Source organism: Vibrio splendidus (assembly GCF_001557875.1).
GTDB classification, from domain to species: Bacteria; Pseudomonadota; Gammaproteobacteria; order Enterobacterales; family Vibrionaceae; genus Vibrio; species Vibrio splendidus_F.
Window position 1 is genome coordinate 1 of record NZ_LNRF01000009.1, and the last position, 57,671, is coordinate 57,671.

Annotated in this window: 51 protein-coding genes, 4 tRNA genes and 1 pseudogene (1 of these 56 running past the window's edge); 19 read left to right on the forward strand and 37 right to left on the reverse strand. The window is 42.1% G+C overall.

All coding sequences use genetic code 11. The annotated features are described in order from the left end of the window. Nucleotides 1–24: 24 nt before the first annotated feature. The 5 genes from ATB74_RS17960 to orn form a co-directional block, all read right to left on the reverse strand. Nucleotides 25–100: transfer RNA gene (locus ATB74_RS17960), tRNA-Gly, on the reverse strand. Nucleotides 101–156: 56 nt separating this feature from the next. Continuing rightward, nucleotides 157–233 (reverse strand) — tRNA-Met (locus tag ATB74_RS17965). 49 nt (nt 234–282) lie between these two features. Beyond that, nucleotides 283–358 (reverse strand) — tRNA-Gly (locus ATB74_RS17970). A 53-nt stretch (nt 359–411) separates the two neighbouring features. Next, nucleotides 412–487: transfer RNA gene (locus ATB74_RS17975), tRNA-Gly, on the reverse strand. Between the two features lie 180 nt (nt 488–667). Then, complete coding sequence (orn, locus tag ATB74_RS17980) at nt 668–1,213, reverse strand: oligoribonuclease (RefSeq protein ID WP_010434065.1); 546 nt, start codon at nt 1,211–1,213, stop codon at nt 668–670. A 150-nt stretch (nt 1,214–1,363) separates the two neighbouring features. On the opposite strand from orn, the gene rsgA reads away from it, so the two are divergent. From rsgA to ATB74_RS18010, 5 genes are all read left to right on the forward strand, one after another. Beyond that, a complete protein-coding gene (gene rsgA / locus ATB74_RS17985; RefSeq protein WP_048663217.1) occupies nt 1,364–2,419 on the forward strand; it encodes a small ribosomal subunit biogenesis GTPase RsgA in 1,056 nt (351 codons plus the stop codon). 125 nt (nt 2,420–2,544) lie between these two features. Then, the gene (asd, locus tag ATB74_RS17990; protein ID WP_061019336.1) at nt 2,545–3,456 is read left to right on the forward strand and encodes an archaetidylserine decarboxylase; all 912 of its coding nucleotides are present in this window, start codon (nt 2,545–2,547) and stop codon (nt 3,454–3,456) included. 321 nt (nt 3,457–3,777) lie between these two features. After that, on the forward strand, nt 3,778–5,193 hold the full coding sequence (locus ATB74_RS18000; RefSeq protein ID WP_060983125.1) for an SLC13 family permease: 1,416 nt from the start codon (nt 3,778–3,780) through the stop codon (nt 5,191–5,193). Between the two features lie 283 nt (nt 5,194–5,476). Continuing rightward, nucleotides 5,477–7,357 (forward strand): methyl-accepting chemotaxis protein, encoded by a 1,881-nt coding sequence (locus ATB74_RS18005; RefSeq protein ID WP_061019338.1) that lies wholly within the window; start codon nt 5,477–5,479, stop codon nt 7,355–7,357. Between the two features lie 152 nt (nt 7,358–7,509). Then, on the forward strand, nt 7,510–8,397 hold the full coding sequence (locus ATB74_RS18010) for a DMT family transporter (RefSeq protein WP_016799445.1): 888 nt from the start codon (nt 7,510–7,512) through the stop codon (nt 8,395–8,397). Between the two features lie 38 nt (nt 8,398–8,435). Here the strand turns inward: ATB74_RS18010 and epmA are convergent, their stop codons facing one another. Further along, nucleotides 8,436–9,407 carry an elongation factor P--(R)-beta-lysine ligase gene (epmA, locus tag ATB74_RS18015; RefSeq protein ID WP_061019339.1) on the reverse strand — a complete coding sequence of 324 codons (972 nt, stop codon included), beginning with the start codon at nt 9,405–9,407 and terminating at the stop codon, nt 8,436–8,438. Between the two features lie 446 nt (nt 9,408–9,853). Here epmA and frdA point away from each other — a divergent pair, with 446 nt between their 5' ends. From frdA to ATB74_RS18040, 5 genes are all read left to right on the forward strand, one after another. After that, complete coding sequence (gene frdA, locus ATB74_RS18020) at nt 9,854–11,677, forward strand: fumarate reductase (quinol) flavoprotein subunit (RefSeq protein WP_017108666.1); 1,824 nt, start codon at nt 9,854–9,856, stop codon at nt 11,675–11,677. Then, nucleotides 11,677–12,441 (forward strand): succinate dehydrogenase/fumarate reductase iron-sulfur subunit, encoded by a 765-nt coding sequence (locus ATB74_RS18025; protein WP_009847917.1) that lies wholly within the window; start codon nt 11,677–11,679, stop codon nt 12,439–12,441. The genes frdA and ATB74_RS18025 overlap by 1 nt, the downstream gene beginning before the upstream one ends. Before the next feature lies 1 nt (nt 12,442). Next, nucleotides 12,443–12,826 carry a fumarate reductase subunit FrdC gene (gene frdC / locus ATB74_RS18030; RefSeq protein WP_061019340.1) on the forward strand — a complete coding sequence of 128 codons (384 nt, stop codon included), beginning with the start codon at nt 12,443–12,445 and terminating at the stop codon, nt 12,824–12,826. A gap of 11 nt (nt 12,827–12,837) precedes the next feature. After that, nucleotides 12,838–13,215, forward strand: a complete 378-nt coding sequence (gene frdD / locus ATB74_RS18035) for a fumarate reductase subunit FrdD (protein WP_009847918.1) — start codon at nt 12,838–12,840, stop codon at nt 13,213–13,215. 418 nt (nt 13,216–13,633) lie between these two features. Then, complete coding sequence (locus ATB74_RS18040; RefSeq protein ID WP_061019341.1) at nt 13,634–14,635, forward strand: hypothetical protein; 1,002 nt, start codon at nt 13,634–13,636, stop codon at nt 14,633–14,635. 100 nt (nt 14,636–14,735) lie between these two features. Here the strand turns inward: ATB74_RS18040 and efp are convergent, their stop codons facing one another. After that, a complete protein-coding gene (efp, locus tag ATB74_RS18045) occupies nt 14,736–15,302 on the reverse strand; it encodes an elongation factor P (RefSeq protein ID WP_048661402.1) in 567 nt (188 codons plus the stop codon). Nucleotides 15,303–15,335: 33 nt separating this feature from the next. On the opposite strand from efp, the gene epmB reads away from it, so the two are divergent. The 3 genes from epmB (at nt 15,336) to ATB74_RS18060 (ending at nt 17,511) form a co-directional block, all read left to right on the forward strand. Then, nucleotides 15,336–16,358, forward strand: a complete 1,023-nt coding sequence (gene epmB / locus ATB74_RS18050; RefSeq protein WP_061019342.1) for an EF-P beta-lysylation protein EpmB — start codon at nt 15,336–15,338, stop codon at nt 16,356–16,358. 13 nt (nt 16,359–16,371) lie between these two features. Then, nucleotides 16,372–16,917: a prepilin-type N-terminal cleavage/methylation domain-containing protein gene (locus ATB74_RS18055; protein ID WP_061019343.1), complete on the forward strand. Its 546-nt coding sequence runs from the start codon at nt 16,372–16,374 to the stop codon at nt 16,915–16,917. Between the two features lie 105 nt (nt 16,918–17,022). Beyond that, complete coding sequence (locus ATB74_RS18060) at nt 17,023–17,511, forward strand: MgtC/SapB family protein (protein WP_048607785.1); 489 nt, start codon at nt 17,023–17,025, stop codon at nt 17,509–17,511. A gap of 108 nt (nt 17,512–17,619) precedes the next feature. On the opposite strand, the gene ATB74_RS18065 is transcribed toward ATB74_RS18060, so the two are convergent. The 5 genes from ATB74_RS18065 to ATB74_RS18085 all read right to left on the reverse strand — a co-directional run bounded on the left by ATB74_RS18065 (nt 17,620) and on the right by ATB74_RS18085 (nt 22,710). After that, nucleotides 17,620–19,098, reverse strand: coding sequence for a sensor domain-containing diguanylate cyclase (locus ATB74_RS18065; RefSeq protein ID WP_061019344.1), 1,479 nt, complete (start codon nt 19,096–19,098; stop codon nt 17,620–17,622). Between the two features lie 194 nt (nt 19,099–19,292). Next, nucleotides 19,293–19,850, reverse strand: coding sequence for a VC2662 family protein (locus ATB74_RS18070; RefSeq protein ID WP_017068001.1), 558 nt, complete (start codon nt 19,848–19,850; stop codon nt 19,293–19,295). Nucleotides 19,851–20,054: 204 nt separating this feature from the next. Then, the gene (locus ATB74_RS18075) at nt 20,055–20,396 is read right to left on the reverse strand and encodes a four helix bundle protein (RefSeq protein ID WP_060983135.1); all 342 of its coding nucleotides are present in this window, start codon (nt 20,394–20,396) and stop codon (nt 20,055–20,057) included. Between the two features lie 325 nt (nt 20,397–20,721). Beyond that, nucleotides 20,722–22,368, reverse strand: a complete 1,647-nt coding sequence (gene groL / locus ATB74_RS18080; protein ID WP_061019345.1) for a chaperonin GroEL — start codon at nt 22,366–22,368, stop codon at nt 20,722–20,724. A 51-nt stretch (nt 22,369–22,419) separates the two neighbouring features. Further along, a complete protein-coding gene (locus ATB74_RS18085) occupies nt 22,420–22,710 on the reverse strand; it encodes a co-chaperone GroES (RefSeq protein ID WP_017061289.1) in 291 nt (96 codons plus the stop codon). A gap of 597 nt (nt 22,711–23,307) precedes the next feature. Between ATB74_RS18085 and ATB74_RS18090 the strand changes: the two genes are divergently transcribed. Then, the gene (locus ATB74_RS18090) at nt 23,308–24,651 is read left to right on the forward strand and encodes an MATE family efflux transporter (protein WP_061019346.1); all 1,344 of its coding nucleotides are present in this window, start codon (nt 23,308–23,310) and stop codon (nt 24,649–24,651) included. A 117-nt stretch (nt 24,652–24,768) separates the two neighbouring features. On the opposite strand, the gene gpmM is transcribed toward ATB74_RS18090, so the two are convergent. Beyond that, the gene (gpmM, locus tag ATB74_RS18095) at nt 24,769–26,301 is read right to left on the reverse strand and encodes a 2,3-bisphosphoglycerate-independent phosphoglycerate mutase (protein WP_061019347.1); all 1,533 of its coding nucleotides are present in this window, start codon (nt 26,299–26,301) and stop codon (nt 24,769–24,771) included. 321 nt (nt 26,302–26,622) lie between these two features. Here gpmM and ATB74_RS18100 point away from each other — a divergent pair, with 321 nt between their 5' ends. Both ATB74_RS18100 and ATB74_RS18105 read left to right on the forward strand, forming a co-directional pair. After that, nucleotides 26,623–27,624: a sugar transferase gene (locus tag ATB74_RS18100; protein ID WP_061019348.1), complete on the forward strand. Its 1,002-nt coding sequence runs from the start codon at nt 26,623–26,625 to the stop codon at nt 27,622–27,624. A 2-nt stretch (nt 27,625–27,626) separates the two neighbouring features. Continuing rightward, nucleotides 27,627–28,451: a glycosyltransferase gene (locus ATB74_RS18105; RefSeq protein ID WP_061019349.1), complete on the forward strand. Its 825-nt coding sequence runs from the start codon at nt 27,627–27,629 to the stop codon at nt 28,449–28,451. Between the two features lie 36 nt (nt 28,452–28,487). On the opposite strand, the gene ATB74_RS18110 is transcribed toward ATB74_RS18105, so the two are convergent. The 9 genes and pseudogenes from ATB74_RS18110 to ATB74_RS18150 all read right to left on the reverse strand — a co-directional run bounded on the left by ATB74_RS18110 (nt 28,488) and on the right by ATB74_RS18150 (nt 37,737). Next, nucleotides 28,488–29,507 (reverse strand): EpsG family protein, encoded by a 1,020-nt coding sequence (locus tag ATB74_RS18110; RefSeq protein WP_061019350.1) that lies wholly within the window; start codon nt 29,505–29,507, stop codon nt 28,488–28,490. A 63-nt stretch (nt 29,508–29,570) separates the two neighbouring features. Next, entirely contained in the window at nt 29,571–30,710 is a 1,140-nt protein-coding gene (locus ATB74_RS18115; RefSeq protein WP_061019351.1) for a glycosyltransferase, read from the reverse strand. A gap of 9 nt (nt 30,711–30,719) precedes the next feature. Continuing rightward, entirely contained in the window at nt 30,720–31,658 is a 939-nt protein-coding gene (locus ATB74_RS18120) for a glycosyltransferase family 2 protein (protein WP_061019352.1), read from the reverse strand. A 69-nt stretch (nt 31,659–31,727) separates the two neighbouring features. After that, nucleotides 31,728–32,966 (reverse strand): oligosaccharide flippase family protein, encoded by a 1,239-nt coding sequence (locus tag ATB74_RS18125; RefSeq protein WP_061019353.1) that lies wholly within the window; start codon nt 32,964–32,966, stop codon nt 31,728–31,730. Between the two features lie 3 nt (nt 32,967–32,969). Further along, nucleotides 32,970–33,800 carry a LicD family protein gene (locus ATB74_RS18130; RefSeq protein WP_061019354.1) on the reverse strand — a complete coding sequence of 277 codons (831 nt, stop codon included), beginning with the start codon at nt 33,798–33,800 and terminating at the stop codon, nt 32,970–32,972. Nucleotides 33,801–34,235: 435 nt separating this feature from the next. Beyond that, nucleotides 34,236–35,027, reverse strand: a complete 792-nt coding sequence (locus tag ATB74_RS18135) for an HAD-IIA family hydrolase (RefSeq protein ID WP_081090144.1) — start codon at nt 35,025–35,027, stop codon at nt 34,236–34,238. Beyond that, nucleotides 35,003–35,737 carry a sugar phosphate nucleotidyltransferase gene (locus ATB74_RS18140; RefSeq protein ID WP_061019356.1) on the reverse strand — a complete coding sequence of 245 codons (735 nt, stop codon included), beginning with the start codon at nt 35,735–35,737 and terminating at the stop codon, nt 35,003–35,005. The genes ATB74_RS18135 and ATB74_RS18140 overlap by 25 nt, the downstream gene beginning before the upstream one ends. Before the next feature lie 363 nt (nt 35,738–36,100). Continuing rightward, nucleotides 36,101–36,421 carry a hypothetical protein gene (locus tag ATB74_RS18145; protein WP_061019357.1) on the reverse strand — a complete coding sequence of 107 codons (321 nt, stop codon included), beginning with the start codon at nt 36,419–36,421 and terminating at the stop codon, nt 36,101–36,103. A gap of 166 nt (nt 36,422–36,587) precedes the next feature. Continuing rightward, nucleotides 36,588–37,737: pseudogene (locus tag ATB74_RS18150) on the reverse strand (helix-turn-helix domain-containing protein). Between the two features lie 286 nt (nt 37,738–38,023). Here ATB74_RS18150 and ATB74_RS18155 point away from each other — a divergent pair. Both ATB74_RS18155 and ATB74_RS18160 read left to right on the forward strand, forming a co-directional pair. Next, nucleotides 38,024–38,497, forward strand: a complete 474-nt coding sequence (locus ATB74_RS18155) for a hypothetical protein (protein WP_061019358.1) — start codon at nt 38,024–38,026, stop codon at nt 38,495–38,497. Nucleotides 38,498–38,508: 11 nt separating this feature from the next. After that, nucleotides 38,509–39,033 carry an N-acetylmuramoyl-L-alanine amidase gene (locus tag ATB74_RS18160; RefSeq protein ID WP_244270929.1) on the forward strand — a complete coding sequence of 175 codons (525 nt, stop codon included), beginning with the start codon at nt 38,509–38,511 and terminating at the stop codon, nt 39,031–39,033. A gap of 209 nt (nt 39,034–39,242) precedes the next feature. Here ATB74_RS18160 and ATB74_RS18165 read toward each other — a convergent pair whose 3' ends face one another. The 9 genes from ATB74_RS18165 to ATB74_RS18205 all read right to left on the reverse strand — a co-directional run bounded on the left by ATB74_RS18165 (nt 39,243) and on the right by ATB74_RS18205 (nt 50,219). After that, nucleotides 39,243–41,414, reverse strand: a complete 2,172-nt coding sequence (locus ATB74_RS18165) for a polysaccharide biosynthesis tyrosine autokinase (protein ID WP_061019360.1) — start codon at nt 41,412–41,414, stop codon at nt 39,243–39,245. 148 nt (nt 41,415–41,562) lie between these two features. After that, nucleotides 41,563–42,003: a low molecular weight protein-tyrosine-phosphatase gene (locus ATB74_RS18170; protein ID WP_061019361.1), complete on the reverse strand. Its 441-nt coding sequence runs from the start codon at nt 42,001–42,003 to the stop codon at nt 41,563–41,565. Between the two features lie 136 nt (nt 42,004–42,139). Further along, nucleotides 42,140–43,279: a polysaccharide export protein gene (locus ATB74_RS18175; RefSeq protein WP_061019362.1), complete on the reverse strand. Its 1,140-nt coding sequence runs from the start codon at nt 43,277–43,279 to the stop codon at nt 42,140–42,142. A 799-nt stretch (nt 43,280–44,078) separates the two neighbouring features. Beyond that, entirely contained in the window at nt 44,079–46,364 is a 2,286-nt protein-coding gene (locus ATB74_RS18180; protein ID WP_061019363.1) for a YjbH domain-containing protein, read from the reverse strand. Next, a complete protein-coding gene (locus ATB74_RS18185) occupies nt 46,364–47,251 on the reverse strand; it encodes a capsule biosynthesis GfcC family protein (RefSeq protein WP_061019364.1) in 888 nt (295 codons plus the stop codon). The genes ATB74_RS18180 and ATB74_RS18185 overlap by 1 nt, the downstream gene beginning before the upstream one ends. A gap of 22 nt (nt 47,252–47,273) precedes the next feature. Continuing rightward, nucleotides 47,274–47,978, reverse strand: a complete 705-nt coding sequence (locus ATB74_RS18190; RefSeq protein WP_061019365.1) for a YjbF family lipoprotein — start codon at nt 47,976–47,978, stop codon at nt 47,274–47,276. A 111-nt stretch (nt 47,979–48,089) separates the two neighbouring features. Further along, nucleotides 48,090–48,341: a hypothetical protein gene (locus tag ATB74_RS18195; protein ID WP_061019366.1), complete on the reverse strand. Its 252-nt coding sequence runs from the start codon at nt 48,339–48,341 to the stop codon at nt 48,090–48,092. A 270-nt stretch (nt 48,342–48,611) separates the two neighbouring features. Next, nucleotides 48,612–49,160 carry a sugar transferase gene (locus ATB74_RS18200; protein WP_155645157.1) on the reverse strand — a complete coding sequence of 183 codons (549 nt, stop codon included), beginning with the start codon at nt 49,158–49,160 and terminating at the stop codon, nt 48,612–48,614. A gap of 114 nt (nt 49,161–49,274) precedes the next feature. After that, nucleotides 49,275–50,219, reverse strand: a complete 945-nt coding sequence (locus ATB74_RS18205) for a UDP-glucose 4-epimerase family protein (protein WP_061019368.1) — start codon at nt 50,217–50,219, stop codon at nt 49,275–49,277. Between the two features lie 176 nt (nt 50,220–50,395). Here ATB74_RS18205 and ATB74_RS18210 point away from each other — a divergent pair, with 176 nt between their 5' ends. Continuing rightward, entirely contained in the window at nt 50,396–52,258 is a 1,863-nt protein-coding gene (locus ATB74_RS18210) for a nucleoside-diphosphate sugar epimerase/dehydratase (protein WP_061019369.1), read from the forward strand. On the opposite strand, the gene ATB74_RS18215 is transcribed toward ATB74_RS18210, so the two are convergent. The 6 genes from ATB74_RS18215 to ATB74_RS18240 form a co-directional block, all read right to left on the reverse strand. Beyond that, on the reverse strand, nt 52,259–53,017 hold the full coding sequence (locus ATB74_RS18215) for a glycosyltransferase family 2 protein (protein ID WP_061019370.1): 759 nt from the start codon (nt 53,015–53,017) through the stop codon (nt 52,259–52,261). Further along, nucleotides 53,004–53,636: a hypothetical protein gene (locus tag ATB74_RS18220; protein WP_155645156.1), complete on the reverse strand. Its 633-nt coding sequence runs from the start codon at nt 53,634–53,636 to the stop codon at nt 53,004–53,006. The genes ATB74_RS18215 and ATB74_RS18220 overlap by 14 nt, the downstream gene beginning before the upstream one ends. A 306-nt stretch (nt 53,637–53,942) precedes the next feature. Then, the gene (locus tag ATB74_RS18225; RefSeq protein ID WP_061019372.1) at nt 53,943–54,365 is read right to left on the reverse strand and encodes a secondary thiamine-phosphate synthase enzyme YjbQ; all 423 of its coding nucleotides are present in this window, start codon (nt 54,363–54,365) and stop codon (nt 53,943–53,945) included. Beyond that, nucleotides 54,358–54,975 carry an SDR family oxidoreductase gene (locus tag ATB74_RS18230; protein ID WP_061019373.1) on the reverse strand — a complete coding sequence of 206 codons (618 nt, stop codon included), beginning with the start codon at nt 54,973–54,975 and terminating at the stop codon, nt 54,358–54,360. Before ATB74_RS18230 ends, ATB74_RS18225 begins: the two co-directional genes overlap by 8 nt. Before the next feature lie 3 nt (nt 54,976–54,978). Next, on the reverse strand, nt 54,979–55,569 hold the full coding sequence (locus tag ATB74_RS18235) for an IspD/TarI family cytidylyltransferase (RefSeq protein WP_061019374.1): 591 nt from the start codon (nt 55,567–55,569) through the stop codon (nt 54,979–54,981). A 4-nt stretch (nt 55,570–55,573) separates the two neighbouring features. Beyond that, a protein-coding gene (locus ATB74_RS18240) for a CDP-glycerol glycerophosphotransferase family protein (protein ID WP_179946927.1) crosses the window boundary here: on the reverse strand, nt 55,574–57,671 show its 3' portion. The gene runs 41 nt beyond the window's last position; 2,098 of the gene's 2,139 nt are visible here — the last part of the coding sequence; its start codon lies off the right edge, out of view; the stop codon is at nt 55,574–55,576.

Consider the following 57,671-nt stretch of genomic DNA (forward strand, 5'->3'; position numbering starts at 1 on the left):
AATCTTGCCTTTAAAAGGCTAATTTGGAGCGATACATCGGGTTCGAACCGATGACCTCAACCTTGGCAAGGTTGCGCTCTACCAACTGAGCTAGTATCGCATTAGTTAATCGCTGCTCTTACTGCCTTGGGCAACAGATAGCGCCTAACTGTAATGTGGTTGCGGGAGCCGGATTTGAACCGACGACCTTCGGGTTATGAGCCCGACGAGCTACCAAACTGCTCCATCCCGCGTCCGAATGCATTGTTTAAGTCAATGAATCTTGCCTTTAAAAGGCTAATTTGGAGCGATACATCGGGTTCGAACCGATGACCTCAACCTTGGCAAGGTTGCGCTCTACCAACTGAGCTAGTATCGCATTATAAAAGGTCTTTCACCTTTCGATTACCGCTTTCGCCGTAACCTACAAATTGGAGCGATACATCGGGTTCGAACCGATGACCTCAACCTTGGCAAGGTTGCGCTCTACCAACTGAGCTAGTATCGCAAACTGAAAACGTCTTTCGCCGTTCAGGGCTGCGAATTATAAGAGCATTTTTTTGTGATGCAAGTCCTTAATGCAAAATTACGAAACTTTTTACTCAACTGCTGTAAAAGCACACAGATTTGCAAAAAAAACGACTCTTATGTCCCTGAAAAGTTAGATAAACGTGATCATTTCATCCGACTAGATGTTAATAATCGTTTTTCGGTAGTACTGCAGCTCAGCGATGGACTCTCGAATATCGTCTAACGCAAGGTGACTTCCCGACTTAGAAAAACCATCTAGCACCTCAGGTTTCCAACGGCGAGTCAGCTCCTTCAAAGTGCTTACGTCAACATAGCGGTAGTGAAAGTACTCTTCCAACTCTGGCATATGCTTGTATAAGAAACGACGGTCTTGGCCAATGCTATTACCACAAATAGGTGACTTACCTTTTGGCACCCATTTTTCAAGAAATTCAATCGTTTGTTGAATGGCATCTTGCTCTGAAACCGTGCTTTCTTGAATTCGCTTCACTAGGCCGCTGCCGGTGTGAGTCGTTGTGCACCACTCATCCATCTTGTCCAATTCACTCTGAGGTTGGTGAATAGCCAAAACAGGTCCTTCAGCCAGGATGTTAAGCTCACTATCAGTAACGATAGTCGCAATTTCAATGATTTTATGAGTTTCAGGATCAAGTCCTGTCATCTCTAGATCAACCCAAATAAGGTTCTGATCGCTAAAGGACATAAGGCGCTGCCTATTTGTTTATGTGTAAAAGAGGTACTATACCCAAATAACTATACTCAAACTAGCTTTAGGACCATCGAAATCACGTGGTACCAGCAACATCCTGTTTGAGTTCCCAATCATCAAGTTAGATGTGTTAAGTGAAAAATTGTGGCTAAAAAAAAGAAGTTAACCAAAGGTCAAGTACGTCGTGTACGTAGCAACCAGAACAAGCGACTCAAGAAAGAAGATTCTATCCAGTGGGATGAAAACATGCTTGGTGGAACCAAAAGCGGACTCGTGATTACGCGCTTTGGCCAACATGCTGATATCGAAGATCTTGAAACGAACGAAGTTCATCGTTGTAACTTACGCCGTAGTATTGAGACTTTAGTTTCTGGTGACCGAGTGACTTGGCGAGCAGGCTTAGAATCCATGGCCGGCATTTCTGGCGTTGTGGAAGCGGTTGAACCGAGAACTTCAATGCTGACTCGCCCTGATTACTACGATGGCCTAAAGCCGGTTGCTGCGAACGTTGACCAAATGGTTATCGTATCGGCTGTGCTACCAGAGCTATCACTTAATATTATCGACCGCTACCTAATTGCTTCAGAAACAGTGAACATCGCGCCGCTTGTTGTGCTGAACAAGGTCGATCTGCTGACTGATGAGCAGATTGCTGAATACCGTGAAACACTGAAAGAGTACGAGAAGATCGGCTACAAAGTGATGTTCGTGAGTAAAGAGTCTGGCTACGGCATCAAAGAGCTGGAAGCTGAACTTAAAGACCGTATCAACATCTTTGTTGGTCAATCAGGTGTGGGTAAATCAAGCCTAGTGAATGCATTGATGCCAACGCTAGACATTGAAGAAGGCGAAGTCTCTGAGAACTCTGGCCTTGGCCAGCATACCACCACGGCAGCTCGTTTATACCACTTCCCTTCTGGGGGTGATCTGATTGATTCACCAGGAGTTCGTGAATTCGGCCTATGGCACTTAGAAGCCGATGAAATCACTGAAGCCTTCATCGAGTTCAAGCCTTACCTAGGCGGTTGTAAATTCCGCGACTGTAAACACAACGATGACCCTGGTTGCATCCTGCGTGAAGCAGTAGAAAACGGCAAGATCAGTCGATTACGTTTCGACAACTACCACCGCATCATTGAAAGCATGGCGAGTAACAAAGATAACCGTCAGTATTCACGCAACAAAAAAGCCGATCTCTAATCGCGTTTTTGTGAACAAATGTGTGCATTTACTGACAATTGGCGCGAATTTAAGTAACATCTCGCGCCCTAAACCGTCATCAACAGATTTAATTGAAACACAATTAGCATTGGAAAATTAATACAATGGATAAGATTAAAGTTGGATTGCAGTACTGGATTCCACAACATGGACTGACTCGCCTAGTCGGCAAACTTGCGTCTGCTAAAGCGGGCGGCTTAACGACAGCGATCATCAACTGGTTCATCAAGCAATACAAAGTGAACATGGATGAAGCTCTGCATAGCGATCCAAAACACTTTAAAACATTCAATGAATTCTTCGTGCGTGAATTGAAAGATGGCATGCGCCCTATCGCTGAAGGTGAGTCTGTTATTGTTCACCCTGCCGATGCACGTGTAAGCCAATTTGGCCCAATTACTGACGGTCAACTGATTCAAGCTAAAGGCCATGACTACTCAGCTCGCGAGCTATTGGGTGGTGATCCAGCGCTAGCAGATGAGTTTAAAGACGGCGAATTCGCAACACTTTACCTATCTCCAAGTGATTACCACCGCGTGCATATGCCATGCGACGGCACACTACGCCAGATGATCTACGTTCCCGGTGATCTTTTCTCAGTTAACCCGTTAACGGCAGAGAACGTTCCCAACCTATTCGCACGTAATGAACGTGTCGTTTGTATCTTCGATACGGAATTTGGCCCAATGGCACAGGTGTTGGTTGGCGCAACGATCGTAGGCAGCATCGAGCAAGTATGGGCTGGCACCATCACGCCACCGCGCGGTAACTCGGTTTACAAATGGGATTACCCAGCACAAGGCAATAACGCCATCATCTTGAAGAAAGGCGAAGAGATGGGCCGCTTTAAGCTTGGTTCAACCGTTATCAACCTGTTCGCTAAAGATGCAATCAAGTTTGACGACACGATGCAAAATGGTGAGAAAACTGTTCTTGGTACCCCTTTCGCGCACATTGCTGGTAAAGAAGTTGAGACTGAAGCTGTTGATTCAAAAGAGAACACTGACCAAGCTTAACGATTTGAGTTAACTCATTTAGTTTTAAAGGCGCGTTACTTTTTCTATATCAGAGAAGAACGCGCCTTTTTCTTAACTCTACCAATTCGTTTGCTAGTCAAGCTCTAACAACCCAAGCTTTCAATCCTCAATCTTCAACCCCTGCCCAGCCAGCTGTTGCTTCTCACTCTTGCCTCTAATTGCTCAGAAAAAAGATTGACCAAAAACAAAACAACTGTCGAAACCTTAAACAACTTTTCGATTTTACAACCCGTCTCCAAGTACCAAAAATCCAGATAACTTACTCTATTTGAAGATATTTTATTCATAGGGTCTTTGTACATGCCTAAACTCAATGTTGGCGTTCTGGTCAAGCTGTTGATTTGTTTTGCGATTCCCTTAGGTGTGTTATTCATGCCGATAGATTCAATACCAATCGATGATCTCACGCTGATTCAACACCGCTTGTTGGCGATATTCTTGTTGGCAGCTCTACTGTGGGTACTTGAACCTGTTCCGGTATTCGCCACTTCCATTTTGATCATTGCACTTGAGCTGGTAATGATTTCTGATAAAGGCTTACACCTGTTTAGAAATCCACCAGCAGGACACGATCTCGGTGAGTTAATCAAATATACCGACATATTCGGTGCATTTTCGTCACCGATCATCATCCTATTCATGGGTGGTTTCGCACTTGCGATCTCGGCATCTAAATACGAACTCGATAACAACTTAGCTCGAGTGCTGCTCAAGCCATTTGGCACAGAGCCGCGCTTCATCATGCTGGGTTTAATGCTGATCACCGCCGTGTTCTCAATGTTCATGTCAAATACCGCAACGACGGTAATGATGCTGGCGCTACTCGGCCCTATCGTAGCCTCTGCACCAAGAGGCGACATGGGGATCAAAGCGCTCGTGTTGTGCATTCCCATTGCTGCCAACACCGGTGGTATCGCGACACCAATCGGTACACCGCCCAATGCCATCGCATTACAATACCTAACGGGTGAAAACACCATCGACTTCCTCAGCTGGATGATGATGGGCTTACCCTTTGTGATCATCCAACTCACCATTGCTTGGTTCCTTCTTCAGAAAATCTTTCCTTCCAAGCAGAAAAACATGGTACTCAAGCTCGATGGACAATTCAGAAAGAGCTGGCGAGCGATTGTGGTTTACATCACCTTCGCTGCGACCATCTTATTGTGGATGACCACCAAACTGCATGGCATGAACACTTATGTAGTGTCTATCATTCCACTGGCTGTCTTTACTCTCACTGGCATCATGGGTAAAGAAGAGCTCAAGCTGATTAACTGGGATGTATTGTGGCTGGTTGCGGGTGGTATCGCGATTGGTATCGGCCTTGATAAAACAGGCTTAGCCGCTGCACTCGCACACGCGATTGACTATGAATCACTCTCGCCTGCTGCTGTGGTACTGACGTTATCTATCGTGTGTTGGCTAATGGCGAACTTTATGTCAAACACCGCAACAGCTAACTTGCTGATGCCAATAGCCGCTGCGATTGGTGCATCTATGGAAAGCCTAGTTGCGATTGGTGGCCTGCAAGGCTTGCTGGTTGTGGTCGCCTTCTCAGCATCACTTGGTATGATTTTACCCGTATCGACACCACCAAACTCACTGGCTTACTCGACCGGACTTATCGAAAGCAAAGACATGGCGAAGATGGGCATCATCTTAGGAGTTGTCGGCTTGTCAATGGTCTACCTCGCGCTGTTTATCATCACCTAGCGCGTTAACTTATTATCACCTAGCACGTTAGCTTTTCACTACAACCCACCAGATAGCAATCGTGATTTCGCTATCTGGTGGGTTTATTCGATTTTGATCGATAGATAATTGTGATTCTACTTCACGGTTTATTAAAAATAACGATGATTCATTTTAGATTTTTGATTTTAAACACGTTTAATACTACCGAGACAGCGGCAATATACACGCATCAGAGACACATTAATTCACCATCAAGTACGTCACTGTAGTTAGGTTTTTGTCTAATAGAGAGGAATGGACCTTGAGACATACTATTAAATTTAAAATTCAGATCGCTATTGCGGTCATTATTGCCGTCGTGAGTGGCGCTCAAGCTTGGATATCGGTTAATCAACTGACTCAAGAGACTGAAGTCGCGATCAACCAAGAAATGAAAAATGTCAGTGTCGGCACTACCAATTATATTGCCGATTGGCTCTCTACTCGCAGCGATATGATGCTTGCTAACGAGCCGACTATTTCAAGCAATAGTAATTCTGACCGCGAGTTATTGATCACCAAACAAGCTGGGCAATTCTTGTCTGTTTATGCGGGATTCAGCGATGGCACTATCGCGTATGGCGATAAAGGTGAAGATTGGCCAGCAGGCTATGACCCACGCACCCGCCCTTGGTATAAAGATGCTAACGCAACATCAGACCTCGTCATTACTGAACCTTATCAAGACTTTGACGGCAGCATTGTCATCAGCTTTGCGAAAGCATTCAACGGTGAAAGACAAGGTGTCCTCGCAGCAGACTTAACCGTCACCAGCATTATTGATACGGTTCTTAATGTAAAACTGGATAACGATGGCTTTGCGTTTTTAGTGGATGGTAACAACAACATCGTTGCCTACACGGATGAAGAGCTAAGTCAGAAACCACTGACCAGTTTGAACCCAGGACTCACTGCAAACAAAGTGTCGCAATTGATCCAAGACCAAACGATCACCACGCTAACTTGGCCAGGCCAAGGGGATAAACTGGTCTACATTGCCAATGTCCCGAATACTGATTGGTCACTGGGTATTGTTATCGATAAAGAAATGGCGTTTTCTGCCGTATCTGACGCGATTCAGTTCATCGCTCTTACTTCTTTGATTTTGTACATCGTCATTTCGATTGCGAGCACAATGGTGATCAACCGCCTACTTTCTCCATTACAAACCTTGTCTGAAGCCTTAACGCAGCTCGCTCAAGGCAGAGGCGATCTCACTCAGCGCATTGATATCACACGTATGGATGAGATTGGTAAACTTGCCGAGCTTGTGAACCAGTTCTTAAGCCAGATGCAAAGCATGTTGAAGGGCGTGATAGAACACAGCCACGATCTCAACAATCATGCAGAGAAAGCCAATCAACTGGCTACCCAATCTTCGATTAGCGTTGAGAATCAACAAAACGATATCAACCAAATTGCGACCGCGATTCATGAGATGTCCGCCACCGCAGCCGAAGTGGCTAGCCACGCCGAATTAACGGCATCCGCTTCTCAAGCATCCGCTACCGCTTGTAACGAAGGCCAAGAGGTAATCCAACAAAACCGCGATGCGATTACTGGCCTTGCGACTCAAGTTGAAGATGCCGCCAATGTGATTCGTGAATTAGAGAGCAATGCTCAAAGCATCAACCAGATCCTCTCCACCATTCAAGGCATTGCCGAACAGACCAACCTGTTGGCATTGAATGCGGCGATTGAAGCCGCTCGAGCGGGTGAACAAGGTCGTGGGTTTGCGGTTGTGGCCGATGAAGTGCGCGTGTTAAGTCAGAGAACGCATGGCTCGACCGAAGAAATCCGCGTGATGATTGATACGCTGCAGAAGAATACCGAACATGCCGTTGAAAGCATGACCACCAGCACTCAGTTAGCAGAGAACAGTGTTGGCTTCGCTGAGCAAGCTCATGGCAGCCTAACTAAGATCACTCAGGCCATCACTGAAATCAACGATATGGCGCTGCAAATAGCCAGTGCTGCAGAAGAGCAACGCGCGGTCAGCGAAGATATCAGCCGTAATACGCAAGGAATCAAAGACGCCTCAGACGATTTGGCACAGCAAGCTGAAAGCAGTCGTAGTAGCTCTAATGAAATGAGCAGCGCTGCTGAGTCGATGCGCCAAGACGTGGAGCGCTTTAAGGTATAAAGCCTCGCTAGTCAGACAAGCGAAACGGATAACCGGAACAAAACAGTAACTGAGGAGCAAGGCGGTGCTTTTATTAAGAATCACTTTGTTCTCAGTTCGGTTTGATGCATATTGATGAGCTAATTTATCCCAGACACAAGGATGTTATTCAGATGGGATTCGAATGGTTAGCTCTTGCTGCCGCTTTTCTTTGGGCGATTGCGAGCCTAATGTCAGTGAAGCCTGCTCAACACTTAGGTTCTTTCGCCTATAGTCGCTGGCGAATGGGTTGTACCGCGATCATCTTATCAAGCATGGCTTGGTTTACCGGTGGTTGGTCAAGTGTGGAAGCCGATCTGGTGACACCTATGATGCTGTCAGGCCTAATTGGTATCTTCATTGGTGATACCGCCCTATTTGCGTGTTTGAACCGTATGGGGCCGCGCCAAGCTGGACTGCTGTTCTCTTGTCACGCCGTGTTCTCGGCCATTCTCGGTTACTTCCTGTTTAGCGAAAGCATGACTTCGGTAGAGCTGATTGGCTCGGCATTGGTGTTTAGTGGCGTGTTAACCGCAATATTCTTTGGTCGTCGAGGACAAGCGAACAACCAACTTGAAACCATTAAGGGCACTGTGTGGATTGGCGTTGCGCTAGGAATCACAGCGGCGATTTGCCAAGCATTAGGTGGAATTATTGCTAAACCCGTGATGCAAACCAGCATTGACCCAATTGCAGCCTCTGCCATTCGAATGATCACCGCCTTTGTGGCTCACTCACTGTTTCGCTTAACAGGCGCCAAACTTTCACGCGCACTTAATCCAATGAATAAGCAGATATTCGCAATTACTGCAGTTAATGGTTTTCTAGCGATGGCTGTAGGAATGACGCTGATCTTGTATGCGTTACAGGAAGGCAATGTCGGCATGGTCGCGCTGTTATCTTCAACCACGCCAATCATGTTGTTACCAATACTCTGGCTTTACACCAAGCAGAGACCAAATGCCTACGCTTGGATCGGTGCCATTGTTGCCGTAGTGGGTACCGGTATTCTGGTCAGCTAGTGCAGCGGATTAACTCTCAGTAAAACAAAAGCAAAATACTAAGAACGCGGGAAAGGAAAAGCCGTAACGTCATCAATATGGTCATAACCTAACGCCAGCATGATCAGACGGTCGATACCTAAAGCAACACCCGCACAGTCTGGCAAGCCCGCCTTTAATGCCTCAATCAAGTGATGATCAATCGGTTGAGGTGATAATCCCATCTCAATACGCTTGGCATTATCATCTTCAAAACGCTGCAGTTGTTCTTGTGGTTTATCTAACTCATGAAAGCCGTTAGCTAGCTCGATACCTTTGAAATACACCTCAAAGCGATCGGCAACTCGTGAATCGTTTGGATTAATCTTAGCTAACGCCGCTTGTGAAGCCGGGAAGTCATACACAAAGGCAGGAACGTCTTGGCCTATTTTCGCTTCAACACCAATACTAAACAGCAGTTGCAATAAGGTATCGCGGTCTTGTTCCGGGTCAGCTATGTCGCTGAGCCCTAGTTTCGCAGCAGCTTGCTTTAGCGTATCCATCGAATCTTCCAGTGGACACACACCAAGCACATCAACAAAGGCTTGTTGGTAAGTCATTCGCTCCGCGATACCTGATTTAAGTACCTGCTGTAACAGCAGATCCATTTCATCCATCAGGTCATGATGATCAAAGCCAACGCGATACCATTCCAACATAGTGAACTCAGGGTTGTGGTAACGACCGTTTTCTTCATTACGAAAAGACTTACAAATTTGGTAGATACAGCCACTGCCTGCCGCTAACAGCCGTTTCATATGAAACTCAGGACTCGTCATAAAGAACAGTGGCTGGCCGTGCGCATAACCCGGTCCTACGAATTCAGTTTTGAACGTATGCAAATGCACATCCGTCACCGTGGCATGACTCATGGCTGGTGTATCCACTTCCAACACGTTTCGCTCTGTAAAGAACTGGCGAATTTGATTAAGGATATCAGCACGTTGCTTTAACTGCTTAATGGTTGCGGCTGGTTGCCATGTGGAGTGCATTATCAAGTTCCATATCACTGAATTCTAGGCGACGAAAATTACCACCTTTCGTCTCTTTTGTAAGCATCTATCTGTCTATTGATGAAAGCAAAATGTTGTTTTAATGAAGCCAGAAAATTACGTTCTACAATACAATTATCAATACAGCCTCCGCATCAACATTGATAACGAAAATCATACTCAACAAGCCGTTAACACCAGTCCTGTGGGTTAATCGTTATCAACAATTGATTGCCGTGATTGCAGTCACATAACCTATAAATTCTATGCCTCCATATGCATTACTGGAGCAAAAACCTAAATACATCAATTTTTGAAACGCCCTCCTCTCTTACACTGAACCTACCACTTAAGGCTTAGGGGTGATGATCGGTTGATGCCGTTTACTGCTCTCTAACTTTTTATAATAACAAGCGGAATACTCCGCATCACACTGGAGAATAACTGTGAAGACAATTACCACAGATATCGCAGTCATCGGCGCAGGCGGCGCTGGTCTTCGTACAGCTATCGCTGCGGCTGAAGCTAATCCTGAATTGGAAGTAGCACTGATTTCTAAAGTTTACCCAATGCGTTCGCACACGGTAGCGGCAGAAGGCGGTTCAGCAGCAGTAATTAAAGACGAAGATAGCCTAGATAACCACTTCAACGATACTGTTGGCGGTGGCGACTGGCTATGTGAACAGGATGTTGTTGAATACTTTGTTGAAAACTCGACTCGCGAAATGATCCAAATGGAACAATGGGGCTGCCCATGGAGTCGTAAAGAAAACGGTGAAGTAAACGTACGCCGATTCGGCGGTATGAAGGTAGAAAGAACGTGGTTCGCAGCGGATAAAACCGGCTTCCACATGCTTCATACTCTGTTCCAGACTTCGATGAAGTACGACACAATCAAACGATTTGATGAGTACTTTGTGGTGGATTTGATCGTTGAAGATGGCGAAGTACAAGGCCTAATCGCGATTCATATGTCTGAAGGTGAGCTTGTTACGATTAAAGCGAAATCTGTTGTTCTAGCAACGGGTGGCGCAGGTCGTGTTTACCACTGTAATACCAACGGCGGCATCGTAACTGGCGACGGTATGGCAATGGCTTATCGCCACGGTGTGCCACTGCGTGACATGGAGTTCGTTCAATACCACCCAACAGGCCTACCGGGCACTGGCATCTTGATGACCGAAGGTTGTCGTGGTGAAGGCGGTATCATCGTCAACAAGAACGGCTACCGTTACCTTCAAGATTACGGCATGGGCCCTGAAACTCCAGTGGGCGAGCCGAAAAACAAATACATGGAACTGGGTCCTCGTGACAAAGTTTCTCAAGCATTCTGGCACGAGCAGCAGAAAGGCAACACCATCAAGCACCCACTTGGTGATGTCGTACACCTTGACCTTCGCCACCTGGGTGAAGAGTACCTGCAAGAGCGTCTTCCGTTCATCTGTGAGCTTGCAAAAGCGTACGTAAACGTAGACCCAGCAAAAGAGCCAATCCCAATTCGCCCTACCGTTCACTACACCATGGGTGGTATTGAAACTAACGGTACGTGTGAAACTCGCATTAAAGGCCTATTCGCCGTTGGTGAATGTGCTTCAGTTGGCCTACACGGTGCAAACCGCCTAGGCTCTAACTCTCTGGCTGAGTTCGTCGTATTTGGCCGCGTAGCCGGTGAGCAAGCCGTGAAACGTGCAGCTGAATTCAAAGGCTGGAACGAAGACGCTATCGCTAAGCAAATCAAAGCGGTTGAAGATCGCATCGCAGGCATCTTGGCTCAAGAAGGCGATGAGAACTGGGCTGACATCCGTACTGAAATGGGTCACACCATGGAAGCGGGTTGTGGTATCTACCGTCAAGAAGACTTGATGCAAGAAACCATCAACAAAATCACTGAACTGAAAGCTCGCTACAAGAAGATCAGCATTAAAGACAAAGGCAAAGTGTTCAACACTGACCTACTTTACGCTATCGAAGTGGGTTACGGCCTTGAAGTTGCAGAAGCGATGGTTCACTCAGCGATCCTTCGTAAAGAATCTCGCGGTGCACACCAACGTCTAGACGACAACTGCACAGAACGTGATGACGTGAACTTCCTGAAACATTCTCTATCTTTCTACAACGAAGATGCAGCACCAACCATCGACTACAGCGGCGTTAAGATTACTAAATCTCAACCTAAAGCTCGTCTATACGGTGAAGCAGCAGAGAAAGCCGCTGCCGCTGAAAAAGCAGCAGAAGAGAATGCGAAGAAGAGCGAAGAGGAGCAAGCATAATGTCAGCGAATCGAATCCAAAAAATTGAAATCCTGCGTTATGACCCTGAGCACGATGCAGAACCTCACTTTCAAACCTTTGAAGTTCCATTTGATGAAACCATGTCAGTACTTGATGCGATCGGTTACATCAAAGACAACCTAGATAAAGACCTGTCTTACCGTTGGTCTTGTCGTATGGCGATTTGTGGTTCTTGCGGCATCATGGTTGATGGCGTGCCAAAACTGGCATGTAAGAGCTTCTTACGTGATTACCCGAATGGCTTCAAGATTGAGCCTTTGGCTAACTTCCCAATCGAGAAAGATTTGATTGTCGACATGACGCCGTTCATCGAACGCCTTGAAGCAATCAAACCTTACATCATCGGCAACGACCGTAAGCCAGAAGACGGCACTAACATCCAAACTCCAGAGCAAATGGCGAAGTACAAACAGTTCGCTGGCTGCATCAACTGTGGTTTGTGTTACGCAGCGTGTCCTCAGTTTGGTCTAAACCCTGAGTTCATTGGCCCTGCGGCACTTGCTCTTGCTCACCGCTACAACCTAGATAGCCGTGACAATGGTAAAGCTGAACGTATGAAGCTTATCAATGGCGACAACGGCGCTTGGGGCTGTACGTTTGTAGGTTACTGTTCTGACGTATGTCCGAAGAAAGTAGACCCAGCAGCGGCAGTAAACCAAGGCAAAGTTGAGTCTTCAATGGACTTCGTTATTTCGATGTTCAAGCCAGACGGATCGCAAGTAAAAACAGCAGAGGAGGCATAATATGAGCAATCGTAAGCCTTATGTTCGTGAGATGAAGAGAACGTGGTGGAGCAACCATCCGTTCTACCGCTTCTACATGCTACGTGAAGCGACTGTACTGCCTTTGATTCTATTCACTCTGTTCCTAACCTTTGGTTTGGGTGCACTAGTGAAAGGTCCTGAAGCTTGGGCTGGTTGGTTGAGCTTTATGGCTAACCCTATCGTTGTTGGTATCAACATCGTGGCACTGCTAGGCAGCTTGCTGCACGCTCAGACCTTCTTCAGCATGATGCCTCAAGTAATGCCAATCCGCCTTAAAGGCAAATTGGTAGATAAAAGAATCATCGTACTGACCCAGTGGGCAGCGGTGGCATTTATTTCTTTAATCGTTCTGATGGTGGTGTAAGGAGCTTCGTTATGAACACAAATTACAATGTTAACCACAATCCGAAACGCTCTGATGAACCAATCTGGTGGGGCCTATTCGGCGCTGGCGGTACTTGGTTCGCAATGATCACACCAATTACGATCCTAGTGCTGGGTATCTTAGTGCCAATGGGCATTATCGATGCGGATGCAATGAGCTACGAACGAGTCTCTGAGTTTGCCACCAGTATTATCGGTGCGCTATTCATCATCGGTACGCTAGCACTGCCAATGTGGCACGCAATGCACCGTCTTCACCACGGCATGCACGACCTTAAGTTCCACGTCGGCGTTGCAGGTAAAGTGGGTTGCTACTTCGTTGCAGGCCTAATCAGCGCACTGTCTGTTATTTTCATCTTTATGATCTAAAAGCAGATTCGGGATTCGAGTAATCGAGATGCGAAAAGCTTAAGAGCAGAAAAGCGAAAGCAGAGCTAGGTTATCCAGCTCTGCTTTTTTGTTGTTTGTTGAATATCTTATCTCTCTGACTCGGCTCTGATCTTCCTGCTTTTCGTATCCCGCATCCCGCTTACTCTCATCTGCCTTTCCCGCTCTTCGTATCTCGAATCCCGTTTACGCGCATCTGCCTTTCCCGCTCTTCGTATCTCGAATCCCGTTTACTCGCATCTCCCCTTCCCGCTCTTCGTATCTCGCATCTCGTTTACGCGCATCTGCCCTTACAAAGGCTTACGCCGACTTACATCCCTTCATTTCACTAAATGATACTGTTGCCACCGATAACAAAAACAAATCATTAACCACAAGCACAATCCACTTAGTGAATATTATGAAATCTATTTTTTTAACATTACTGGCACTAACACTTGCCGGTTGTAATAGCTCATCTGGAAGTAAATCTTCTACTTCCACTTCGCCGACACCTGCTACACCAAGCTCTTTAGTCACGGTTTATTCATCTATTGAAAATTGCTCAACAGCTGCAGATGTCCCTAATTGTGCATTTGAAAAAGGTATCTATGTACTAAAAGCAGACTCATCGATTACTGATGAGCAGCACCAACGTGTAGTGACCCAAGCAAAAAACTTTACTATCTGGGCGAGTGAAGATGTTCAAAAGCAGTTGAACAAAAAGACTCTAATTATTGGGATCATGGCTAATGAACCTGACGGCTCTACTGCAGCAGACCAATTTATTATCACGCTAAGCCAAGCGAAACAAATCGTTGATGGTGTGGAATTGGTATACACCGCAATTGAAGGAAAAGATGAAACTAAAAAAGCAACGACATACCAAAAACTGATGCAGCTTTTTGATTACTACGTCGATGATAACCAAAACAATGTATTGGGTTCTGAACTAAGTGACTCTTACGACGCTTTCAAAGTCGTGCTACTCCTTCAAGATGGCCTCGCATCAACGGCAGGTATGGAATCACTCCGTTTTAACGAGTGTAATTACGGTAATGGTCAACTAAGTACCCACCGTGCTCTTGGAACACCTAATCCATGTACCGATGATGGAAGAACTACCGATGACGACGGTAATGACATTTCTAATGGCACTGTTGACCCTATACATGAAGATACCAATGCAAATTTAAATCCTGGCTCATTACTGGGCCTGATGTATGAGTACAGAGTTTCGCCAACGCTGAGTGAAGGTGGCGGCGAGTTGATCGGTTCAGCAGGGACTAAGTTCAAAGTCGCTGGAGAAGTTGCTTCTGGTGATTTAGACAGCGATCCTGCTTCTGTATTTATCTCTTGGGCAAACCCTGCATTTATGCCTTTGAATGACTACTTAAATAAATACTTTTTTGCTAACAAATAGCTTACTAAGCTATATCTGATAAGCAGATACAAAAAAGGTCGCTCATGAGCGACCTTTTTCATTGTACTGAGCCATCCAAAACAAGATGGGCACAATCAAATTACTTCACACGACCAACGTATTCGCCAGTACGAGTATCAACTTTAACAACTTCACCGATTGCGATGAATAGAGGTACGCGAACTACCGCGCCTGTTGCTAGAGTTGCAGGCTTACCGCCAGTACCTTGTGTGTCGCCTTTAAGGCCAGGATCGGTTTCTGTTACTGCGATCTCAACAAAGTTTGGTGGAGTTACTGTGATAGGGTTATCATTCCACAACGTTAGAGTACAAACGTCATTTTCAACTAACCATTTTGCAGAGTCAGCAACTGCTTTTACGTCTGCTGCGATTTGCTCAAATGTTTCGTTGTTCATGAAGTGGTAGAATTCGCCATCGTTGTATAGGTAGCCTAGTTCAACGTCAACAACATCTGCAAGCTCAAAGCTTTCGCCTGATTTGAATGTTTTCTCTAACACTTTGCCTGACAGCAGTTTACGAAGTTTTACACGGTTAAACGCTTGGCCTTTACCTGGCTTAACGTATTCATTGTCGATAATTGAGCAAGGCTCGTTATCTAACATGAATTTTAAACCGCCTTTGAATTCATTGGTGCTTACTGACGCCATGATTTTCTCTTCCACATCTTTGAGTTAATTTCAATGCCGCATATCATAACCCGAAAAGTCGAATCTGTTGAGCAAAACTGGCTCAAACAACTATCGAATGCGATCTCTGACCCGACAAAACTGCTTGAGGCATTGGAAATAGACCCAACACCGTGGCAAGCAGGCTTCGCTGCTCGTGAGTTATTTTCGCTTCGGGTTCCTCTTAGCTTTGTCGACCGAATGGAAAAAGGCAACCCGCACGACCCTTTGTTACGACAAGTTTTACCGCTAAGCGAAGAGTTTGAAGTGCACCAAGGCTATTCCGCTGATCCCTTAGAAGAGCAAGAGAACGCTATCCCGGGCTTACTGCACAAATATAAAAATCGAGCACTGATGATTGTGAAAGGTGGCTGTGCGATTAACTGCCGCTATTGCTTCCGTCGTCACTTCCCTTATCAAGATAACAAGGGCTCGAAGTCTGTTTGGCAAACCAGCCTAGACTATGTTGCTGCTCACCCAGAGATCAACGAAGTCATCTTGTCGGGTGGCGACCCACTGATGGCAAAAGACAGCGAACTAGAGTGGCTAATTCATGCTATCGAACAAATTCCACATGTGAAAACAGTTCGAATTCATAGCCGATTACCGGTTGTGATTCCCGCTCGAGTAACGGATGAACTGTGCCAATTGTTAGCTCAAACTCATCTCAATGTGGTGATGGTGAGCCATATTAACCATGCCAATGAAATCAACTTAGAGCTCAAACAAGCTTTCTATAAATTAAAACAAAGTGGTGTGACTCTTCTCAACCAAGGCGTGATGCTTAAAGGTGTGAACAACTGCGCTAACTCATTGAAAGATTTAAGCGAAAAGCTATTCGACGCCGGGATTTTGCCTTACTATATGCATGTACTTGATAAGGTTCAGGGCGCCGCTCATTTCTATATTTCAGATGAAGAAGCGAAACATCACTTTAAAGGATTAATCTCTGAGGTTTCAGGCTACCTAGTACCGAAGTTAACCCGTGAGATTGGCGGACGCAGCAGCAAAACACCACTCGACCTACACATTGAATAGAGAAGTTGTATCAATGAAACGCAATGCCTCAGTTGCTCCACCAGCAATCACGTCCCGACAAGCGCTTAAGTTCAGTTCGAAAGGCTTCACTATCATCGAGCTAGTCGTAGTGATCGTGATTCTAGGTATTGTGTCAGTCACTGCAGCTTCTAAGTTCCTTAACCTTCAAACCGATGCTCGCATCTCGACGCTTAATGGCCTGAAAGGCGGAATGGAGGGCGCAAGTGCTATGCTTTATGGTAAGACATCAGCACTAGGCTTAGATAAGGCTGTCAGCGCATCGATTAACGTTGAAGGCGACGATATATTGGTGGCTTACGGTTATCCTGCGGCGATGAATGATCAAGCTTGGGCACACCTTATCGAATCCACTTTCTTAGATGCGGTTTGGGATACAGGTAGAGCTGACTGGTTCTTTACCAACACAGACGCGAATGATGGCATTATTCTTTATGCACCTTCGAGCCGAAAAAAGCAGGCTGATAACTGCTATCTTGAATATCAAGAAGCGACTGAGACCACGACACCGGTCTTCACCTTAACAACAGACGGCTGCTAGACTTTACGTCATCTTTATCAATCGTTAAGGCAAAAAGTTTTTGTTCGATCGTCCGGTCTATTATTAGCATACTCGGCTCTATTCTAAATTTTTAGGAGGGGTGATATGACACAATTTATAGAACAAACTCTCAACCTTGCCCCCTTTAGCTGGGCAGGTCTTGCAGTATGTATGCTGTGTGGTTCGTTAATCGGCATCGAGCGACAAACGCGCGGTAAACCGGTAGGGATCAGGACATCGATTCTGATCATCAGCGGTACCTATTTCTTCCTGACGATGGCGATTAGCCTTTCCCCTAACACGCTCGATCAAGCTCGTGTACTTGGCCAAATCATTACTGGGGTGGGTTTCCTTGGCGCTGGGGTAATGATGACACTGGATGGAAAGATTCATGGTGTCACTTCAGCCGCGATTATCTGGGTACTCGCTGCATTAGGTATGATGATCGCACTTGGTCACCTTTCCCAATCGGTCATTATCACGCTAATGGCGCTAGTGATTCTGCTTGGTGTCGATAAAGTGGAAAACAGCTTCCAAAGCCTGCGTCGTGGCGTTCATCAGAAGTGGATGAGAAAAGGTCGCGTGAAAAAGTAATCCTAATCTTAGGTGCAATATCTTAGAGACAATTGCTTAGACACAATTCCTTAGAGACAAAAAAGAAGCCTAGTCAAACGACTAGGCTTTGAGCTTGTACGAAAGCGCTTAATACACCTGAATACACACCTGATTCTTACCAGCAGCCTTGGCCTTATAGAGCTGCTCATCAGACGAACGAATACTCTGGTTTTTCCATAAGTGCCCAACACTGTCGAACTTATACAGGGAGTAGAGCGTCGCGCCACCAGATACTGAGACACTAATCTTGTCACCCGTAGGGCATCGATAACTCTGTAGGCTAATGTCGTTTTGAATTCGCTCAAAGATCGACGAAAGCAACTCTGATGATTCACCCGTAATCGCAACAACAAACTCTTCACCACCAAATCGAGCCACGATATCTTGCTGTCTAACGCTGTTCAGCATCAACTGAGCAACATGACAAATCACCTCGTCCCCCACTTTATGGCCATATTGATCATTAACGACTTTGAAATCATCGATATCAAACACACCAACACCAATAATCGGCTCTTCATCCTGAGCCAGTAATCGAGCTTCAAAACCACGTCGATTCAGCAAGCCAGTTAATGGGTCGCGCATTGCGAGGTCATTTAAACGCTGGTGTTCTTGTCTTGTATAGAAGCGCCATAACCATAAAACCGAGAGCAGATACAAAACCAACAGTATCGAAAGCTGAATCTTCTCCATCTCCAATACATGCAGAAAGTGCTCGCTCTTATCTTCTTCAATACTCAGATATAGCTGGGTGTTAATGTCATCAACATACAGAGGCTTGGAATAGGTAAAATCCATAAACCCGTATTTGTTTGCGCCTCGCGTACTAGTGACTTTATAACCATGGGTAGGATTCGAAACTAGGTTAGAGACATAGCCATCGACACCCAATACTCCTTTGAATTCGCCATTAACGTAGATTCCTTTGGTTAAGGTCACCACTTTCTGACCTGTCAGGTAGTCATCATATTGGCCGGTATACACTACTTGGTCTTGGCCTTGAGCTAAGCCAAAACGAATCGTGTTCACCCAATAAGGCCTGCTATTCACAACCGAATCAAAGGTGTCACCCTTGATGTAACTGGCAAAGTCAGAAGGCGAAGATATGATGAACTTCTCTTTTGAAATGAAGTAAATCGCAGAGATGGTATCAATGGTATTGGCAAAATAAGCCATGGTCGGCGCGATGAACAAGCGCTTACCCGCTTCGGCATAAAGGTCCGATTTCGGGTTGCACATCTCGCGAGGGCCAGAGAACATAAAATCAAAACGAGGGGCATGTTGCTCCTCACTGGTGAAGTAGCACGTCTCACCTTCGATCTGTTTGTCATGCGAGAATACGTAAGTGTCACCATGCAGTGGGTAGAGCGCAGTGATGTTGTACTCAAGCGCATTTATGACCTGTGTGAGCTCCGTTAAAGAGCGTGTCACGCCTTGGTTTTCGATTCCATACTGTTTATCTGATTCTTCCGCTGAATCAACGAGCAACAAGCTCAAAACTACTAAAAAACTGGCGGTCAGGCCTAAGAAAGCCTTCTTAAAATCGATAGTATGGGGGTTAATCAAAGCATATAAATCATCGTTGGGAATTTAGCGAACATTGTACTTATAAATAAGTTGACTGCAACAACAAATATAAAACAACATGCTTATCTTATTCAGCAGGAGAGAGTTTGAATCTGGATAAGAAAATACAGAGTAGAAATAACGCCTAAGTAAGAAGCACTTAGGCGTTACGAATCACAATATTGAACTAAGCCTTACTTAGCAAAATTCACGATCGGGAAGCACGGGAAGAAACCGTTATCAGCACAGTTGATCAGGCCAACTTGTACACCTTCGATTTTGTTGGTTTTGTTGAAGATACCAACCTGAACCGTAGACACTTCTGAAAGGTTCGCTGCACCAACATCAACCATAGTGTTACCTTCTGAGTAGTTAACGAAACTCACGTTCGCACCTTTTACATCATTGGTAATATTCACTGCACCAAGGTTAACACCCGTTGTTTTACCTGTATTCCAGTTAAAGAAGCCAAGTGAAGCACCGGTCATTTCTTGGTTCACTTTTGATGCACCGAAGATACCCAGGTTTACACCTGTTGTTGTTTGCGTCTCAGACATACCAACAACCGCGAGATCGACACCTTTAAGGTCGTTTACTTGTCCGTGAAGCAGAGCTAAACGTACACCGCCAACCGCATCTGAATCAGGTGCGTTGAAGCCGTTAATCGTTGAAAACATAACTGGCGATGAAGCAAATGCCGCAGGTGCCATTACTGCTGCCGACACAGCAAGTACTGAAAGTAGTTTTTTCATTGGGGGAGTCTCCACTGACTTATTGTTGACTTGATTAATCCATTTTCAATCAAGTATTTATTATCCTTTATTCAACAGCTATCCATGTTAAATCAATGTCATAACTGTACTGTTGAATATAAGCCGCTAAATCATAAAGAGCAATGGTTAAGAGCAGATGCGGGATTCGAGTGACGAGATGCGAAGAGCAAAGAGCAAAGAAGTCTACTGTTCTAGTGATTTGATTAAGGCTCCAAGCATTCGTGAGATTTGAAGTGCTTCAGATTGCCATTGCTCCCCTGCCTCATTGGAAATGAATCCAACTTCAGAGCCTATGTCTGCTTGAGTTGCAAACTCACCGATGGAGCCCTTTGCGATTGCAAAGAAGTGTTTACGCTCTTTAAGAGACTTTCTCTCACAGCCTTCAGCGATATTGCTAGGTACAGATAAAGCACTGCGAGTAATCTGATCTTTGAAGCCATAATCACGACAATAGCCTACCTCCCGGTAAACAAAGATCGACAACAGACGACTGCGCTGCCAAACATCAAGTTTTCTATAAAGCACAATTTCTACCTAAAGACCGAAAACCTAATCATCTCAAAAGTACCCCATTGAAAAGAACCGAAAAAGAACCAAAGTTCAGGACTTCTATCCTTTCATCTTTTCTAATCTCATACCTACTCTAAATTCTTTTCGTAACCCGATAACCCAAATCTGCCTTTCAAGCTCTTCGCATCCCGTTTACCCGAATCCCGTATCTGCCTTCAAGCTCTTCGCATCCCGATTACTCGAATCTCGTATCTGCTCTTTAAAAAACAAAAACGGAGACCAAGGTCTCCGCTTTTAAAGCTTATGTATAGCTTTCTCTGTTACGAGAAAGGGGGGATGATTACATCATACCGCCCATGCCACCCATACCGCCCATGCCACCCATATCAGGCATAGCAGCAGACGCATCTTGAGGTTTGTCTGTGATCATCGCTTCTGTCGTGATCATAAGACCAGCAACTGATGCTGCGAACTGTAGTGCGCTGCGAGTCACCTTAGTTGGATCCAGGATACCCATCGCAATCATGTCGCCGTATTCGCCAGTAGCCGCGTTATAACCGTAGTTACCTTCGCCAGCACGAACGTTGTTAGCAACCACTGATTCTTCATCACCTGCGTTCTTAGTGATTTGACGAATCGGTGCTTCCATTGCACGTAGTGCAACACGGATACCTACGTTTTGCTCTTCGTTGTCGCCTTCAAGGCCAGCAACTTTAGATGCCGCGCGGATAAGTGCAACACCACCACCAGCAACCACACCTTCTTCAACAGCAGCGCGAGTTGCGTGAAGTGCATCTTCAACGCGGTCTTTCTTCTCTTTCATCTCAACTTCAGTCGCAGCGCCAACCTTAATTACTGCAACACCGCCAGCTAGTTTCGCTACGCGCTCTTGAAGTTTCTCTTTGTCGTAGTCAGACGTCGCATCTTCGATTTGTTGACGGATTTGAGAAACACGACCTTGGATCATTGTCTCTTCACCCGCACCATCGATGATGGTTGAGTTTTCTTTAGTGATAGTAATACGCTTAGCTTGACCTAGGTCTTCTAGCGTTACTTTCTCAAGGTCTAGACCGATCTCTTCAGAGATAACCGTACCGCCCGTTAGGATAGCGATATCTTGAAGCATTGCTTTACGACGGTCACCGAAACCAGGGGCTTTAACCGCCGCCACTTTCACGATGCCGCGCATGTTGTTCACAACTAGAGTCGCTAGCGCTTCGCCTTCTACATCTTCAGCGATGATAAGAAGTGGACGAGATGCCTTAGCAACCGCTTCTAGAGTCGGAAGAAGTTCACGGATGTTTGAAACTTTCTTGTCGATAAGAAGGATGAATGGGCTTTCTAGATCAACAGAACCTGCTTCTTGGTTGTTGATGAAGTAAGGAGATAGGTAACCGCGGTCGAACTGCATACCTTCAACTACGTCTAGCTCGTCTTGCAGAGCCTGACCTTCTTCAACTGTGATAACGCCATCACGACCTACTTTTTCCATCGCTTCAGCAATGATGTTACCTACTGTCGCGTCAGAGTTCGCAGAGATAGTACCTACTTGCGCGATAGCTTTGGTATCTGCACATGGAACAGAAAGGCCTTTTAGCTCTTCAACTGCTGCGATAACCGCTTTGTCGATGCCACGCTTAAGATCCATTGGGTTCATGCCAGCAGCAACGGCTTTTAGGCCTTCAGTGATGATTGCTTGAGCAAGAACGGTTGCTGTCGTTGTACCGTCGCCCGCCGCGTCATTCGCTTGCGAAGCCACTTCTTTAACCATTTGTGCGCCCATGTTTTGGAACTTGTCTTCAAGTTCGATTTCACGTGCAACAGAAACACCATCTTTAGTGATCGTTGGTGCGCCAAATGATTTGTCTAGAACAACGTTACGGCCTTTAGGACCTAGCGTTACTTTTACCGCGTCAGCCAGAACGTTTACACCTTCTAGCATTTTAATACGTGCGTCGTTACCAAATTTAACGTCTTTAGCAGCCATCTTTATTTCCTTTAAATTCTTTATTCAGTCAGTTCAGGTTTATGGGTCGGATTACTCAACGATCGCCATGATGTCGTTTTCAGACATGATCAGAACTTCTTTGCCGTCGATTTTTTCAGACTTAGTGCCGTAGCCTTCAGCGAAGATAACAGTGTCGCCAACTTTAACGTCCAATGGTTGTACTGAACCGTTTTCTAGAATGCGGCCTTTGCCAACAGCTAGAATTGTACCGCGAGTTGATTTTTCAGCGGCAGAACCAGTTAGAACGATGCCACCAGCAGATTTAGATTCAACTTCTTGGCGCTCAACGATAACTCGGTCGTGTAGAGGACGGATATTCATCGGTCAGATCTCCTGATAATTTCCATTTAATTTGATAGTTGCCACGATTGGCATGGGGTTAAAGAGTATGTTGGGGCGATGTGGAAGAACCCAAGGGGGAAAAGAAAAAATTGTGATCTAAGGGGCAGATACGGGATGCGAGTGAACGAGTAACGAAGAACTTAAGAGCAGTTGCGGGATGCAAGTGAACGAGTAGCGAAGAGCTTAAGAGCAGTTGCGGGATGCGAGTGAACGAGTAGCGAAGAACTTAAGAGCAGTTGCGGGATGCGAGTGAACGAGTAGCGAAGAACTTAAGAGCAGTTGCGGGATGCGAGTGAACGAGTAGCGAAGAACTTAAGAGCAGTTGCGGGATGCGAGTGAACGAGTAGCGAAGAGAGGAAGACAAGAGAATCGCCTTCTTTTGTTTTTGCCTTTCATATCTCGAATCCCGTTCCCCCTACCTAACTCTTTGTATCAGCTCTTCAAGCTCTTCGTACCTGCTCTTCCCGCTCTTCGTATCCCGATTACTCGCATCTCGCATCTGCTTTTAAAACTCGTTTCTTCCCTTCCCGCCCACATCTGTTTATCCTACGCTTTTGGTTTCTATCGGCGTTTTACATGCAAGATAAGCACGGGCTATTAACCGCCCCTATTGAGAGTACATTACGTACCATGACCATACCGACCATATTCGGTATGGTGGCGATCTTGATGTTTAATCTCGTCGATACCTTCTTTATCTCATTACTGGGTACTCAAGCCCTTGCAGCGGTGAGCTTCACCTTCCCTATCACCTTTGCTATCAACTGCATCACCATGGGGATTGGCATCGGCCTTTCGACCTGTATTGGACGCTTGCTTGGTCAAGGTTGCGCACAAAATGCGGCTCGCTTTACTTGTCACGGTTTATTACTTGCGGTGCTTCTTGTTGGTTTTGCATCAACAATGGGGCTCGTAACGCTAGAGCCTATGTTTACTTTGTTAGGCGCTGAACCTGAGTTACTGCCACTGATATCCGAATACATGACAGTCTGGTATTTAGCCATTCCACTACTTGTTATTCCAATGGCAGGCAATAGCGCAATACGAGCCAGTGGCGATACCAAAACACCCGCCAAGATCATGATGCTGGCAGGCCTGATTAACGGCATACTCGACCCGCTGCTGATCTTCGGTTACGGGCCTTTTCCTGAGCTAGGGATTCAAGGTGCAGCCATTGCTAGCGGATTCAGTTGGTTTGGTGCGTTGGGTGGCTCACTGTATGTATTGATGGTGCGAGAAAAACTGCTTGCTCCGCCTAAGCTAAAAAACATCATTGATGACTGGAAACAGATCTTAACCATTGGCACACCCGCCGCCCTTTCCAATGCCCTCAATCCACTTGCTGGCGCCATTATCATGATGATGTTGGCTAAACAAGGAACCGAAGCCGTGGCGGCTTACGGAGCAGCCCAGCGTATTGAGTCGATTTTGATCATCGTGTTGATGTCTCTGACCTCGGCACTTACGCCTTTTATGGCGCAGAACTTTGGCGCAAACAACCCTCAACGCAGCTTTAAGGCACTGTTTCTCAGTATGCGTTTTGCTGTGATGTTCCAAGGTTTGATTTTCTTAATGATGGTGCCGCTAAGCATTCCTTTAGCCGCCCTGTTCTCTCAAGAAGAATCCGTACGAGGTATTTTGTGGCATTACTTGTTAGTTGTCCCATTTAGCTACGGATTTCAAGGTATTGTCATGATGCTAATCAGTGCGATGAATGCGATGCATCAACCGCTCAAAGCCTTTCAATGGAGCTTCATGCGTCTGTTTGTATTTACCTTGCCGTTTGCTTGGGTAGGTAGCCAAATCGATGGCGTCGAAGGGCTGTTTATCGGCTTAGCCTTGGGGAACATCATGGGTGGTATTTCAGGGTATTGCTTTGCGCTTCGTGTTAGAGCAAGAGCAGATGCGGGATGCGAGTAAGCCCTTAAGCTCTTCGAATCTCGTTTACGCGCATCTCGCATCTATACTCAAATTCCAGATACAAAAAAACGGCCACACTCGCGTGCAGCCGTTCTAGTATTCGATGAAAGTTAAAAACTACTTAACGATTACGTCACCTGACATCTCAGCCGGGATTGCGATACCAGATAGAGAAAGCATCGTTGGTGCTAGGTCAGACAGTTTACCGCCTTCTTTGAACTCAACGTCTTTGCTGCCCACGTAGATAAGTGGCACTGGTAGGTTAGTGTGCGCTGTGTGGATGCCGCCCGTTTCTGGGTTTACCATCATTTCCGCGTTACCATGGTCCGCTGTGATAAGCAGTTGGCCATCGGCTTCTTTGATTGCTTCAACCACTTTGCCAAGACATTCGTCTAGCGACTCTACCGCTTTAACCGCTGCATCGTAAACGCCAGTGTGGCCAACCATGTCACAGTTAGGGAAGTTACAAACGATAGCGTCGTATTTGCCGCCTTTGATTGCTGCAACAAGCTTTTCAGTTAGCTCTGGTGCGCTCATTTCTGGCTGCAGGTCATACGTTGCTACTTTTGGAGAAGCAACAAGCTGACGCTCTTCGCCTTCAAACTCGTCTTCTTTACCGCCGTTGAAGAAGAACGTTACGTGCGCGTATTTCTCTGTTTCAGAGATACGTAGCTGCGTTTTGCCTTCTTTCGATAGCCATTCACCGTAAGTGTTCTCTAGAGAAGCCGGTGGGAATGCACATAGAAGCGGGATGTCTGCTGCGTATTGAGTCAGCATCACGAAATCGATCGCTGGGAATACGTTACGAGCAAAGCCGTCGAAATCAGGAACGAATGCACGTGTGATTTCACGCGCACGGTCAGCACGGTAGTTCATGAAGATAACCGCATCGCCATCAACGATAGCGGCAGACTCTTCGCCTTCCGCTTTAATTTCAGTCGCTTTAACGAACTCATCGTTTTCGTCACGAGCGTAAGCCGCTTCTAGGCCAGCTACTGCTGTGTCGAATGTGAACTCAGCTTTTGCTTGAGTCAGCAGGTCGTAAGATTCTTGAACGCGATCCCAGTTGTTATCACGGTCCATTGCGTAGTAACGACCAATAAGCGAAGCCACACGGCCTTTGCCTAGCTTAGCGAACAACGCTTGGAAGCGTGCTAGTGTGTTTTCTGCGCTACGTGGCGGCGTATCACGGCCGTCTAGGAATGCGTGTAGGTAGATTTTCTCTGCGCCACGCTCTGCTGCCATTTCAACAGCTGCGTAGATGTGATCTTCATGAGAGTGAACGCCACCTGGCGACATAAGACCCATGATGTGAACCGCTTTCTCTGCTTTTACTGCTTTGTCGATAGCGTTCACTAGCGTTTCAGTTTGGCCAAACTCGCCGTCTGAAATTGACTTAGTAATACGAGTAAGATCTTGATATACCACACGACCCGCACCGATGTTGGTGTGACCCACTTCAGAGTTACCCATTTGGCCATCAGGTAGGCCTACATCTAAGCCAGAAGCCGAGATTAGCGTGTTAGGTTGGTTAGCAATAAGACCGTCTAATACTGGTGTTTTAGCGTTCGCGATAGCGTTGTCTTGGTTGTCTTCACGGTAACCGTAACCGTCAAGGATCACTAGAGCCATTGGCTTCTTAGCTGACATAGGACTGACCTCGTTCAATTCAAAATAAATCGGTATAAAAACAAATTAGCGTAATTTTACTACAGTTTACAGTCAAAACTGTAGTGGAAGATCAAGAAAGGGCGCAGGTAGGATGATCGAATGTGAAAAAAAGCGTCATTTTTTGTTTAAGGATTAATAATTACTTCATATGACACTGATTGAAATTGCTGAGTAAATCATAATCAACAGCATGTACATTAAAGCACTTTTAACGTAAGATGCACGCAATTGAAAAGTCGCTATTGATATGTATACAACTTCGGCTAAATATCCCTTAAACAATTATAAAGCAAACTTATAATGAAAAACTCAGTTGCTCTAAAACAGACTCACACATCAGAACTTTCCGAAATAGCCATTGAAACAGAGTTAGACCACCAAGCTCTACAAACTCTATCATCGGAAAGTAAATCTACACTTCACATATACGCACCTGAATCATGTTTAGATATTCTTCATTCTGTTTTAGCTCGACATGACATTAAATACGATATCAATAACTACACCATCAGGGATTTTAAAGGTGAAACCTTGTGCCACTTTCAAAGTTTGAAGCTTGATGAAGAGCACCGCACATTTTTAATTGGAGCGACGGAACTTGGTGCTTGGGTTGAGCCACTAGTGAGCTACTTTGATAGAACGCTTGGTTATACTGAAACGGAACTGCTCCACAGCGGATACTTTCTGCACCAAAAAGCCTTTTCAATTCTTTCAAACAAAAGACATGTCAACGAAAAGCGCTTTATCGATCTACTATTCGTTTTCATGATCGGTTTAATTGCTATTCCTATCGGGCTTTTGACTGCTGCATTAATCAAACTTGAATCACCAGGCCCTGTCTTTTTTAAACAACGACGAACTGGTCAATACAATCAAGAGTTTGAAGTAATCAAATTCCGCTCAATGCGTAACGATGCAGAAAAGAATGGTGCTCAGTGGGCGACGAAGAATGATGCTCGAGTAACTAAAGTCGGTAACTTTATTCGTAAGACACGTATTGATGAACTGCCACAGTTAATCAACGTATATAAAGGTGAGATGTCGATGGTAGGCCCACGTCCTGAACGTGAGGTGTTTATTGAGGATCTAGAAAAGGAGATTCCATACTATCGTTTTCGCCATGCTGTAAAACCCGGAGTCACTGGGTTAGCTCAAGTTAAGTACCCATACGGCGCCTCTGTTGAAGACGCAGTTTGGAAGCATAAATTTGATATTTACTACATTAAGCACCAGAACTGGCGTATGGAATTGAAGATTCTATTCTTAACCGTTAAGACCGTTATTTTTGGAATGGGGAGATAGAAGTGAGTTCAAAATTCTCCGTATTATGCTCTCTATACTTTAAAGAGGAACCTGCCTATCTAGAGCAATGCTTCGAAAGCTTGGCTTGGCAAACACTTGAAGCTAACGAAGTAGTTGTGGTACATGATGGCCCTTTAACTGATGCACTATACGAGACGTTAGATAAATGGAAAAAAAAGCTTCCTATCAAAGAGGTCATATTACCTAAAAATGTTGGTTTAGGAGAAGCTTTAAATTCTGGGTTAAAAGAATGTAGCTATGATTTGGTAGTTAGGGTTGATACCGATGACATAAATCACCTAGACAGATTCGCTAAACAGGTAACTTATATGGATTCAAATATAGATGTTGCTGCGCTCAGTTGCAACATTAACGAATTTGAGACAGACCCTAAATCACCTTCAAGAATAAGAACCGTACCTAGTTCTAACAAGATTAAAGCTTACTCCCTGAAACGAAACCCTATAAATCATATGGCTGTGATATTCCAAAAAAAAGCAATAATTGACGCTGGTAGTTATCAACATCTTCATTTCATGGAGGATTACTATTTATGGCTAAGGCTTCAAGCTAAAGGCTACTCATTAGCAAATGAAAATACTATATTAGTAAGCGCTAGAGTTGGTAATGGTATGCTAGAAAGAAGGCGTGGATTAAAGTATGCCAGAAGTGAAATAAAGATAATGTTTCTAATGTATCAGTTAAAATTAACTAAAAACCCGGCGACGTTTATTTACTTTATCACAAGAGCATTAATACGTTTGCTTCCAACATCTATCCTTTCGAAAATATATCAATCAAATCGAAGATCTAGATTATCCAATTAATCAATATAACCTGCTAGTGTAATGTCAACAGGTTTATCAAGACATCATAAGCATAAAGTTTGAGAAGTAAACAAGATATATAAAATATGAGAAGGTGAAAAGCGGGATGGTAAACAAATATTTTTTGGGTAAATTTAACGCACCAGATATAATTATAGGCTCTAATATATATCTTGTCATTTCAATTCTATATGAAGCATCCCCACCAATAACATCAAACAAGTTTATAATTGATAGGAATAAATACACTTTAAAATATAGGCCACTTCTCAATTTTGGGTAAAACAGCAAGACCAAAGCCACTAATAAAATAGAGAATATGCTTGAAAAGCTTAAATTAAGAGAGAGTGATGAACCTTCAAAATAATAATTAAGTGCAGAAAAAATACTAAATGAAGATAATACATTAACAAACGGCACTAAAAATATAACAAAAGAAAATGCCAAAACAAAAACAAAGCTCAACCGAACCTTTAGAATAGAAAAAATAACGGGTATAAAACTAAACACACCAGCAGCATGAAACAACATTGATGCAAAAGAAGAAATCACTGCTTTATTCACATTATTCTTTTCAGAAAAATATATAGACCAAAGAAAAAAAGCGATAGCACCTCCATGTCTTATAACATTTCCAAAAAATGAATAAAAAGTAAACATTGATATTGTGAGAAGCACTGCCAGAACACCATTAGCAGCTATTAAATTTATCGCTGTTAATGTTAAAAAAACAGATGTAACCGTCTGTAAAAACATGATAATAGAAATATCATCTGTAAATAAAGTATAGATATAAATTTCAAACCAATAAAGCTTTTCAAAACTCAATCTTGGATATGTTTCAAAAAAATCAACATACCCAACATTAGCCATTGTTTCGAACATACTATAATACGCTACTGTGTCATTACCTGAGTCATAACTCCGAAAGCCAATAACATAAGAAAGACACAAGGTAACTAATAAAACATCATACCAAGTGGCTTTATCTCTAAGTTGAAGTATTAACAATAGGTATAAAGACAAAAAAAGTGATGTTAATAAATACTCGCTCATATAACTCTACTAGTTTTTAATTGTAATTAAAGAAAAATATTCATGGTATAACATTACATATAGTTACTTTTCTACTGCTTCCTTCCAAAGAAGGCGGGATTTTTCTTCTGAAAATTCGTTAACTGTAGAACTAGTATCAAATGAATAACCTAATGTGAAATGATTAATAATTAATTTCGCCATCACAATTTCTGAACTATCCAAATCTAATTCAAAATTATATTCCTTTATTTGTGAATCACAAAGATAACCTACAGCCCCACAATTACCCTCCAATATTTCCCTTGGTCCTGTGTTACAATCCATAGCGACAACTGGAGTACCATGAGATATAGCTTCTAAAAGATTTAGTGGCATTCCTTCCCTTTCTGAGGTTGAGATTAACAAATCCGCATCAGTATAATACTTCTTCAGATCGTTAGTATATCCTAAAAAAGTAACTCTCTTTTGAATATTTAGTTGAATTGCAAATTCTTTAAGCCTTTTCTCTTCATCACCGATACCTGCAATTTTAAGCTCAAAATTAAATTCATCATGCTCACCTAATTTCTTCAATACCCGTAGTAAGCTGTCAATTCTTTTTGAAGAAACCAGACTGCCTACAGCTAACAGATGAACTGTGCTACCTTTATTTGGAGGTAGTATGGTTTTTCGGATAACACTAGAGAAATAAACTGAATTAGGAATACAAACTGAATTGGTTAACTTGAATTTTTTTTTCGCCCTGGCCAAAGCATCTTTAGAGATAAAAACCGAAGATAGCCCTGAGCCGGAAAGGCTAATAAGGGTTTTTATGAAAATTTTCTTTAATAGCCCTGCATCGTGGTAATACCCAGCGACATCAGTGTGATATACAGAAATGACTTTAACTCTTCTGAGTGACAGCAACCTATATATGTGGCTCAATAGTATAGGAAAAAAATGCATTGCAATTATATATTCTGTTCTATTTTCCTTCAGCTTTGAAAAGAAATGAGGTAATGATAACAAGTTTAAGTATAGCTTTCTGAGCCATCCAACGTTGTGTACGCGACTAGAAAAAAAATTGAAATAATAATCGCCATCAATATCACCATCAATTGTATCCGTGCACCAAATTTTCACATTAACGGTATTGCTATCTCTAAGATAATTAAGACACTTTCTAGATTCTTTAGCTACACCTCCAGAATGAAGGTGAGGAGTTAATATAACTATTGACATAATCCCAACTTAAATATTCCCGGAGAATTTTCTCCACTTAAAACTTCGTGCAAGAAATTTACTAGTTCTGTAAAAACTTAAAAAACCATTTTTCCGAGCATAATTGACATACAAAGAGATACCTTTCAAACCAAAGAATGCCATAACGTAATATAGGCCACGCTCAATTATCTTTTTAGCTTCGTCGTCTCTGCAGATATTAGAATCTTGCAAAAGTAGTTCAATTTTTTCTAGATAACTCCCTTTACCGACCTCAATGCCCAGATAATCGGATATGGCTTTATGACTAATCTTTAATTGACTACCAATTTGACTTAAATTATATTTTCTTGAAACTTGATCATCATGAACTCTATACTTGAGTAAGGGTTCTACAATATTGCCTATATTACCTATTTTTTGCATATCAACCCAATACATGTAATCTTCAGCGTCTTGGTACTCTTCTTTATACTCAATACCTGAAGACAAAAACATAACCGTAGGATGATAAACAGGCGTTGAAAAAAAGCTTTGAATCATACAATGCTTAGGTTGTATTGGTAACTCACTAATCCCAGAACGAGAACCTATAAAAAAGGTTTGAGTTCCGCACAATATTAAATCACCATTAATTAACTTGTCTACTTGCATTTCAATTCTATTCGGTAATGATATATCGTCAGCATCCATTCTAGCAATATATTTCCCTTTAGATAAGGACAGCGCATAATTTAATGATTTAACGATGCCACTATTTTTTCGATGATATACAGTCAATCTGGAATCATATCTCGCCATTTTATCTAAGATAGCACCACTATTATCGGTTGAACCGTCATTAACGACGATTACTTCCAATCTAGTGTAGGTTTGTTCCAATATTGATTCAACAGCTTCCTGGACATAACCTTGTGCATTATACACGGGTATAATTACTGAAACCAATGGGTCTTCTAAAGCATTCATATCAAATCTCTCTTCAATTTTTTTATTTCTTAATCTCGGACTGTTGCGCAAAAGGACAATATCATCATTTCAGTTACTCGAAGAAATCTCATTATAGTTAATTAATATATAAAAAGTTCGATACATCAAACAAAAAGACTCACTTAGCAAAACTATAATGGCCATATTTGCAGCATCTATTTCGAATAAAAAATACGTTAACATTGTAAATGAGCAATAACAAAAAAAAGTATATAATGAACTTCTATTTACAATTTTTTGAAAATTAAATGCCCCCAAAAGTGGGTAACCCAATAGCATAGAAAGCAAACTAACCAAAGAAGAGAGCAAAAATATATCAAGTATAACTTTTACATCATCAAACTTGATGTCATTTGATAAAAACCGAATAACGTCTTCTGAATAGAAATAAACCAATGATATACAAAAGGTTGCTGATAATAATATAAAAACAACTAATCGGCAATATAAACTGATATTTTTCGTTCGACACATGTATGGATAAAGACTAGTTGTCACAATCCCCATCATACTCTTTATTGCAGCATATATTTTCTCTGCTATTGAGTATATTCCAACAACATGGTTTCCAAAAAAAACACCCAATATAATAACACTCATATTTGAATAGGCAGAGAAAGCAGCTCTAGAGTAGAAATAACCCCATGCTGACTTATATAACAATGTCAAATTTTTAATGTTAAGCTTATCAAATCTAAAAATTAGGACTTCGTCATTTGACAAAAGAAAATACTGGACCATTACCATTAACAAACATGATATGACAGATGCCAAAATGAGATACTCTTCATCAACTCTTAACCAACTAAGTAACAAAACAAAAATTATAAAGAAAGTACGCTCAATAATATATGCAACACTCAATGCTTTTATTTTTTCTCGGCCTTGTAGTAGCCAAGATACATTAAAACTTTGAATAATTAAGTAAAGTGTAATGATACCAATGCTAACAAACGAAACATTTGAGATTGAGCCATATATCAACAATATTAAACTTACAAAAAAAGTATTAATCAACCGTGAAATGGTAACGTTTTGAAATATATATTCATCGTGTTTTTTTTCAGCTACAACCTTTGGTAAATAGACGTTATAACCATAATCTACTAACTGAGTAGCTATCCCTATAATAGCTAGTAACGTCGCAAAAACACCATACCCAGAAACTCCATATTGTTTAGTCAAAATTGCAATATATACAATAGGGGCAAAAAAGCCAAAAACGCGTACAACACCCAAAGACATAATTTTCAAACTCAAGTCTATAAAATCGTTTTTACTAGACATTATTTACAACTTTATATCTATTGCATGCCATACACGCTTTTCTTCATCTGGTAACTCCATATAGTCACTACCATATCTTATAGTTAACCACTCATCTAAAGAGCTTGGAGCTGGAAATTTACGCCCCTCAAACTCTATATTTTTAAGCGGATATAGCAATTTATCACTCATAAAACCCAGCTCTGCAGGCACTTCAATACCAAAGCCTAAAATCCTATTGCTTCGACTAGATTTACGATTCATTAATTTTGATTGTTTTTCAATGAGATAATCAAGCACGTACCACGGAAAAATATTAGCCAGTTTTGATAATACTCGTCTAACCTGAGAGTTGTGGTCAATATATACGGATATCGTTTTTAGGTAATAAATTCTAACTAATAGTCTTTCAAAAACATGCCTAAATATTTTATTTTTTGAATAATAGTCCACTGGAAATATATCCACAAATAATCCTCTGTGTGATTTATCAAAATCTGAAGGCATTTGCAAATCATCAGCTTCTATCACTTTAGTATTATTCAATCTAACTTTACAAGGCAGTGTTCTTTTGAAATAAAAATTATCTGTCTTAGGAGTTTGTAAAAACAAGTCACTTGGAAACTGATCACTAGTTAGTTTTATAAACTTGTTAAAGTCTTGCCTGGTCATACATATATCAATATCGTCATCCCATGGGATAAATCCTTTATGCCTAACTGCACCTAATAAAGTACCTCCGTCAAGCCAATACGATATATCATTTCTTTTACATATTTCATCTACTGAAATTAAAATATCCAACATTTTAAATTGAGCAGATCTTAATGTTTTGCTATCAACTTTTTCTTTCATAAAAACTCACTAACATGAGAACACTCTATCGAAGTGGTCAACTAATTTGGCCACGGATTATATTCTAACCAAAACAATCATACTGATTAATGTGGGAGGAATCGTCATTAGATTAATATAGTTCAACTGGACTACAACCTCTCACCATTAATTTATAGGCATACTTAAACCAATCACTTAACTGATATTCATGTGGGCTCTTTTTAAAGAACCCACTTTTAAAAAGTATTTAGCTAATCCAAATAATATTTACAAAAACATACGATCCCTTACCAAGATTTACAAAAAAACCTTATTAGAAATTTTTAATATGGAAAACTTAAAAATTAACAGTTATCTATCAAAAAATTAAAACTATTAGACAAAGAAAAACATGGAGGAAAATCTAGATTCTCTTTTTAATACGCCACCAAAGAGGATATTGCTCTACCTAATTTAATCGTATTGTGAAATTCTTGATATGTCTTTCAAAACAAAAGTTGCAGCGCTCGGAGATTTTTCAACCTCATCTCTTGTTGTATCGCCAGAAAGTACAAGTATAGAATCTATGGATGCATTATTTGCCATTGCTATATCAGTGTACAATCTATCCCCTATCATAATTATTTCATCTGAAGCTATATTTTGTTCTTTCATCAAAAACTCTATAACCTCGGGGTTTGGTTTTCCAAAAACTTTAAAAACCTTTCTATTTGTCGTTTTTTCAATCATCGATGTTAATAAACCAATATCAGGGACAGGGCCGTTTTCAGTAGGACAAACCGGATCGCAATGAGTTGCGATAAAGTCTACACCTTGATTAATTAACCTACATGCATCAACTAATTTTGAGTATTCTAATTCTGTATCATAGCCTAGCACTACAAACTCTGGATTATACGAGCAAATATCTATATTGGCATCTAAGATGGTTTTCTTTAAGCTCTTAGTTCCCAAAACATACACTTTTTTTACTTGCATCTCTTTTAAATAATTTACAGTTGCATCGGTAGATAAAATTATTTGCTCTTCTACTGCACTAAGTCCTAGATTACCTAACCTTTTCACATAGTCTAATTTATTTTTAGAGGAGTTATTGGAAACATAAAATATCTTTTTCCCGTTTTTTTCTAGTTTTTTTATCGCATCAACAGCACCGTTTATCTTATCATTACCAACATAAACGGTACCATCTAGATCAAAACAATAATATTTATAATCAGTTAATCTTTTTTTTTTTGAGAAAATATCTCATCAGATAAAGCTAAATCATCATAATTATCAATTTCAACCCATGGTAAACCTTCTATATCAAAAGCCTCAAATTTCAGAATTTGTGATTGAAACAGTCGCTGCATAGCAACTTCAGTCCAATCTTTAAGGTTCTTATCTACTTCGATAATACTCTCCAATTCATTGAAAAACAAATTACTAGATTCTTCAGAGAATTTATAAAAATCGATAGAACAGCCAAAAGAGTTACTTTCTGTCACTTGTTTTGATATATCTACAATTTTATTATTTGAATTCAATGATACTTTCATTGATTCATCATTGAATAGCCCAGCATCTACTGCAACCAGATCTGTTCGATTATCATTTAACATTTTCGATACTAAAGAAGAATCAACGCTCAGATCTGCATTGTTTAAAATAAAGGCTTTTCCTTTGACATACTCTTTAGCCAAATAAAATGAGTACATATTATTTGTATCTTCATAGATAGTGTTTTCTACAATTGTAATGTTAAAATCTTTAATATGTTTACAATAGTCTTTAATTGCTTGCCCTTCATAGCCAACAACAATAATTAACTCTTTAATCCCTGCTTCTTTGTAAGTGTCCAACTGGTATTGTAGGATTGTTTTTCCTGCAGTTGTAACTAAGCATTTAGGCTTATCGTTCGTCATTGGACGTAAACGAGAGCCCACACCAGCGGCTAAAATAACAGCAATCATAATTATTCATTCCTTATAATTTAACATTTAAATTTCAGTACTTTAAATAGTACTGAGACACTTTTAATTCACTTTGATATATTTCATGTTGAATAATACATGTACAATATAGCTTTTATTGTTTTTAGTAACATTCACATACGGAAAAACAGTCTTTCAATGGCTTGTAGCACTTATGACTTGCCATCCACTCGCATTTGGGTACGCTGCCGCCCTTAGGTTTGGCTCCTACAGGCAATGAATCACAATTTTTCACTGTGCTTCAGGTTTATGCGTTTTTCATACGGTTTTAATTTGCTGCGTAGTCTAGCAAATCAAGTGCATATTGACCAGTTTGCAATTTACCTAATTCTGACAAGTGCCTCAGAAAGCATTGACCCAGCGGGAGCATTGTACGTCTTGTAGGTACTGAGTGCCTATGTGGTATCGGTTTTCTTGTGCTGCGTCGCAGTAGCGTTTTTCTATATCAATGAAAATATTGCCGTTGCGGCACAGCGAGACGAAGCTTGGGTTGTTATTCACAACCAATAACGCTTTAATCTCTGTGCGTGTTAGCCCTTGTGGGTAGTGGTTAACCAGCAGTTTCAAGAACTCGCCAATGCGCCCTTCAACTCGCGCTATCTCTTTTTCTAAAATGGTGACTTTTTCTTCCGTTGTCAGTTTCTTTGGGCTGATATCGTCCATTTGCCCTCTCCCTAATTCTACTTTTGTATCTTGACGTTTTTTGTCTACATTCACGTTTGGTCTGCCTTAACCTTTGGTTTACCTTAGCTTTTGGTTTCCTAAGCTCTTGGTTTTCAATAGCTTTGAGCTGTGTGAACTAGCGCTTAGTCTGTGAATAATCGAATGGTCACTGCTTAGAATCCGTGCCGGGCGATTTGGATTGAACTAGGGCCTTGATACGCGCTTCGAACGGGTTAGTGGTGCTTTTGGCTTTATAGTCCGCTAGTGCCTGAGAGACAGGTGTGGGTTGTTGGGGCTTGATTACTTTTGACTGGCTGCGCTTGGTTTAAAGCTGTTGTGGGCGCACCTGCTTTTCTTGATCCTACGGCTTTTATCGATTGAGCTTTCTTTGAGGGTTTCACCGCTTTGGTTTGCTTAACCGCTTTAGCTTGTTTAGCCGCTCTTGTTTGATGGGAAAATGGCGATGAGTCTCGCTTCGCTTTGGCTTGGGCGCTTCTTCTTAGCCAGCCATTCACAAAGTGGCCAATGTGCTCTAAGGGTTTGCGCTTGTCGGGGTTGATGTACAACCACGCTTGCATGGCATGCAGTTCTTGCAGCACATCTAACTTGGGGTAGGTGCGTTCTAATATTGTGGTGAACTCATGATAAATCGGCGCACTGCCTTCTTTGGTGAGCAGGTGAATCACGGCTTCATTGTTGCTTTTGGGTTTGGAAGTGAAGGGGGAGCTCTCATGTTCTTCAGAACCGCTTGGAGGATCAAGAACATCGGTGTCATCCAAGATACCGTTTTTCAAACTCAACTCTGTTTTATATTCTTTATGAAAGATTATGTGTGCCAGGTGATCACTCTCCGTGTTGGATCTGGAGTCACCCTGGTGGGTGTCTGGATGTTCTGTTTTCTGCGTGTGTTCTGTCTTCTGTACATTTTCTGGCGAGGCTAGCGGTAAGCTTGTTTGTTCTACAGTGGCGTTGTTTAGGTCGGTTTGATCATTTATGTCTAGAGCTTTGGCTGCTTGGTCTAGATCGGCCTGCTGAATGTGGCTGTCGCTGGGTAGGCGCAGCTGATAGATGTTGCTGCGCTGGCGTCCTGAATCATCAAACCGCTTTATCCGCTTCACAAAGCCTTGTTTTTCCAATTCGTTAACGTGTAGTTTCACGGTTCTTACCGACACTTCGCAATATTGCGCCAAGTAATTGAGGGAAGGAAAACACACGCCGCGCGCGTCTGCGTTATCGGCTAATTTCAATAGCACTAACTTGCTTATTGGCGAGCCGGTTTTTAAGGGGATAAAAGAAAGAATAAGAGAAACACACATGGTTAACGCTCCTTGTTAAATGACCATTCGTACTGAAATCCATTGATATAAAGGGCATTAACAACACTTTTTGGCGCTTTAGGGGCAAAAGGCCTATGAGATAAGTTGTAAGAAAAGATGTTTGGTTAATCGCCTCGGATAGATATGCAACATCAACCTTATTGGTCAATGACTTTTCGAAGCACCTCTCACTTTTTTGCGTTCCTCTGTTTTCGTGTTATTCCCGCCAACCCCAATTAAGAATGTTGAAGTACATTGCCCTCCCCATGCAGCAATAAGGTGCTTAATGAAGGCGATAGTTTCTCTTTTTATTTCAGCGTATCAACCCGGTATGGCGAGCATAGAGTGCCGTGCTAACTCCCTCATTCAGTCACGCCAGCCGTTATTTTTTAGTGATAGTGATGGGTTTGGCCAAGTACTGAGCTATGAAGGCGGCGGTTATAAAGAAAGCCAAATGGAAGGTTGTTATTTAAATGAGGATGAATGCGGTGACGCCCCCAGCTATGAGGATATTTGTTGGATGATCAGCCGAGCACGGCGCAGGCAACCACTGGGTTATTGCGTGATGTATTTACGCTATGTAAACCACCACTCTGGTTATGCCAAAACCGTAGCCACCAGTTTGCGACAACACATCGCATTGCACCCTAATTTAAAAGAATCGTTATCAACGTCTTTAATCACTTGGTTACAACAACACGAGGATTTATTTTGTCAAACACTCCACCAGCAACTGATCGAGTTCCACACCAGCCACTAGAGGCTTCTGTTTTGCCTGAGCAGGCTAGCACGGAAGAGCTCATCCCTTCGTTAGAGCCTTGCTTATCTCCTGCTTCCTATTCTCTTAGCTTGGTTTCAGTTTTACTCCGCTTATCTTTTTGTCCGCCCTATTCCTTTATTACAGTGCATTGCAGCGCCACGCCGCCACAGCAAGATGTAGACGTGGCCGAGATTCGTCGATGGCATAAAAAGAGAGGCTGGCGTGATGTGGGATATCACTTTGTTATTCGTCGCAACGGGGATGTCGAACTTGGCAGGCTGCTGTCACAAACCGGCGCACATGTGAAAGGACACAACAAGGGCAATATTGGGGTTTGTTTGGTCGGAGGCTGTAATGCCGAGCTGCAACCAGAAGATAACTTCACACTTGCGCAGCGCAAGGCGCTGTTTGGTTTGATGGCTGCACTGCAAGAGCAGTTCTTAATTCCAGATGATAATGTTAAGGGGCATAAAGATTGGGGCGTGAATAAGGCGTGTCCGGTTATGGCTTTAAGAGCAGATGAGGGTGGCGAGTAAACGAGTAGCGAGGAGATTAAGAGCGGGTGCGAGTGACGGGTAAGCGGGATGCGAAGAGCTTAAAAATCAGATGCGAGTGACGGGTAAACGAGATACGAAGAGATGAAGAGATGATTCGAGTGGCGCTTTTCGTATCTCGCCACTCGCATCCCGTTACTGTCTTTAGATCTTCGTTTACCCGATTACTCGCATCTCGTTACTGCTCTTAGTTATTTCTTATCGCTCGAATATGTGTAGTTGTAGTAACCGTAGCCGTATGAGCTTGATGCTTTCTTCTCGATGGCGTTGAAGATAACGCCTTTCACTTCGATGCCTGATTGTTCGAAGCGGTTGCGAGCAACATCGATCTCTTTAATGGTGTTTTGACCGTAACGAGCAACCATTAATGTGGTACCAGCGAAAGCACCCACAATGCTTGGGTCGGTTACTGCCAGTACTGGTGGGGTATCGACAATCACCAAATCATACTCTTTTGAAGCCCACTCCATGAGCTCGGCAAAGCGTGGGTGCATCAGCAACTCAGATGGGTTGGGTGGCACTTGGCCGCGAGTAATAATTTCTAGGTTCTCTACTGGCGTTTTTTTGATTGATTGAGCAAACTCTTGCTTACTGCTTAATACATCAGAAAGGCCGTTGTCCCATTTCACACCGAAGCTTTGTTGTAGGTAGCCTTTACGCATATCCGCATCAATCAATAGTACCTTTTGGCCTGTTTTTGCGGCTACTGCAGCAAAGTTGGTCGAGATGAATGACTTACCAATGCCTGGCGCAGGGCCTGAAATCATCAAAATGTTATTTTTCGCTTCGAGCATCGCAAAGTGCAAACTGGTACGAAGGCCACGCAGTGCTTCAACCGAAAGATCGGCAGGGTTCGATTCAGCAAGCAGCGCTTGAGTGCCCTTGGTTTGCTGTTTCTTCGATTTAAAGCGGTTGGTTAGCTCAATCTGTAAATCAGATTTTGGTACCGCTGCGTATACCGGAAGGCCAATTTGTTCAATTTGGTCTGGGCTTTCAACACCACGGTGGAACGCTGCTTTTACTAACACAAACGCGACACTTAGCATGCCACCCAAAAGCGTTGCTAACACAACAATTAACGGCTTTTTAGGTTTTACAGCGCGAGCATAAGCTTGTGCGTCATCCAGAATACGAACATTACCAACCGTACCGGCTTTAATGATACTTAGCTCTTGAACCTTGTTTAATAACTGGATGTAGATCTGTTGGTTTACTTCCACATCACGCGTCATACGCAGTACTTCACGTTGTGTTTTTGGCAGTTTTTGTACTTGCTTGTTTAAGCGCTCTTTCTCACCCAATAGTGTTTTACGTTTATCAAGTAGGGCTTTGTATGCCGGGTGATCTTTAGTAAAGCGTTGGCTAATTTCACTCTCTTTAAATGTCAGCTCATTCAATTGCGCTTCAAGTTCTACCATTACCTTCAGGGTTGATTGTGCTTCTAAACCCAAGTCGATTGATTCGTTCTTTTGACGGTAGTTGTTTAGCGTATCTTCATAACCCGTCAGCTCAGATTTAATGCCTGGAAGGTGGCTTTCTAGGAACTGTAGGCTCTTCTCTGCTTCTGCAGAATTACGCTTCACGTTTTGTAAGAAGTAAGTCTGGCTAATGTGATTGAGGATATCAGAAATCAGCTGCTTGTTTTCACCTTCAAAGCTTAGCTTCAGAATGCCGGTTTGCTTGCCTTGCTCAGACAGAGACAAAGAAGCCTTCAACCATTCGATTGCTTCTAATCGGCTACGTTGACCAATCGAGAATTCAAAATCGTTGTGTGATTCAAAACCGGCCACAAACAAGCTGTAGTCGTCGGCGGTGGCTAGCTCACCCACTTTGCCTTGCAAGATAACTCGCTCATCGTCACGAACTAATTGGTAGGTACCCTGCTCAGCATCGAGAATTTGAATGGTGTGTGCGTAACCGCTCGCATAGCTTGGCAAAGTAAAGCGGCTCACTGCGATGTGGTTGATGTCACCGGTTAAGCGAGCAAAACCCTTACCTACGATGGGTGCGTAGTTCGGTGATGTCACCGTCGTTAGGTTAAACTTATCAACCGTTTCACCTAAGATCATACGAGATTTGATGATCTCCACTTCTGTCGTCGCAGAAGATTCTTGAGAGAACAACTCGCCCATATCACCGACCATCGATGAAATGCCGCCAGAGCTCTTCTCTTCAATTTGGATCAGGGCATCAGCTTTGTATATCGGCGTTGAAAGTAGCGCAAACGCAATACCAAACACAGCAAAAGCAAATGTGGTCAGCATGATTAGCCATTTAGCATCTAATAAGATGCCAAGCAGTTTTCCTAAATCTATCTCATCAGAGTTATCTGTATGCGATTGCTGAGAGGGTTGTGTTGTCATTTGTTTGCTACTTCCTAAACTAGTTTTTTGAAGAGAGATACGCTCCGCGCACTTCTCTTTTATATGATTCTATTGGTGGCTTAGCCACGTCTACGTATAGAGCATGACATTTAAAAAGCTGTCTATTCAAAACCTACGGTATTTAAACTTACAGTTTTTTTGCCCAAGCTTGCGCAGCTTCGTCAATCAGCTTATAAGCGTGTTCAAAGGCTTCACGGCTTTGACGGTAAGGATCAGGAATGTCTTTTTGGCCTATCCACTGACCAAACAGCATCGTTTTTCCGCGAGCCTCCGGCGATATTTGAGTAAGCGCTTCTAAATGGCCCTTCTCCATCACCAAAATCAAGTCATACTGAGCACAAAGCTGTGGCGTGACTTGTTGAGACTGATGATTTTCAACATCGACACCATTTTCAGCGGCAATCACAATCGCCGTTTCATCTGCAGGCTTACCAATTAAACGGCTTTTTTCAGCAGCAATACCAGCAGAGGCTACCTCTTTGTTCGGTAGTAATTTTTGAAGAACGCGCTCTCCCGTCGGGGAACGACAAATGTTACCCACGCAGACCACTAAAATTTTATTAAACATAACTGACTTCTAATTGTAATGGGCTTATAAGCTGACGTACTTATAAACTAAATATACTGATAAACCGAATGCACTTCTAAACATAAAAAAATCAGGCCACACGTGAAGTGCAACCTGATTACCGTTCTATCTTAGCCTAAGGCCAATTACGAACACGTAGCGCACCTTCGGTTAAATTATTAAATCCGTTGATGGTTGGAAGCAGCTGACCTATCACACGGTTCCAACGGCTGATTGGTGCGGCCGTTACGTAAACAATATCGTAAGGCTTTAAATCAAATTCGGTGCCAATCACTAAGGCTGATGCATCTTCGATATCCAGTTGGTAGATGTCCGCCATACGTTCTGATTTATCATCAGAAGTACGAATTACAAACACCCCCGTTGCATCGGCAGTGAGTTCGTTAATACCACCCACATTACTTAATGCTTCTGTCAGGCTCATTCCTACGCGATCAATCTTTAATAACTTAGGCTCTTTCACTTCCCCCATCACAAACACTTTCTGATTGTCGTTACGAGGTACGTGAACAATATCGCCCGCTTGCAGTAAGCGGTTTTGCGTTAGGTCACCGCGTTGCATCAAACCATAAAGAGACAGGTTCTCTTCCACGCCGTTACGGGTTAATGAAACATTACGCCAATCGGCATCTTCAGACAAACCACCAGAGCGGTTCACCGCATCCAGCAGTGTTAATGGAATGTTAGTAATCGGCTGTTGGCCAGGTTTTGAAACCTCACCAGTAATGTAGGTTTTCTTAGAACGGAAAGCCGCTACGTTAACATCAACCTGAGGGCTCTCGATGTACTTAGCTAAACGAGTCGCAATATCCTTACGAATTTCACGAACGGTTTTGCCTGCCACTTCTACTGTACCAATGTAAGGGTAGAAGATAGTGCCATCTGCATGGACCCAGTTACCGGCTTCTGCGCTGCTACGGTAAGAACCCGCAGGGATGGTCAGTTCAGGGTGATCCCAGATCGTGATGTTTAGGATATCACCGACGCCAACTTGGTATTCATACTTTGCGATGTCGACATCCAGTTCAGGGTTGGCTTGTGAAACCGACAATGTATTGGTTTGGTAAGTCGATACCAACTGTGCAGTCAGTGGGTAAACATTCACCACTTCCGAAATGTCAGACTCTTGTTGCTGTTCCTCAGAGGGCTGAATCACATTCTTACCACCGGTAGACAGGTGAGTACCTGGAGTCGTACACCCTACAAGCAATGCAGGAATAAGCGCGAAAAGGAGACGATTTTTATTGATCTTCATGTTAACCAAGTAATAGAGGTGGAATGTATTGTGATCCCCAAAAGGACACCAAAGGAAGTTAAGCGCGTAATTTTATCAGCTATGCAGCATTTAATAGAGTTAAGGCGGGGAGGGATAACGTGATCTTGTTCCCATTTAATATCAAAGAGACGCTACCGCCCTTTGATATTCCGCGACATCACACTGCGTAGTTAATATGCCTCTATCTATCTGGCATTGAGATAGAAGTTTTATGTCGTAAACCGAGCCAAAAATCGGACTTTCACACGGTTATTTTATTGCGTATGCATTATCCACAATTTGTGTTTATTATCAACCTAGTTGAATGGTTAAAGAGCAGATACGGGATTCGAGTGAACGAGATGCGAAGAGCTTAAGAGCGCAAGAGCAGATGCGGGATGCGAGTGAGCGAGATGCGAAAAGCTAAAGAGCAGATGAGAGTAGCGGGATGCGAGTGAACGAAGAGCTAAGAGCAGTTAAAGCCTTGACGGGATGCTTTTAGCTCCTCCCCTTTATCACAACTGTTGCTTGGCAGAAAACACCAACATAAGGGGAGGCTGGGAGGGGTTGGTAACACATAGATTAACATCCCCCTCTAACTCCCCCTTTGATGAACATCACTGCTCACAAACGAACGGCGTTCAAGGGGGAGAACCAAAAGCGAGGTGCAATTAATATCACCAGCTCTTAAGCTATTCGTAACTCGATACTGCTCTTCCCCGCTCTTCGCATCCCGTCTACTCGTTACCCGAATCTATCTTTTCTCGCTCTTCGTATCCCGCTTACTCGTCACCCGTATCTATCTTTTCACGCTACTTGGTCTTTGGAACCAAGGTGAGCGCGCATCGGTTTGATCGAGCAAGTTGTATTGCTTATTCAGCACTTGGCCGCCGTCACGCGTGATCGGTAGCCAGGTAAAGCCAGCGCGGCTTGAGCTTGGTTTCACGGTGACTAAATCAAACGGAATCGACACGTAGAAGCCTTTGGTATAACTGCCTTCACCGTACTCTTCGGTTGTCATGTCGGTTAAGCTGACAAACGCACCAGCAATCACGCCGCTCTTGAACTGCTTAGAGAAGTCGACACGAGTACCGATATCACCGGCAAGGAATTTACCAACGCCCACTTTCAGCAAGGTATCGCTCAAGAAGTCCCATTGTGGGGTGTAGTAACCGGTAATAAAGCCAGTCGTGCCTTTATCGATCACTTTGTACGTTCGGCTGCTGTCGTCTGGGTTAACTTGGATCTCTTCATCAAACGTACCAAACCAGCTTTCTGGATCGCGCTGGCTTATTGCTGTCATGTCTGCGCCAATCGCCCAGTTTTGGTTGAATGGACGATACAGGATTTCGCCACCCACACCCGCGAACATGCTCTCTAGGTAACCGCCGTAAGCTTGGGTGTAGATACCGCTGCCATAGTCTTCAAACCACGTCAGTTGTAAACGGTCTAAACGAACCGGATCATCAACATAAGACCGGAACAAGGTTCTTACCCTTGGTGTTTGGTCAGTGCCGTCTGATGGGACGGTATAGTTAAACTTGTCGTAGTTATCGATTAAGTTAACGTACAAAGAGCCCGACAATTCAACATTGTTTAACGCCCAGAACGAAGCATTGGTGTATAAACCCAGGCTATATAAGTAGAAGTTTTCAGCCGAACCGAACGATTGCGCTAGGTTTGGTGAAATCGACACATCGAATCGTTCACGTCCATCATGATAAATTACGGATTTCTTGCGCTCTAATTCGTGAGTATCGGTTGCATCACTGGTTTGAGCATTGAGATAACTGTTGTTAGCTGCCGCTTTGAACGCTTGGGCATCTACCGTTGTCTCGGTGAGTTCCAACGATTTGTCGTTTTCAATGATTTTGTAGGTGTCGATGTAATTCGGTACCGCGTTGGCAATCACGATCGCACCGCGTTCAAGGGCGATATCTCTGTCTCGGTATTTAACTTGAGTACCCTTTACTACAATGCTGTTATCGTCGACCAAGATTTGCGCTTGTTCATAGCCCGCGACGGTTTCAAGTTCTTCTGCAAGGGCCACCATATCAATATCGTCAACCGTATCGACACCACTTGGGCGCAATTCTGCTGTTTCGGTATCTCGCCACACCGAATACATTTCATTGAAGTTGGTAGAGAGGTCGAAACCAAGGGTTAAAGTATCGCCTCGCTCATAGCTGACTTTAGCTGAGCCCCAATCGGTGAAACGATACACAGCACCCACGTTCCATGGCGTGTGTTGTGTCATGTCGACACCACCACGCACAACAGGGAAGTCTTGAGAGTAATCGTTGCCATCGTATTCAAGCTTTAAGGTCAGAGGCTTATAAGGCGTTTGATATTCAAAGCCACCATAGATCGCCGCATCGCCTTTAAACCAACGCTCAAAATCGACACTACCGCCATTGCCTTTAGTATCTGACGGGCGATCGCAATATTTGTCACTGGCTTTGCACAATGGGTTGGTGAAGTTGCCACTGGTGCCCATGTATCCCCAAGCCATGCCCAAGGTAAAATCAACTGGGCCAAAACGTTTAGTGGCAGCAACAAACTCGCCATCAAATAGCCCAGTACCACCAAAATCACGCATACCGATCGACACTTCAGGTAAATAGTACCCTTCTTCGATTAAGCGCAGTTTAAAGTCGATGCCTTTATCTGTGTATTTGGTACAGCCACTGAATGAGTTTTGTGAGCAGTCTTGGTCTGCGCCTCCGCTATAAAGCAGATCTTGTACTTGTGTGTAACGAATTGTGGTTTCAAGCCAAGGCATCACCTGTAGGCTCACGTTATAAAAGTAGTATTCGTTATTAAACGAGGCGCTAAAGTTGAATTCCCCTTCTGGTGCCATTCGGCCTGTTGGCATTTGCATTAAGCCAACACCACCAAAGTTCATTTGCGACGTTCTGTATTCTGTGTCGTCAAATGATGATTTTTCTGCTCGAATCGAAGAGGAATCAATGGCTGTTTCTGCGCTAGCTGTTTCGGCAAAAACCGGCACACTGTTGGTCATTAACAAGGCGCAGGTAACCGCTGTGCACACTGCCGATAGAGGGAATGATTTCTGTTTCAGCATTACAGGCCAACCTTATGACGTAGCAAATCGACGATATCTTGGTTCAACGTTGAGAATTCTGATGGCAAAGAGTAAAACGCCATAAATACGATGGCACCTGGTGCTAGGTAAACCGGCTGTTCGTTCCAGTAAGCGTATTGAATGGTTTGTACCACGCCATCTGGCTGAACAACATACGCCAAGCTTTTATCAGCGGATTCACCAATAAAGCCGTTCGGTAATGCATCGAGATAATCATTCAAGGTTCCATGCTCAATCAGATTCATTGTTACCGACTCTTTCATTACACCCATCAACTGAATGGACGTTGGTCGTTGTGGTAAGTACAGAGAAAAGACTTGAGTTTGACTGGCTGACGGCTTGTTAGCATGAGAACTTGAAACAAGCAGTGGGTTCTTGTCTGATTGCGAGATAACCGCATTGCGGTCTAACTCAATAAAAACTCGATTGAGGTATTGGAAAGAAGCTAATTGTTGGTGCACTAAGTTTGCTTCTGGTTCTTCTACCGCTAGAGCTTCCAGTTGGTTAAATACGTTGTGCTTTTTTGTTTCGATAGCTTGAGTATTGGTTTTATCAAACAGTTGAGCTGAAAGGGGGAAGTAACCAATACTGTTGTTATCACTCACGTTAGAGCTAGCGTTCGCGTCGTCTAACACCTGAAGCAATCGAACGTTAGCTTTGTACTCAAGCGTTACACCTTGAAGAGGAAGTTCGATTGTTGTTTTAATCGAAGGCGTAACAACGTTAGATGCCGCAGAAGCATAGCTAACAGTGCACAGAGAGAACAGCGCGCTCAAAGCTAACAAGTTTCTCATCATTAACAGAGCTCTCACTACTGGCAACCGACGTCCCGTCATTTTTGTTGCGTGATTAATATAATTCATCATTTTAATTCATTACCCTGACTCGTTAATTGCTTTGATAATGCTTAAGGACGGTTAACTCAAGCCTTGTCATATCAGGGCCTAAATACTGTATGGTTTTAACCACTTTGCCTTTGCTATCGACCCAATATTCGTTGGTGATCTCTTGCTCTAACATTGGGAATTGAATTTTTTCTTGGAATTTCTTAGTCTCGATAGAGGCTAACGGTGTTTCTACCGTTTCGTTTCTCGCATACGTTCGGGTGATATTCGCTTTGTAGCCAAATCGATAGTTGGGTTGCCAGTCGTACACGGCTTGCCACTTTTGGGCACCGGGGTTAGCTGACACATCAAACGTAGAAGAAGCATCTGGTGACGAGCTGTTTGCAGAAGAGAATGTATTTAACGGTTGGAATGCCAAACCTAAAAGGTTTTCGTAAGGAAGCAATAAAGTTTGTATGATACGTCCATTTTCAGTGACGATCATCGCTTTGTCAGAAGACATCCACTTTAACTGCTCTGCGCCCGTTTGAGGGTTTTCACCGACGTAAGCTAAGACCATGAAGATTTTACCTTGGTCATTCACTTCCGCATAAATGCTGGAATAAGGTAAGGTTTGAATGTATTCCTTGGATAGCTCAACATCAGAGCTTCCAAAAAAGGCTTCATCAAAAGTGGAATTTACGTCTTGAAACTGCTGAGAACAACCAGCAAGTAAAAGGCCAAGAGATATGATTAGAGGTTTAAGCATGACGAGTTCTGCTTCCTAGCAATCGGGTTGCTGATGTCCAATATGAAAATCTGATATAAAAAAACCACTTTATGCTTTCACATAAAATGGTTTTAAACGTCTACTCAAAAATTATCGAGTAGTTGTTGTAGTTGTTGCACCGCTTTCGTTAGAAGCAACCGCTACAGCTGCTGCTACTGCTACTGCTGCTGTCGCTACTGCAACTGTTGTTGCTGTGCCAGCTGCTGCAGCAGATGCGCCAGCGCCTGCTGCTGCACCTGAGCTTGCGCCAGTACCAGTGCCTGCTGCCGCTGTAGTTTCAGCTGCAAATGCAGCACCAGAGAAGCTAACTGCTAACGCAGCTGCTAGAGCCATCTTTTTCATAATGATTTCCATTAATATAAACGTTTATATGCAGAGGGTGATTTTTACACCCTCAATCAGTCGCTCAGCTTAAACAACTGATTGATCATGATAGGTAATAACTACAATCAAGTAAATGTATAAATCATAAGCAATACCTTATAAAGCATTATTTAGGAAATAGCGTCACATAAAAATGGCCTTAGAGGATATGTGTAGCGCTGCAAAACTATGTTGGTATAACGCACAGGCCTGTACCTATGATTATAAGAGAGCATAAACCATATCAAACTAAACTCTATCACCAGAGCCTTTGCCTAACACGGTTTGAATAATGTACTGGAAATACAATTTAGTATTCAGCGTGTTAACCATGCGTTGATCCCACTCTGCTAGTTTTTTCGGTGTCGACATGTCGATGTCATTGATTTGAGCTAAACCCGTTACACCTGGTCTAACAGAAAGAACTCCTCTTGACTCTCTTTCGTCGATTAGTTCTTGCTGGTTGAACAGACATGGTCTTGGGCCAACTAAACTCATTTCACCTTTAAGCACGTTGTATAGCTGAGGGAGTTCATCCAGTTTCGTTTTACGCAAAAAACCACCTAATTTCGTTACAGAGCTCGCCCCAACTAAGTGAGTAGCAACAGACTTTGTATCCACTGGCATGGTTCGGAATTTGACTAAGGTGAATGGCTTTTTGTTACGTCCCACTCGAGTTTGAAAAAAAACAGGAGAACCGGTATCAAAATAGCCGATGATGCAAATGACGAGAAATATTGGCCAAAGAAACAACAGACCAAAGAAAGCAAAAAAGAAATCTAACAAACGAATCAAAATGTATGCCTTAAAGCTCTGATTAAACAAATATGATGAATGGCATAAGTGCCGTTAATTAATAAAGTGTATCTTACTCACTTAAGAATATGAACGTAAGACCCCTCTTAAAGCATATCAATGCGACTTCAAGTAGGCATCCACCGTCTTTTTAATCCCTTCTTCAAAAGTTACGGGAGGTACCCATCCTAAGATCTCTTTCGTCAAACGAGTCTCAACCTGAAGGCTACCGCATATTCTCTGTGCAATGTGTTGTTTCTTTAATACTGAGGCTACCAATTGTATCCAGGACATTGGGATAGGTAAAAGCTTCGGTGTCTTATTCATTGATAAAGCGATAGTTTGCATTAATTGAGTAGTAGATACATCATGATCATCAGAAGCCAAGAAGGTATATCCCGGAGCTGAGGGGTGTTGACAACACGTCAGTATCAAACTGCAGAGATTCTCTAAATAAACCAAACTTCTTTGGTTCTTTATAGCACCAAACGGTAATGGAATACCTTTATCAATCATACGCATCATAGATAAGAAATTGGCTTTAACTCCCGGCCCATAAACTAGAGGCGGCCTAATGATAACCACTTCTATACCAGTCTCTTTTGACAACTTAGCCAACTCAACTTCGGCTTCATACTTACTCAGGCCGTAAGGATCATGTGGGATATGATTTAGGTCAGGATAAAATGGTGAGCCCGGCTCAGTAAATTCACCATTAACTTTAATAGAACTGACGAATACAAACCTTTTAACACCAGCTTCAGCGGCTTGCTTTGCGAGGTTCAAAGTACCAAGCGTGTTTGTCTCTCGGTAGGCAGTTAAGGCATCTTGCTCACTTTCATTCATTTGATGCACTCGAGCGGCACAATGAACAACGCAATCCACACCGTCAAAAGCACCTGACCAATCGGTAGCTGAGTCAATAGAAGGGATAACCAAGCTATTTGGCTGTGTTTGAATCGCTTTCCGCACTACAGGAACTACTTCCCATTCGCGTTCTTCTGACAGTCCAACAACTCGGGAACCAACAAAGCCCGTACTACCCGTTACTAATACCTTCACGAAATAACAACCTCACCCTGTACAAATAACAAACAATATCTACAGTAAAACTACTGAGCACCACATATCAATCAATTACAACTAGCTTACCGCACTCAAGAACATTAAAATATCTTAGATATAATATTACTCACTACAGCTTACTAGCCTGATTTAGAAAATTACCAAGGAATATAATGATTAAGCCAATACGAGCTATTCTCAACACCAAGCGGAAAAATAAACGCTTAATCAGTATTGGTTACGACATATTCGCAATAGTAATATCAATCTATTTAGCTATTGCTTTAAGGTTAGGCACATACTCTTTTGAACTAGGTTTAGACGAGTGGGTAACTTTACTCCTGACAATTTCAGTTACGATATTCACTTTCACCAAGCTTGGGATGTACCGAGCTGTACTACGCTACATGATGTTTCCTGCTGTCGGAAACATATTCCTTGCCGTATTTATCTCATCTCTAACCTTAGTGATGAGCGGATTCTTTTTTCATACCTTTATCCCTAGAAGTGTTCCGTTTATCTACGCTGGGTTAGCAATACTTACATTGGGCGGACCAAGAATTATGATCCGTTCTGTCTATGATCAGATGATAAAGCGTAAAAAACCAAACGTATTTATCTACGGTGCAGGAGCGACTGGCCGTGAACTTGTATACGCTTTGATACATGGTGATGAATATAACCCTGTAGTTCTACTGGATGATGATCCAACGAAAAGAGGTAATATTTTATTTGGATTAAAAGTGCATCACCCAAGTGAATTCGAGCACCTTCAATCTCTTTATCAACCAGTAAAGTTGTTGCTAGCTATTAATAATATTAATAAAGGTAAGCGATTAAGACTCGTAGAAAAATTATCTGACTGGCCTATTGCTATTCAGTCCGTACCATCGGTAGAGGACATCGCAGCAGGCAAAGCTACAGCTACAGAGATCAAGGATCTCGATGTGGCAGATCTATTGGGAAGAGCGCCTATAACACCTGACGATGAATTACTGGCTAAAAATATTCATAACAAATGTGTAATGGTAACAGGTGCCGGTGGCTCAATTGGTTCAGAGCTATGTCGCCAAATCTTGGCGCAGCAACCGAAAACATTGGTTCTATTCGAACTCAATGAGTACAACCTATACAAAATTGAGCAAGAACTACTTTCTACTAGGAAAAACTTAAAGAGCCAGACTCAGATCATTGCAGCTCTAGGCTCCGTCCAAAGGCAGAACCGCCTTGAAAAGTTGATCAATACTTATGAAATTGAAACCTTATATCATGCCGCCGCATACAAGCATGTTCCGCTGGTCGAGGACAATGTAGTAGAAGGAATTCGCAACAATGTATTTGGCACATTAACCTGTGCACAAGCTGCGATAGAATGTGGCGTGAAAAATTTCACCCTGATTTCAACAGACAAAGCTGTAAGACCGACGAATGTAATGGGGGCGAGTAAGCGGATGGCTGAACTCGTTCTTCAAGCACTTGCAGACAAAGGTACAGATACCATTTTTACCATGGTTAGATTTGGCAATGTATTAGGCTCTTCCGGTTCGGTAGTTCCGCTATTCAAGAAGCAAATCAAAGCTGGTGGCCCTGTTACTGTGACACACCCTGATATCATCCGCTATTTCATGTTAATACCAGAAGCCGCACAGCTTGTTATTCAGGCTGGAGCTATGGGCAATAATGGCCAAGTGTTCGTGCTGGATATGGGCGAACCCGTTAAAATTCTAGACCTTGCAAAACGCATGGTGCACCTAATGGGCATGAAGGAAAGCCTTAGCTCAAACTCGGATGAAGGCGATATTGAAATCAAGTTTACAGGTCTAAGACCAGGGGAAAAACTATATGAAGAGCTTTTAATCGGGGACAATGTTGAAGGCACTAGCCACGAAAAAATAATGACAGCGATGGAAAGTAAGCTCACCTGGCCAGAGATGCAGATACTCTTGTTCGAACTGGATGAATGCTGCCATGATTTTAACGTGGACTGTATTAAGCGTATTTTACTTGAAGCACCTACTGGTTATAAAATACAATAATTATGCCTTTCTACTTATTCGTTTTAATATACCATTGATTAAGTAAGAAATAAAAATAGATAATCTTTTGGGTATGCTGAATTCGTTGAAACTCATATAACTGAGAAATAGAGACGAAGCCATTTCTAGTTTATTGGAACTAGCCTGACTATCTCTAATGCGATATTTAGTTAAGCACGAATTTAGACCATGAAATACATTACCACCTCTGAGTAACATCACCCATAGCATAAAATCTTCGCGTTTAACATTTTCTGGAAACTTAAAGTCACTAATCTCAAAACTATCTACAATTACTGTAGACATCCCTATGTTAGTCAACTTTAAGTAAGTCGCGAGATCTAAAATATCTTTAGCTTCAGAGTAGCCTCTTCTATGTCCACCAATTTCGTTAATGAACGTATAGGACGTATGAGATATTTTAGCATTATTAGCTTTCATAAAAGCAACTTGTTCAGACAACTTCGATAAATCCCAGATGTCATCACTGTCAATAAAAGATAAGAATCTACCTTTAGAGTGTTTAATCGCGACATTCCGACTATGTGCTACACCTTTATTTTGAACATTCTTGTATATCGAAACCTTATGATCATTCCCATACTTTGATTTAATGTAATCATAAGTGCCATCAGTTGAAGCATCATCGACTATTATAAGCTCAAATGATTGGTAGGTTTGATTTATAACTGAATCAATTGATTCATCGATGTAATCAATTGAGTTATAACAAGGTAAAATTACACTAACTTCTGGCACTGTTCATATCTCTTACAGTTAAAACTTCGATACTATCACAAGAATCCCTGAAAAAATCGTATGTCTGTTTAAAGCGTTCTCTATCATCACTTGTCATCAATTCAGTTGCATCAATCGATCTGACTGATGTATAAGGAAGTGCAGAAGATAGTATATATAAGGCTGTTGAATTAAATGAAACTATCGAGGACGGTACATTACCGGAATAAATATAAGATTCGATCGAACTATCTATATTGCATACTTGACACACGTTCATATTTTCAAGCTGTTGAATAACTTCCAACTCTTCATATCGATGAGGAAAGAAAAATACTGGATACTCACTATTCTCTATAATTAATAACAGCAAATTTATATAATCAGTTCTGTCCAATATCCTATTAAAAGAAAAAGCAGAACCTAATAAGTAAGTCGCTTTTTCCAAATTTCTATTATCATAAACATCTATTGGCAGTGATTGGATAGTTATAAATTCCGTAGACTTCAAAGGAAGAATAGTTCGAATAGTACATTCTTTGTGGTTTTTGACCGAATCATTATATAGCTCTACTGTAGACATACCATCATCACAGTAAATTATGCCATTCTTAAAAGGAACACATGCTACAACTTTCATCCAAAAGCTTTTATAGTCACCTACATAAATATTTCCTCTAAAGAAAAAATATCTAATAAAAAAATAAAGTGAATATAGAGTTAATAAAAACTTGTTAGATCTCGGAGAAATAAAAGTTTTGACCTGAGAGCTGTGAGACAGTTTTTTAATCTTACTATCATTACCTGTCTCTCCGTTTAACCTAGTCAAAATATATTTATTATCGAGATCAAGATCAATAGCTAAGGATAACTGTAATGGTGACTCTGTCAGTATTATGTTTTTCATTTAAATAAAAAGAGAGTGATAAATCACTCTCTTTCCTTCTTATAATTCAGAGTATGACAAAACTACTTCTCTGTCTCGAATTGGATCAAATTCGATCAAGAATACCGTTTGCCACTTGCCCAGTAAAAGTTCGCCATCCTCAACAGGGATAGTCTCAGAAGTAGGGAAACCAAGTTGCTTCATATGAGAGTGTCCATTGATTCTTTCATGAATTGGAACATCTCTGATCTCAATTTTATCGTGCATATATTTATGCCCGTTATTAAACTGGCGATCAAGGTAATCGTTAATATCAGCTAACAAAAGTAGCTCATTTTCTAAGATTTTAATTGAACATGTTGTATGCCTAACATAAATGTTAAGCATGCCGTGTCCTGACTTGTCTTTAACAAATTCCTTTGCAATATCATTTAAATCAGTAAACTGCTTTTCTGTATTGATTGTTATTGATTTTCTATTCACTTATTAAGTCCTTTACATTATTTAGGTTTACATCAATATTAGTACCGACTTCATACTTTCCGTCTATTGCTTTACCAACAACTAGCGCGAAATCGTCAGGGTCCATCAGCCCAGATTGATCTTCATCTGGGAAAAGTGCTTTTCTCATTTTTGATATAGTTCGGCCTGGCGATAATGTAAGTACATCAATACCTTCATCAGCCCAACAACTGGTTGCCATTATCAAGCCAGCCTTAGAGGCGCAGTAAGACGTCCACTCGCCTCTAGCCTTCGTTCCTGCAGAAGAACCAATATTAATAATTTTAACATCATTGTTAGCCTTTACTGCCGCCATATTGATATTGAACACTGCCGTAAGGTTTATATCCAATGTGTTCTTATCTAATTCAAATAAGCCTTCTCGAGCACTATTAACCTTAATATAGCCTGCATTATTAATAACAATGTCAGGGCATAATTCTGAGATAAATTTCTCTGTGAAAGAGAAATCTGTGACATCAAGCTCAGTACGTGATGGAGAATAAATCTCGTACTTGTTCCCACTTTTTTTTAAGTACTCAGAAATTGATTTTGCGATATCACCGCTTCCGCCAGTTATTAAAACCTTCATTGTCTATTCCTCTTCTAACATCTTCAAAATTGTATGATAATCATTTTTATAAGTGACTTTTAAAAGATTTGCACCACCCAGTAGCAATTGAGGCCTGATACCATGAAACTCAAACATTACTCGGGTTTCATCAGTCATATCGACAAAGTTTCCACTATCATAAGCTTCTTTCAACAGCTTGTAGTCGAATGACTGAGGTGTCTGAAGGTTACAGTACATCTCACGGTTTAGGTAATCCCCATTTTTAGAGATCACTGTATCAACCAGTTCGTTATAGAAAGATACTGATGAATAGGCATTCTCCATCAAAGCATTTATCTGTTCAACTTTAATCAAAGGGCGAGCAGCCTCCAAAATCACGACTCGTTTTATCGATTCAGGTAACTTTGACAAACCAATTCTTACAGATTCAGTACGGGTCTCTCCACCTGGTAAATCCTCACCAACGACAATTATGGCGTCTCTACCAACTAACTCTAGAGCTTTATCTAGAACCACTTGCCACAGCATTTTTCCATCAAGCTTCAGCTCTTGTTTCCGGCCACCAAATCGCGAACCCTTTCCTGCTGAAAGTATAATTACACCAATATCCACAACACTAGTTCCTTTCTTCTACAATGCTTTCTATAAATTGCTTAACTCTTAACTTACTATTGCCGTCACAAGCTGATAAATGATAATCCTTAAACGAATAATAATTATCCCGTTTTCTTTTGTTACGGAAAGAATCTAAAACTGCAGTTATACAGCTAGATTCAACTATATCTCCAGGAAAATCTGAACGAAAATCGAATAAAAATTGATTTTGGTAAGTATCAACATCACTTGCGATAGATAAAACAGGTAAATCCATTAAGATAGCATAAAAAATAATAGAAGAATAATCTGTTGCGACGACATCTGCCACACAATTTAATGAAAATAGAGATTCCCTGCTCATATCAATAATATTATCAAAACTGGTCACGTCGGTGCAACATTCCCCTCTGTCTAAGCGGTTAATTATACTAGGGTGATGTTTGTAAATAATAACTTCATCGTTTTGCAGAGAACTGGACAAACTACTCCAGTCTAATCCAGTAAATAACTCAGGGCCACCTAATCCTTTACGATAAGTAGGACAATATAAATATATTTTTTTCCCTATAAGACTCTGGTTACGCCTAAAAAAATCATGCTTACATTCTTCGACCTTCGATACATCAAAATATTCATCCGTAGAGACACAACCTAAGCTAACGACATCCTTCCTCACTGAAAAATTACGATGTATGATGTGTTCTATACTCTTTGATGATGAAACAAAATACCCAGATCCTTTAACAACAATTTTCTTAAATGCCCCAGGGGCATGCCATAACTGAATATGGTTTATATTTTTATTACTATCGATGAAATTCCTATTATTAATACTAGTAACAACAACCTTCGACAGCTTTGATAAGATTAAGAACTTTACTTTATTTAAAAAATCATTAGATAGTACGTGATATTTATATCTAAGTTTACTTTCGTCATGAAAATAACCTAAGAAGTATATATCTAAGTTTCTCATATTTATAGAGTCTACAAACAAAACATCTATTGGTTTGAAATTTAATTCAATAGCATAAAGAAAGTCAAACAGCTTCCTCTTCAGTTTAGCCATATTAAATCGATTCCTTGTTGCACTAAGCCTTTGAATAATTGTTCTTTTTCTCGGTTGCTTGGACCTAGCCTTATCACAAAAAAAACTAGCATAGTTAATTATATATTCTTCTTCATTTCTATCTACCTTTATCAAATCTCTATAGTCAGATTTATACATAGAAACAAAATAGAAGCTTCTGCAAATAAAATTACGCCAAGGATTTCTTTTTCTATATACCGATTCCAACTTTAAAGGGAATGTATAGCCTGGAATATTAAAATAGCGCTCATACGTAAACATTGCTGTAGAAGATAGAGATATAACCCCAAGAAAGTCTCTATCTGTCTCACAAATCTCAAATTGAGTCCACCCATCGTGAAACAATAAAAATTTATCCCGGCAGTCAATTGGGAGACGATTAAAAATACATTTATAAAAATTTTCACCTCGATCTTTAAAGTATACGTTTATCCCTTTACGTATTATCTCTTCAATAACTTTAGATTGAATATTTAGATATTCTCCCTGATCGAAAAATGGAATTGAAGTGAAAAGAAAAATAACTGAATTATCTTCAATCTGTTTCGGTTCGACTTTTAACTTTGACCTAATCTCAGATATTGTAGTTTTTACAAAGCTATCATCAAACCAAGTTATATTTTTAGAGTGTCTATAGTTGACGAGAGGTGGATGAAGTGGCAAAAAATAACAATGATCAAAATCGTTTATTGTATCTGCGTACCTCTGGCTATTTAAATTAGCTAATCCATCAAAAATTATTCTAGTTTTTATATTATGATTAACATTTTTAAATAGTTTTGTAATTGAGCCATTTTGAGCCCACACTTCATCATAATGACCAATTTCTATATCCAAATTCCCTTTATTAGTCATGCTTAAAAAGTCAACATACTCAAAATTAACGCAACTAAATAACACCTCACATTGATTTCTAAAGTATTCTATCTGTTCTGAATCTTTAGTTTCCCCTGCATTTAGAGTGATACAACATGTCACGTCATAGTCATCATTAAGATACCTATATAACAAATAACTTGTTATAACT

Excerpts from the sequence above, each read along its gene's own strand:
- ATB74_RS18090 (WP_061019346.1), top strand. The coding sequence starts at position 23,308 with ATGCAAGATAAGCACGGGCTATTAACCGCCCCTATTGAGAGTACATTA.
- ATB74_RS18115 (WP_061019351.1), bottom strand. The coding sequence starts at position 30,710 with ATGTCAATAGTTATATTAACTCCTCACCTTCATTCTGGAGGTGTAGCT.
- frdC (WP_061019340.1), top strand. The coding sequence starts at position 12,443 with ATGAGCAATCGTAAGCCTTATGTTCGTGAGATGAAGAGAACGTGGTGG.
- orn (WP_010434065.1), bottom strand. The coding sequence starts at position 1,213 with ATGTCCTTTAGCGATCAGAACCTTATTTGGGTTGATCTAGAGATGACA.
- ATB74_RS18130 (WP_061019354.1), bottom strand. The coding sequence starts at position 33,800 with ATGAAAGAAAAAGTTGATAGCAAAACATTAAGATCTGCTCAATTTAAA.
- ATB74_RS18165 (WP_061019360.1), bottom strand. The coding sequence starts at position 41,414 with ATGACAACACAACCCTCTCAGCAATCGCATACAGATAACTCTGATGAG.
- ATB74_RS18025 (WP_009847917.1), top strand. The coding sequence starts at position 11,677 with ATGTCAGCGAATCGAATCCAAAAAATTGAAATCCTGCGTTATGACCCT.
- ATB74_RS18185 (WP_061019364.1), bottom strand. The coding sequence starts at position 47,251 with ATGATGAATTATATTAATCACGCAACAAAAATGACGGGACGTCGGTTG.
- ATB74_RS18100 (WP_061019348.1), top strand. The coding sequence starts at position 26,623 with ATGAAAAACTCAGTTGCTCTAAAACAGACTCACACATCAGAACTTTCC.
- ATB74_RS18175 (WP_061019362.1), bottom strand. The coding sequence starts at position 43,279 with ATGAAGATCAATAAAAATCGTCTCCTTTTCGCGCTTATTCCTGCATTG.
- ATB74_RS18055 (WP_061019343.1), top strand. The coding sequence starts at position 16,372 with ATGAAACGCAATGCCTCAGTTGCTCCACCAGCAATCACGTCCCGACAA.
- gpmM (WP_061019347.1), bottom strand. The coding sequence starts at position 26,301 with ATGTCAGCTAAGAAGCCAATGGCTCTAGTGATCCTTGACGGTTACGGT.
- ATB74_RS18195 (WP_061019366.1), bottom strand. The coding sequence starts at position 48,341 with ATGAAAAAGATGGCTCTAGCAGCTGCGTTAGCAGTTAGCTTCTCTGGT.
- epmB (WP_061019342.1), top strand. The coding sequence starts at position 15,336 with ATGCCGCATATCATAACCCGAAAAGTCGAATCTGTTGAGCAAAACTGG.
- frdD (WP_009847918.1), top strand. The coding sequence starts at position 12,838 with ATGAACACAAATTACAATGTTAACCACAATCCGAAACGCTCTGATGAA.
- ATB74_RS18110 (WP_061019350.1), bottom strand. The coding sequence starts at position 29,507 with ATGAGCGAGTATTTATTAACATCACTTTTTTTGTCTTTATACCTATTG.
- ATB74_RS18220 (WP_155645156.1), bottom strand. The coding sequence starts at position 53,636 with ATGAAAGTTGTAGCATGTGTTCCTTTTAAGAATGGCATAATTTACTGT.
- asd (WP_061019336.1), top strand. The coding sequence starts at position 2,545 with ATGGATAAGATTAAAGTTGGATTGCAGTACTGGATTCCACAACATGGA.
- ATB74_RS18190 (WP_061019365.1), bottom strand. The coding sequence starts at position 47,978 with ATGCTTAAACCTCTAATCATATCTCTTGGCCTTTTACTTGCTGGTTGT.
- ATB74_RS18210 (WP_061019369.1), top strand. The coding sequence starts at position 50,396 with ATGATTAAGCCAATACGAGCTATTCTCAACACCAAGCGGAAAAATAAA.
- efp (WP_048661402.1), bottom strand. The coding sequence starts at position 15,302 with ATGGCGTCAGTAAGCACCAATGAATTCAAAGGCGGTTTAAAATTCATG.
- ATB74_RS18085 (WP_017061289.1), bottom strand. The coding sequence starts at position 22,710 with ATGAATATCCGTCCTCTACACGACCGAGTTATCGTTGAGCGCCAAGAA.
- ATB74_RS18060 (WP_048607785.1), top strand. The coding sequence starts at position 17,023 with ATGACACAATTTATAGAACAAACTCTCAACCTTGCCCCCTTTAGCTGG.
- ATB74_RS18155 (WP_061019358.1), top strand. The coding sequence starts at position 38,024 with ATGAAGGCGATAGTTTCTCTTTTTATTTCAGCGTATCAACCCGGTATG.
- ATB74_RS18070 (WP_017068001.1), bottom strand. The coding sequence starts at position 19,850 with ATGAAAAAACTACTTTCAGTACTTGCTGTGTCGGCAGCAGTAATGGCA.
- epmA (WP_061019339.1), bottom strand. The coding sequence starts at position 9,407 with ATGCACTCCACATGGCAACCAGCCGCAACCATTAAGCAGTTAAAGCAA.
- ATB74_RS18010 (WP_016799445.1), top strand. The coding sequence starts at position 7,510 with ATGGGATTCGAATGGTTAGCTCTTGCTGCCGCTTTTCTTTGGGCGATT.
- groL (WP_061019345.1), bottom strand. The coding sequence starts at position 22,368 with ATGGCTGCTAAAGACGTTAAATTTGGTAACGACGCACGTATTAAAATG.
- ATB74_RS18125 (WP_061019353.1), bottom strand. The coding sequence starts at position 32,966 with ATGTCTAGTAAAAACGATTTTATAGACTTGAGTTTGAAAATTATGTCT.
- ATB74_RS18145 (WP_061019357.1), bottom strand. The coding sequence starts at position 36,421 with ATGGACGATATCAGCCCAAAGAAACTGACAACGGAAGAAAAAGTCACC.
- ATB74_RS18140 (WP_061019356.1), bottom strand. The coding sequence starts at position 35,737 with ATGATTGCTGTTATTTTAGCCGCTGGTGTGGGCTCTCGTTTACGTCCA.
- ATB74_RS18000 (WP_060983125.1), top strand. The coding sequence starts at position 3,778 with ATGCCTAAACTCAATGTTGGCGTTCTGGTCAAGCTGTTGATTTGTTTT.
- ATB74_RS18170 (WP_061019361.1), bottom strand. The coding sequence starts at position 42,003 with ATGTTTAATAAAATTTTAGTGGTCTGCGTGGGTAACATTTGTCGTTCC.
- ATB74_RS18180 (WP_061019363.1), bottom strand. The coding sequence starts at position 46,364 with ATGCTGAAACAGAAATCATTCCCTCTATCGGCAGTGTGCACAGCGGTT.
- ATB74_RS18040 (WP_061019341.1), top strand. The coding sequence starts at position 13,634 with ATGAAATCTATTTTTTTAACATTACTGGCACTAACACTTGCCGGTTGT.
- ATB74_RS18120 (WP_061019352.1), bottom strand. The coding sequence starts at position 31,658 with ATGAATGCTTTAGAAGACCCATTGGTTTCAGTAATTATACCCGTGTAT.
- ATB74_RS18230 (WP_061019373.1), bottom strand. The coding sequence starts at position 54,975 with ATGAAGGTTTTAATAACTGGCGGAAGCGGTGATATCGCAAAATCAATT.